This is a genomic window from Micromonospora sp. BL1 (assembly GCF_003667485.1).
Classification (GTDB): Bacteria; Actinomycetota; Actinomycetes; order Mycobacteriales; family Micromonosporaceae; genus Micromonospora; species Micromonospora tulbaghiae.
In genome coordinates this window covers 57672-102920 of record NZ_RCVK01000229.1, presented here as the reverse complement: position 1 = coordinate 102920, position 45249 = coordinate 57672, and the positions used below count along the sequence as shown (strand labels likewise).

The window sequence follows — 45249 nt, the reverse complement described above, 5'->3', positions numbered from 1 at the left end:
GCCCGGGGCGCCGGGGATCAGGTCACCAGTCACCGCTCCATCCAATCACGCACCCGGCCCGGCGCCCCCCACGGGCGGCGCCGCCGCCATAGGGTGGGGCGCCGTGTCGTTGGTCACCACTTCCGGAAGGACACCCATGCCCGACCGCTGCCGGAAGGCGCGCGGATGAGCGCGGTCATCGAGATCGCCGGCCTCCGCAAGACGTTCCACACGCTGCGCCAGGGGCGCCGGGTCGCCGTCGACGGCTTCGACATGCTGGTCGAGGCGGGCCAGGTGCACGGTTTCCTGGGGCCGAACGGGTCCGGGAAGACCACCACGCTGCGCGCGCTGCTGGGGCTGGTCCGGCCGGACTCCGGACGGATGCGCGTGCTGGGCGCCGAGTCACCCGAGCACCTGCCGGACGTGGCCGGCCGGGTCGGCGCGATCGTGGAGAGTCCGCAGTTCTTCGCCAACTTCACCGCCCACCGGACGCTGCGGCTGCTGGCGCTGGCCGGCGGCGTGCCGACCGCCCGGGTGGACGAGGTGCTGGAGCAGGTCGGGCTGCGCGACCGGGGCGACGAGCGGGTCAAGGGTTACTCGCTGGGCATGAAGCAGCGCCTCGCGGTCGCGTCGGCCCTGCTGAAGAACCCGGAGCTGCTGATCCTGGACGAGCCGGCGAACGGGCTGGACCCGGCCGGCATCCGGGAGATGCGTGACCTGACCCGGTCGCTGGCCGAGGCCGGGGTGACGGTGCTGCTGTCCAGTCACATCCTCGCCGAGATCCAGTTGATCTGTGACCACGTGACGATCGTCAGCCGGGGGCGGCGGGTCGCGTACGGGCCGGTGGAGGAGGTGCTGGCCGGTTTCGACCAGCACCAGTGGCGGGTCCGGGTGGCCGACCCGGAGCAGGCCGGGCAGTTGCTGGGCCGGGCCGGCCTGTCGGTGTCCGTCGCGCCGGACCACCTGGTGGTGACCGGCGTGCAGGATCCGGAGACGATCAGCCGGACGCTCGGCGAGCAGGGCATGTGGGTACGCGAGCTGGTCCCGCTGCGGCCGGACCTGGAGAGCGTCTTCCTGGAGCTGACCGGCGGCCACGAGCACGTGGCGGTGCCGCGACAGGTCGACGGCGCGCCGCCGAACGACGGTGTGATCGACCTCGACGTCCGGGAGAGCCGGGAGGTGGACGCGTGAACCTGGTCCGTGCCGAGCTGGAGCGGCTGGCCGCCCGGCGCTTCGTGCAGCTCATGGTGGTGCTGCTGGCTGCCGCCTTCGCGGTGACAGTGGTGACCACGCTCGCCGGTTCGCACCGGCCCGGCCCGGCGGAGCTGAGCCGGGCGCAGGCCCAGGCGGCGGAGAGCGTGCGCCAGATGGAGATGACGTACGACCGCTGCCTGCGGATCCGGGAGGGCTCGCTCCCGCCGGGCGAGAACGACTACCTGCCGCGCGACTGCGCCCAGATCGACCCGGCCCAGATCGAGGAGCTGCCGAGCGCGGCCGACTACCTCAGCGGCGTCTTCGTCTTCGCCAAGGAGGCCGAGCCGCTGCTCTACTTCCTGATCGCGTTCCTGACGCTGTTCGGGTTCCTGGTCGGCGCCTCGTACATCGGGGCCGACCTGAACTCGGGCGGGGTGGTCAACCTGCTGCTGTGGCGGCCACGGCGGCCCACTGTGCTCGCCGCGAAGCTGGGCACGCTGCTGGGCGGGCTGCTCGGCCTGTCGGTGCTGGCGTCGGCGGCGTATCTCGGGGCGTTCTGGTTGATCGGCCAGGCGTCCGGCCTGGTCGGGCGGACCGGCGGCGACTTCTGGCCGTCGCTGGCGGCGATCTGGGTACGCGGGCTGATGCTGGTGCTGCTCGCCGCGGCGCTCGGGTTCGCCGTCGCCACGCTGGGCCGGCACACGTCGGCGGCGCTCGGCACGGTGGCCGCGTACGTGGTGGTGTGGGAGCTGGGGGCGCGGCTGGTGTTCCAGATCCTGGAGGTCGGCCGGCCGGACCGGTACATGCTGTCCAGCTATCTGGCGGCCTGGCTGTCCGGTGAGGTGCGGCTGTGGGACAGCAACGCCTGCGGCCCGGGGATCTCCGGCTACTGCGACGGCTCGTACACGTTGACGTGGACGTCGGGCCTGGTGGTGCTGCTCGGGCTCACCGGTGCGCTGGTGGCCGCCGCGTTCACGGTGTTCCGCCGCCGCGACCTGATCTGACCGGAGCGACGCTCGGGCAACTCCTTGCGAACCCTGGCGCCATGATGAAGGATTCCTTCACATGGTGCCAGGGTGCACGACGTGGTCAGCCGACGGTCGAGCCGAACACCTCGTCGCGTACGGCGTCCAGCGCGGTACGCAGCGCGCCCCGCAAGATTGGCTCCTCGGTCAGCCCGGTGGTCACCACCCGGGGGCGCACGAGCGTGATCGCGGCGACCTCGTGCTGCACCCGCTCGGCCAGCGCCGCCCCGCCCGCCTGCCCGACCGCGCCGGCGAGCACCACGAGCGGCGGGTCCAGCACCACGCAGGTGCTCGCCACACCGAGCGCCAGCCGCCGGGCCAGCTCGTCGAGCATCGGCCCGCCCGCGGTGCCGGCCGCGATCGCCGCGCGTACCACCTCGGCCGCCCGGGCCGCCGCGACGCCCTGCTCGGCCGCCTCCGGGCTGGCGAAACCGTGCTCGGCGGCCACCGCGCGCACCGCTTCGGCGCCGACGAGCTGCTGGAACGCCGGCTTGGCCCGCTTGGACACGTCGCGCGGGATGGGCGCACCGGGCACCGGCAGGTAGCCGATCTCCCCCGCCGCGCCGCTGCTGCCGTGGTGCAGCCGGCCGCCCAGCATGATCGCCAGGCCGACGCCCGCGTCCACCCAGACCAGCACGAAGTCGGCAGTGCCACGGGCCGCGCCGGACTGCGCCTCGGCCACTGCGGCGAGGTTCACGTCGTTCTCGAACACGACCGGGGTGTCCAGGTCCTCGCGCAGCGCGGCGAGCAGGCCGCTGTGCCAGCGGGGCAGGTTGAACGCGAACGTGATGTCGCCGGTCTGCGGGTCGACCAGACCCGGGGTGCCGAGCACGACGCGCCGGACGGCGGACAGCTCCGCCCCGGCGCTGCTGGCCGCCTGGACCACGGCGTTGTGCACCACGCCGACCGGGTCGTCGGTGTCCCTGGTGGACTGCTCGACCCGGCCCGCCACGGTGCCGGTGATGTCGGCGCAGGCGGCCACCACCCGCTCCGCGCCCACCTCCACGCCCACCACGTACGCGCTGCCCGGCCGGACGGCGTAGAGCTGGGCGTTCGGGCCCCGCCCGCCGGCCTGCTCGCCGACCCGGGCGACCAGGCCACGCTCCTCCAGCCGCTCGACGAGCTGGGACGCGGTGACCTTGGACAGCCCGGTCAGCTCACCGATCCGGGCCCGGGTCAGCGGGCCGCGTTCGAGCAGCAGCTCCAGCGCCGCACGATCGTTGAGCGCCCGCAGGAGTCGGGGGGTGCCGGGCAGCCGGGTCGCACTCATGCCAACGTCCTCAATTTTCAGTAAAGTTTTCTAACCACAAAACGCCTGCCGAGGGGTGCCCGTTAGCGTATCGGCCACCCCCATCCGCAGAGGTCGGACGACCCGGCAGGGAAAGGGGATACTCGTGGGTCTGGATCCAGGACTGCGCCGGCTCGCGCTGGGCACGCTGCTGGCCGCGTACCCGGGACCGGTCCCGCCGGACTGGGCGGTCGACCTGCTCGCCGACGGGCTCGCCGGGCACACCCTGTTCGGCACCAACATCCACGACCCGGCCCAGGTGGCCGCGTCCACCGCGGCGCTGCGCGCCGGCCGCCCCGACGTGATCGTCGCGATCGACGAGGAGGGCGGCGACGTCACCCGGCTGGCGCACGCCACCGGCAGCCCGTACCCCGGAAACGCCGCGCTCGGCGCGGTGGACGACCCCGACCTCACCCGCCAGGTGTACGCGGCGATCGGCGCGGAGCTGGCCGCGCTCGGCATCACCGTCGACCTCGCCCCCACTGTCGACGTGAACACCGCCGACGAGAACCCGGTGATCGGCACCCGCTCGTTCGGGGCGGACCCGAAGCGGGTCGCCCTCCACTCGGCCGCAGCCGTCGCCGGCCTCCAGTCGACCGGCGTGGCCGCCTGCGCCAAGCACTTCCCTGGGCACGGCGCCACGGTCGCCGACTCCCACCACGAGCTGCCCACCGTCGACGTGCCGCCGGCGGTCCTGCGGGACCGCGACCTGCCGCCGTTCGCCGCCGTGGTCGACGCGGGCGTCCGCGCGGTGATGACCGCGCACATCCGGGTGCCGGCGCTGACCGGCGACGGTCCGGCCACGTTCAGCCGCGCGGTCCTGCACGACCTGCTGCGCGTCGAGTACGGCTTCACCGGCGCGGTCATCACCGACGCGCTGGAGATGAAGGGCGCCGTGCTCGCCGCCGGCGGGGTCGGCGCGGGCGCGGTCCGGGCCCTGGCCGCCGGCGCGGACCTGCTCTGCATCGGCGCCCGGGTCGACGCCGAGCTGGTCGAGTCGGTCGCCGCCGAGATCGTCGCGGCCATCGGTGACGGCCGGCTGGCGCGCGCCCGGGTCGAGGAGGCCGCCGGACGGACCGCCGCGCTCGCCGCCGCCACCGGCTCCGCCGACGCCCCGCCGCCGGCCGTCGACGGCCTCGGCTACGCCGCCGCGCTGCGGGCGGTACGCGTCGAGGGCGACCTCACCGGCGACTCCGCGCCCCTGGTGGTGCAGGTGCACGCCACCTCCACCATCGCCGAGGGGCGGGTGCCCTGGGGGCTCGGTCCGCACCTGACCACCGGCGTCGAGCAGACGCGTGCCGTGGCGGGCGAGACGGACCCGGAGCAGTTGCGGCGGCTCGCCGGGGACCGGCCGGTCGTGCTGGTCGGCCGGCACCTGCACCGGCTGCCCGGCGCGCGCGAGCTGGTCGAGGCGCTGGCCGTCACGCACCGCGTCGTCGTGGTCGAGATGGGCTGGCCGGGCGCCTGGCGGCCGGCGGGCGCGCGCGCCTTCGTCGCGACCCACGGCGCCAGCCACGCCAACGGCCGGGCCGCCGCCGAGGTGCTCGGCCTGACCGCCTGACCCACTCACCTACCCGGCCCGCCGCCCGGACGGGCAGCGGGCCGCCCTCTTGAACGTGTTCAAATTCTGTCGTACGCTCATGGCGCCCAGGATTTGAACACGTTCAAGAGAGGCGACGGGGATGGACGTGAAGGTCTGGATGTACCTGGCCTACCTGACGGTGAGCATCGGCCTCACCATCTGGGTGGCGCGGGCGCTGTCCCGCAACGGGCTGGTGTTCCTGCAGGACGTGTTCGCCGACAGCCGGTTGGCCGAGGCGGTCAACAGCCTGCTGGTGGTCGGCTTCTACCTGCTCAACCTCGGCTACGTCACGGTGGCGATGAAGGAGTCCGGCCCGGTCGGCGACACCAGCCAGGCGCTGGAGCAGCTCTCCATGAAGGTGGGATTCGTCCTGCTGGTGCTGGGCGCGCTGCACTTCTTCAACGTCTTCGCGCTCGGCCGCTACCGGCGCGGCCGCCTGCGCCAGCAGGCCCTCCACCCGCCGCTGCCGCCGGTCCGGATGCTCCCGCCGCAGGGCGGGCCCGTACCGGCGGCGGGCCCGAACCCGCCGGCCCGGTGACGTCCGCCGCGGGCGGGCACCAGCAGGATCCCACCGGGCACGGGGCCGGTGGGATCCGCGGGTTCACCGTCCTGTTCGACGCGGACTGCCCGATGTGCCGGGCCGCCCGGCGCTGGCTCGCCTCGCGCGTCCAGCTCGTACCGCTGGAGTTCGTGCCGGCCGGGTCCGCCGAGGCCCGGCGGCGCTTCCCCGGGCTCGACCACGACGCCACACTGCGCGACCTGACCGTGGTGGCCGACACCGGTGCGGTCTACCGCGGCGACGGCGCCTGGTTCGCCTGCCTCTGGGCGCTCGCCGAACATCGCGGCACGGCCGAGCGGCTGGCCCGCCCGCACCTGCTGCCGCTGGCCCGGCGGGTGGTGGCGGCGGCCTCCGCGGTCCGCGAACGGATCCGGGAACCGGGATACGGTGACGACGATGACCGAGCAGAGTGCGCCGACGACCGCTGCGGGTGGGCAGGGGTCGACGGCCCGGGGTGAGCAGACCCGCCAGCTGATCCTCGACACCGCGATGCGGCTGTTCCGCGAGCGCGGATACGCGCGGACGACGATGCGCGCCGTCGCCCAGGAGGCGGGCGTGGCGGTGGGCAACGCCTACTACTACTTCGGCTCCAAGGAACACCTGGTCCAGGAGTTCTACGCGGGCACCCAGCGCGAGCACCGGGAGGCGGCCGCGCCGGTGCTCGCCCGGGAGCGGGACTTCGGCCCGCGACTGGCCGGGGTGCTGCACGCGGGCATCGACGTGCTGAGCCCGTACCACGCGTTCGCGGGCGCCTTCTTCAAGACGGCGGCCGAGCCGACCTCACCGCTCAGCCCGTTCTCCGCCGAGTCGTCGGCGCCCCGGGACATGTCGATCGCGCTGTTCCGCGAGGCGCTGACCGGGTCCACAGTCAAGCTCGACGACGAGCTGCGCGAGGCTCTGCCCGAGCTGCTCTGGCTCGGCTACATGGGTGTGGTGCTCTACTGGGTGCACGACCGCTCGGAGGGGCAGGTCAAGACCCGGCAGCTCATCGACGGCGTGGTGCCGCTCGTGGACCGGCTGGTGGGGCTGTCCCGGTTGCGCGTGCTGCGGCCGGTCACCCGACAGGCACTCGCCCTGATCCACACGCTGCGTCACTGATCCCACCGACGCGACGGCAAGCGATTCCGCAGGTGAGAGTCCGTAACCGGACAGCAACGCACCCCTTGCTCCCGACGGGAACTGACACATAGCGTTACCGATGTCGGGCCTGGGGGGAGAGCTGCGGACCGTGGATCCGGCCCGGGATCCACGGTCCGCGCCGGGCTCGGCCAGCGGGCGGGTCAGCGGGGGAAGACGCCGAACGCGGTGAAGCCGCGCTCCGGGAACCCGGCCGCCTCGGCCACCCGGGCCGACGCGGCGTTGCCCGGGTCGTGCAGGTAGGTGGGGATCGCCCCCTCGTCCAGCACCCGGCGGGCCGCCTGCGCGACCAGCCGCCGGGCCAGGCCGCGCCCACGCGCCGTCGGCACCGTGCCCACCGCCAGCTCGTGCCCGTACGCGTCGTGCCGCTTGATCCCCACGCCGGCCCGGTACGCGCCGTCGGCGCCCCGCACCACGAGCACCTCCCGGTCGAACAGCCGCAGCCACGGCGGCAGCCCGGGCAGCGTGGGCGGCACCCACTCCCCCACCTCGGGCAGCGGCGCCGGGTCGGTGCACCAGCGGAAGACCGAGGTGTGCGCGACGAACTCGGGCATGCCGACAGTGACCGGCAGGTCGGACAGCCACTCCCCGAGCGGCCGGTCGCGTACCAGCGTCCGGACCGCCTCCACCCGGTCGGCGGCCACCGAGAGGACGGTGCTGCCGCCCGCGGTCACCGCGACGGCCGGGCGCAGCCGCCCGTCCCAGGCCGGGCGGGCGCGGCGATAGGACCGGACCACGTGCAGCCCGGGGCCCGCCGGCCACTGCCCCAACCAGGTCGCCAGATGAAGGAAGACCCGCCGGTCGAGCACGTGATCATGGTACGCCGGGACGCCGCACCCGTGCCCGCGGAATTCGCCGATCGCGGCGCGGTTGAGACGCGCGGCAGGTGGGTAGAGGGTCGGCACGCCAGCGACGGACGCCGATTCCTGGTCCCGCCACCGGCCGCAGGAAACCCGGCGCTTCGCGGAACCGAAGGCATCGCCCCTGCGTCATATTCATTTCCATACATGGACAAGTTTCTCTGGGACGGTAGTGGTCATGCCTCACGAACCGAATGACCGATTCCAGCAGGACGCGGAGCGCGGCTGGCGGGCCGCCGCGGACGCCCGACGGTTCCCGGCGCAGCCGGCGTACCGCGAGGCCCGCGACCGAGGGCTCTCCTGGGCCGAACTGAACGCGCAACCGGCCGGTGCCGCCGCCTGGCGTGGCCTCTCACCCCTCTAGGAACGCGGGCGGCGACACACCGGCCGGGCGCGCGTACCGGCCTTCGCACACCTGTGCGGTAGCGTCTTGTGGTCCGATTTCCGGCCTACGACAGGAGAAGCTCCGCGCATGGGCAAGAAGACGATCCAGGTCTCCGACTTCACCGGTCAGGTGCTCAGCCCCGACGACGAGGTGGTCAAGGTCGTCGTCCTGGAGCACCCGGACCTGGTCGCCGGGCCCGTGCAGCTGGACGCCACCCCGGTCGACGTGGAGAGCATCGACGACGCGGCGCTCGACGTCGCGGTGGTGGAGATCCACGACCGGCACGGTCACGGTGAGCCGCGCCGGGTGGTGCTGACCGCCAGCGAGTTCGACTCGATGGCGACCGACGTGCCGATGGCGCAGCTGCTGCGTACCGCCGAGCGGGTCAAGCCGCCCAAGGCCCGCCGCGCCACCGAGAAGATCGACTACGGCACCATCGAGCACGCCGGGCGCCCGCACCGCGGCCGGGTCACCGAGGAGGAGGCCCGGCTGGTCCGGGAGCACCTCGACGAGGTGAACAAGCGCCTCGCCGACGCCGGCATCCGCCAGGTCGACCCGGCCGACCCGGAGCACGCCGCCCGGTACGGCTTCCCCGTCGCCGGCTGAACACCCGCACACCGGGCACGCGCCCCCGTGACGCGTGCCCGGCGCGGTGTCAGGCCCCTTTCCGGGCGATCTCGGCGAGCGTCGCCTCGAACGCCGACTCCAGTTCGGACTTCTCCAGGCCGAGCCCGCGCAGCACCCCGTCGTCGCCCTCCTCCTCCAGCAGGGCGAGCAGGATGTGCTCCGTACCGATGTAGTTGTGCCCCATCCGCAGCGCCTCCCGGAACGTCAGCTCCAGGACCTTCTTGGCCCGCGCGTCGTAGGGGATCAGGTCCGGGACCTGGCCGGCCTTCGCCGGCAGCGTCGCGGTGACGACCTCCCGCAGCCGTTCCAGGGGTACGCCCCGAGCCGCGATCGCCGCGGCCGCGAGCCCTTCCGGCTCGGCGAGCAGCCCGAGCGCGACGTGTCCCGGCGTGATCTCGGCGTTGCCCGCCGCCCGCGCCTCCTCCTGCGAGGCCAGCACCACGTTGCGGGCGCGCGGGGTGAACCGGCCGAACCCCGAGTTCGGGTCGAGCGCGGCGGCGGTCTCCGCCTTGGCGGCGGAGCGCTTCTGGGCGGCCTGCTTGGTCACGCCCATGCTGCGGCCGATCTCCGTCCACGAGGCGCCGGAGCGGCGCGCCTGGTCGACGAAGTGCCCGATCAGGTGGTCGGCGACGTCGCCCAGGTGGTCGGCGACGAGGACCGCGTCGGCCAGTTGGTCGAGCGCATCGGTGTGTGCCTTCTTGATGCCGTCGATGAGGTCGTCGAGGCGTACCGGATGGGTCATCTTGAGCGGTTCGGTCTCCTCCATGCGTCAACCATAGGTTGACGTTTCCGACCCGTCAACCCTCGGTTGACGGCACCGTCAGCGCGCGATGATCTCGGCCCCGGTACTGTCGGTCGGGGTGAGCACCCATTCGACACTGCTGTTCGTGCTCGCCGCCGTCGCGGTCGTCATCGCCGTGCGGTGGGTCGCGTCCCGTACCGGTCTGCCGGCGGCGGCACTCCTGCCGCTCATCGGCATCGCGTACGCGCTGCTCCCCGGCCCCAACATCGGCCTCGACCCCGAGCTGGTGCTCATGGTCGTGCTGCCGCCGCTGCTCTACAGCGCCGCGCTGGACTCGTCCCTGCTGGACATCCGCCGCAACCTGCGGATCGTGGTCAGCCTCTCCGTGGTGCTGGTGCTCCTCACCGGACTGCTCGTGGGCGTCGGGTTCCACCTGTTCGTCGCCGGCGCGACGCTGGCCGCAGGCATCGCGGTCGGCGCCGCCGTCGCCCCGCCCGACCCGGTCGCCGCCCTGGCCGTGGGCCGGCGGGTCAACCTGCCGCCGAAGATGGTCACGATCATCCAGGGCGAGGGACTGCTGAACGACGCCACCGCGCTGACCATGCTCAGCGTCGCCGTGGCCGCCGCCGTGGGCGGCGAGTTCTCGTTCCACGCCGCGATCGGGCAGTTCGTGCTGGCCGCCGCCGGCGGGATCGCGGTGGGCGTGGTCGTCGCCCGGGCGAAACGACTGGTCCGGCCGCTCACCGCGGACCCGCTGCTGTCGAACGCGATCTCGCTCGCGACACCGTTCGTGGCGTACCTGCTGGGCGAGGCGCTGCACGTCTCCGGTGTGCTGGCGGTGGTGGTCGCCGGCCTGATCGTCGGCCACCAGACGCCGGAGTTCGGGTCCGGCGCCGCCCGCCTCCAGACCAACGCCGTGTGGCGGCTCGTCGACTTCCTCCTCGAAGGCTTCGTCTTCCTGCTGATCGGCCAGCAGCTCCCCGCCGTCATGCGGGGCCTGCGCCAGTACGACACGTCGACCATCGTCATCGCCGTCGCCGTGTCGGTCGGCGTGGTGCTGCTCCTGCGCCCGGCCTGGCTGATCCTGACCCAGTGGCTCCCCCGGTCGCTGCACACCCGGCTCGGTGGCGTCGCCGAGCAGGACGACACCGACGAGCCGGACGCCGCGCGGCGGCTCGGCGGCGTCGACCGCAACGCCCGCGGGCTGACCTCCCGCGAGGTGGTGGCGCTGAGCTGGTCCGGTACGCGTGGTGTGATCAGCCTGGCCGCGATCTTCACGCTGCCGCTGACCACCCGCAGCGGCGACCCCTTCCCCGATCGTGACCTGCTGCTGTTCTGCACCTTCGTGGTCGTCCTGGTGACGCTGGTCGGGCAGGGCCTGACGTTCGCGCCGCTCGTGCGGATGCTCGGCCTGCGCGCCAACGAGGCCGACCAGGCCCGGGTACGCAACGAGGCCCGCTCGGCCGCTGTGGAGGCCGCGCTCGCCCGCCTCGACACCGTCGTCGCCGAGGAGCCGGACAGCAGGGTCGCCGTCGACACCTCGCGGACCCAGTTGCAGACCCGGCTGGCCCGCTACCGGGGACGGCTCGACCTCATCCAGCAGAGCGGCTCGTCGGAGCTGCCCACCTCACCGGAGTACGAGACGGCGCTGCGGGTCCGCCGGACCGTCCTCGAAGCACAGCGCGAGGAGTTGCTGCGGTGGCGCGACTCCGGCCGGCTGCCGGACGAGGAGCTGCGGGTGCTGGAACGCGAACTCGACCACGAGGAGCTGTTGCTGCCGAAGCGGGCGCCGGGCTGACCCTGGGCCCGGCGCCCGCCGGCCGCCTCACAGCTGGCGCAGGATCACCGGATCCTTGATCTTCTTGTCGCCGGCCAGCAGCAACGCCTTGCTGATGATCTCGGCGAGCCGGCTGTCACCCTCGAAGGGCAGGTACATCTCCGGCTCCTTCGCCTTCGCCGAGTCCGGGATGATGCACAGGTACCGCTCGTCCGGTGCGATCAGGATGTTGCCCGAGCCGCAGTGGATGCGGTACGTGTGCAGGTCGCCGCGTACCTCCAGGAACCTGTCGGTGAGCGTGCAGCGACCGGCGATCGCCAGCCGGGGGATCAGGTCGGCCAGCACGTCCCGGCGCGTCCGGCCGGTCGAGGTCAGCTCGCCGAAGCTGCTCTGCGCCCAGTAGTCGCGATGCCGGCCCTGCGGCCCACCGTCGTACCAGTTCGGGTCGGCGCCCACCCCGGCCGCGGCCACGAACAGGTCGACGTCGCGCATCACCTCGCTCAGCACGACCGGCGGCACCTCCGCCAGCGGAACCGGCAGGCGCTCCCCCCGGATGAAGAACAGCTGGTCGGTCCCCATCGTGTCGAACACGAGGTCGTCGCCCCGGTCCTCGATCCCGGCGACACCCAGTTCGGCGCGCAGCCCCCAGTCCGGGAGGGCCAGCCAGGGCAGGTCGTACGAGGCCCCGTCGTTGCGGTGCTGGACGTACGACCAGCCGCGCCGGGACAACAGCGCGTTGAGCCGGTGCTGACGCACGATGTGCGCGGCGAACCGGTTGGAGTACATGCCCGTGGCCCGCTCCGCGTCGGTGAGCAGGTACTGCTCCCGGTGCGCCTGCTTGAACGGCTGGGTGATCGCGTGCCGGGTCAGGAAGTCCCGCCACGGCCCCACCACGTCGGGGTCGAGCACCGGATGCCACAGCCGGACCGTCGCCTCGTCGGCCGGCTCGACCACTGTGTCGTCCACTGTTCGCAGCGCCTCACCGGCCCAGCAGCAGGCCACGCCGTCGACGGTCCAGATGAGACGCCGGGCCAGCGTACGGGCCAGCGGATGGTCCAGGAACCGCTCGCGCCACTGCTCGACGGTCCACGAACGGTCGCGCCGCAGGAGCCCTTCCAGCCGGTCGCGGGTGGCGACGAGCGTGGCGGCGACGTCGACGACAGTCGCCTTCAGCTCCTTCACCTCGTCGCCGTGATCCCTGCGCACCTGCGCCGGAGGCGTCTTGACCACCTTGCCGTCCGCGTTGCGCCACACCACTACGGCGTCGACACCGCGCACCTCCAGCTCGTACGAGCAGTCGCCCAGCTTGTCCGCGAGCGGCAGCCCGAAGCCGGGCAGGGCCATCTCCTCGACGTCCTCCCGGCTGACGCCGCGCGCCTCGGCGTGCCGGGTCAGCCCCTTCTCCACCAGGCGCAGGGTGCTCTTGTAGGTCAGCCGCGAGGACAGCCGGGCCAGCTGGGCGAGCGCGGCCGGGTGATCGGTGTCGACGAGCGCCGCCACAGCGACGTTCGCCAGTTTCGGGCTCGCCGGGCCGTGGCCGGAGATCTTGCGGGCGGCCCGTTCCGCGATCTGGCCGAGGCTGCGCAGGGCCTCTTCGGAAGGCGGGCACATCGTCCGCATCCAGATCAGTCCCCACAGCAGCCCGACGTTGTAGCGGTCGATCATCCGTGGTGGCATGTCCTTGATGTGGCCGGCGCAGCATGTGGTCATGCGCAGCGGCAGGCTGCGCGCCTGCCCGACGAGCGGGAGCCAGTCGTCGAGCCGGGCGGTGAAATCGTCGACGCCCACCGCGTCGAGCAGCGACCGGGCCTGCTTGCGCCAACCGGCCGTCGGCTTCGCCTTGTCCACCTCGACCGGACAGTGCGCCAGCAGCGCCTCCCACGCGGACCGGCGATCCGCCGGCATCGCCTCGATGTCCGCGACGGCGCGGTCGGCCCACTGCTCACCGACGTTGGGGATCGGCCACATCCGGTCGGCCTCGTCGCTGATGTCGCTCAGCGAACGTTCGAGCCGGGTCCGGCGCCAGGTCGCCAGCGCCGCCGGATGCGTACGCCCGGCCGCCGCCGTCGCCTTGATGGACTCCCAGGTGAAGCCCTGGAGCTGCGAGCTCCAGTAACCGAATCCCAGCCAGGCCTGACCACCGAGCCGATCGAGCCAGACGGCGCCGTCGAGCCCGCCGCCGGAGCGCGCGGCACGGATCAGCTTGCCCCTGCCGTCGCTCTTCTCCCCCGGCACCGTGAGCGCGTCGAACACCACCTGCCGCACCGGCGCCGGTTGTGCGGCAAGGAGTTCTGTCGTCCGGCGCCACGCCTCGCCCCGGGCCCGGTCCCACGGCTTCTCGTGCTGGTACGGCAGGTCCGGCAGACTGTCGATCAGGGTGGAGGCGGCAGCGACCCGCCTGTCGTGATCCGCGTCGTCGCCGGTCAGGTCGGCCACGGCGGCGGCGACCGACTCGACCTTCCGGGTGGCCTCCGGCAGCAGCTCGACCAACGGCGCAGCGAGATCGTAGGGCCCGTGCGGATCTTTGAGCGCAGCGAGCAGCGACGGAGCCGTCCCCGCCGGCGCCCAGCCGCACACCGCCACCACCCGGTCGACGAATTCCTGCTTGCCGGTCTCGTTGAGGTTCTCGGCGCTCGGGCCCCACCACTTCTTGGCGGTGGCGGCCACATCGCGCAGGGCCGACTCGGGGTCGTACGTCGTCATTCAGCCACCCACCAGCGGGACGAGCTTGAGGAAGGTGACGCAGGATCCCGCGTGCAGGCGGACCTTCTCGTCCAGGGCGGTGACCTGGCGGTCGTCGACGAGCACCACGAAGGCGTTGCGGCCGAAGGCGTCGAGCGTCGTCCGGGTGCGCTCCTCCGGATCGGCGTCCACGCCGGACGCGGCGATCTCCAGGAACACCCGGCGGCGGATCAGCTCGTCGAGACGTACCTCGTCCTCGAAGACCTTCATGGTCCACACCGGCCCGCTCGGCGCCCCGGTCACTTCATCGGCGATTGTGATCATCGGCATGGCGGAGAAGATAGCGCTCTCCTCCGACAGCGCACGCATTTGTGTGACCTGAGCGCGTATCGGACAGTCTCCACGGTGTACGAGATCGTTCCGTGAAGGCGAGGTTGTGAGCGTGTCCTATCACGCGTACCCGAGCAGGGCCGGCATGTCGGCGGTGGTGGACGCGGCTCGCCGCGGCGACCGGGCGGCGATGGACGAGCTGGTCTCGCACTGTCTGCCGCTGGTCTACAACATCGTGGGCCGGGCGCTGAACCGGTCGGCCGACGTCGACGACGTGGTGCAGAACACGATGCTGAACGTCGTACGCGGGCTGGCGGGCGTACGCGAGCCGCAGCTTTTCCGGTCGTGGCTGGTCGCCGTCACCATGAACGAGATCCGCACCCACACGCAGCGCCGGCACACCACACCGGCGCCGCCGGAGGACATCGACAACGTGATCGACCCGCGCGCGGACTTCGAGGACCTGACCCTGACCCAGCTCCGCCTCTCCGACCAGCGCCGGGAGGTCGTCCTGGCCACACGCTGGCTGGACGACGACCACCGTCACCTGCTGTCGCTCTGGTGGCTGGTCGAGGCCGGCCACCTCACCCGCGCCGATCTGGTCGACGCCCTGAACCTGGCGCCGCACCACGTGACCGTCCGGGTGTCCCGGATGAAGGCGCAACTGGACACCGCCCGGCTGGTGGTGCGGGCGCTCACCGCCCGGCCCGGTTGCGCCGCCCTGGCCGACACGGCCGCCGGCTGGGACCGTCAGCCGGCGCCGGTGTGGCGCAAGCGGTTCGCCCGGCACGTCCGGGACTGCCCGCACTGCCCGGACGCGACGAACGACCTGGTACCCGCCGAGCGGCTGCTGGCCGGCCTGGCGCTCACGCCACCCCCGGCCGCACTCGCCTCGGACGTCACCCACACGATGCACACCGTCGCCGGCTCGCAGGCCGCCTCGCCCGGCCTCCACGCCGTGACCGCCGGAGCGCGGTCGGGGCTCTCGTTGTCCAAGGTCCTGGTCGGCGTCGTCGCCGCCGTCGCGGTGGCCGGAGGTGGCGCGCTCGTCCTCGCCAACTACAACAGCGAGCCGAAGACGCAGCCGGCGAGTGCGGCAGCCGCGCAGCCCTCGGCCGCGACCGCCGCACCGGCGCTCACGCCCTCGCCGACCGCGGTGGAGCCGTCCCCGACCGCTGCCCGCCCGAGCCCCACCCCCAGCAGGTCGGCGAAGCCCAGCAAGTCGCCCAAGCCGACCCCGTCGTCGTCGCCCTCCAGGTCCGCCGCCACGTCCACCGGCCTGTCCGCAGCGGAACGCCGGCTGCTGGTGCTGCTCAACGAGCGGCGTCGCGCGCTCGGGCTGACCGAGGTCAAGCTCGGCGCGGCGCAGCACCGCGAGGCGGAGTCCTGCGTACGGCAGAACCTGAACGCCGGCAGCGGGTTGAAGCACTGCGGGCACGAGGTGCTGTTCGCCTCGTCGGGCAACTCCTCGCCGGAGCAGATGATCGAGGCCTGGTTCAACAGCCCCGGGCACAAGACGGCGCTGACGTACGCCAGTTCCCGCTTCGCCGGCCCGGCGATCGTCTTCAACGGCAGCCGCCAGGTCGCCGCCATCAACATCGACTACTGAGGGCGGGCTCGGACCACCGTCGCGGGCGGTCGCTACGCTCCCCCGATGACGCACGAGAAGGAGATCGTCGAGCCGGTCGACCTGTGCATGCCGGACGGGCGGCTCAACCCCGCCGCGGTCGGCTGGACCCGCCGGCCGCTGCACCGGGCGAACCTGCGCGGCTGGGGAAGAGCCAAGCGCTGGGAGTACTGGGGAATCGTGACGCCGACCCACATCGTCGGCCTCGTCGCGTCGTCGCTGGACTACGCCGGGGTGCACGGCGTCTACGTGCTCGACCGCGCCACGAAGGTCGAGACCGGCAAGGACGTCGTGGTCCCGTTCGCCCGTGGCGTCATCATGCCGCCGGTCAGCGGCGCGGGCACCGTGTGCGCACGCGGGGACGGCCTGTCGATCGACATCGGCCAGACCGCCGAGGGCAGTACGATCCGTGCCACCGCACCGGGCATCGAGATCGACCTCGTGGTGCCGCTCTCGCCCGGCCACGAGTCGCTCGGCGTCGTGGTCCCGTGGAGCACGCGACGGTTCCAGTACACGGTCAAGGACGTCGGCCGCCCGGTGCGCGGCTCGCTGCGGGTGAACGGCACGACGCACACCGTGGCCGAGGACGACTCGTTCGCCGTGCTCGACCACGGCCGGGGCAAGTGGCCGTACGCGATCACGTGGAACTGGGCGGCGGGCAGCGGACCGGACGTGTCGATCCAGCTCGGCGGCAAGTGGACCGACGGCACCGGCTCGACCGAGAACGCGCTGTTCACCGGCGGCCGGCTGCACAAGCTCGGCGCCGAACTGCGCTGGAGCTACGACCGCAGCGACTGGCTGCGGCCGTGGCGGATCAGCGGTGATCGGGTCGCTGTGGAGTTCCACCCGTTCCACGAAAAGGTCTCCCGCACCAACCTCGGCGTCGTGGCCAGCGAGACCCACCAGTGCTTCGGGCACTTCTCCGGCTGGGCCCAGGCGGACGACGGCGAGCGGGTGGCTCTGGACGGCCTGGTCGGCTGGGCGGAGGAAGCTCAGAACCGCTGGTGACGCAGCTGGGCGTTGACCTGCCTCACCACGTCCTCGGGAAGCTTGACCACGCGCCGGTCGTAGGTGAGCAGACCGTTGAGTTCGTCCTCCACGTCGGACAGCTGGGTGTAGACGGTCGCGCTCAGACCGGCCCGGATCGCGGGCACGATCTGCTCGGTGTGCAGCCGCGTGAACGCCTCCGCCAGTTCCTCGGCGCTGCGGCACCGCCGGTAGCCGAAATCCTTGCGGCTGAACGCGTGCCCGTCGACGCGCAGGTTGTAGCCGCCGTACTCCGACAGCACCAGCACCCGGCGGTCACCGCGTCGCCGCGGCACGCGGAACCGGCGGAAGTAGACGTGCAGGCTGCGCAGGTCGCCCCCGCGCTGGTCATGCCAGCCGCTGGCGTGATCGACAGTACGGGTGGGGTCGAGTTCGGCGACGTCGCGGGCGATCCGGGCCGCGTCGAACTGCCCCCAGCCCTCGTTGAAGGGCACCCACACGGCGAGGCTCACCACGTTGCGCAGATGCTCGACGGTGTCGCGCAGCTCGGCCCGGAACCGGTCCCGTCCGCCTGCGTCGGCACGGCCGAACCAGCGCCGCCACCGGCCCCGGTCGGGCAGCCGCAGCGGCGTCACCGCGGGCGCGGTGACGACCAGCGGGTGGTAACCGCTGCCGCCGTTGACCATGTCCTGCCAGACCAGCATCCCCAGCCGGTCGCAGTGGTGATACCAGCGCAGCGGCTCGATCTTGATGTGCTTGCGCAGCATGGTGAACCCGAGCCGCTTCATCGTGGCGATGTCGGCGATCATCGCCTCGTCGGAGGGCGCCGTGTACATGCCGTCCGACCAGTAGCCCTGGTCGAGGATCCCGGCGTGGAAGTACGGCCGGCCGTTGAGCAGCAGGCGGGGCACGCCGTCGGGGTCCGGTCCGACGCCGAACGAGCGCATGCCGAAGTAGCTGCGGACCCGGTCCGCGCCCAGTTCGGCGGTCACGTCGTAGAGGAACGGATCCTCGGGGCTCCACTGCCGTACCTCGGGGATCGGGATGCGCACCGCCACGCCGACCGGCGCGGTGGCCTCGGCCACCGCGATCCCGTCGGCCAGGATCCGGATGCCGGCGTCGCCGGCATCCGCCGTCGCGTGCGCCGTCACCTCGACGCACCCCTCGTCGAGGAGCGGCGTCAGGGTGAGGTGCCGCAGGTGTACGGCGGGCACGCTCTCGGCCCACACCGTCTGCCAGATCCCGGACTGGGCGGTGTACCAGATGCCGCCGCGGCGCAGCCGCTGCTTGCCCCGGGAGTGGTGGCCGGTGTCGCTGTCGTCCTGGACCGCCACGACCAGGACGTTGGCGTCCTCGCGGAGCGCGTCGGTGAGGTCGCAGGTGAACGGCAGATACCCGCCGGTGTGGCCGCCGACCGGGACGTCGTTCAGGTAGACCTGGCAGGTCTGGTCGACCGCGCCGAAGTGCAGCAGCAGCCGAGAGCCGGCAGCGTGGAAGCCCGCCGGCAGGGTCAGCGGACGGCGGTACCAGAGCGTCTCGCCCGGCTGGAGCTGCCGCCCGACGCCGGAGAGCGCGGACTCCGGGGAGAACGGAACGATGATCTCCCCGTCGTAGCGTTCCGGCTCGGCGGGGGAACCGGTGATCGCGTACTCCCACCGGCCGTTGAGGTTCAGACAGCTGTCCCGGGCGAACTGCGGGCGGGGATACTCGGGCAGGACACGCTCCGCGTCGAGCGTGGCACCCCATGGGGTCAGCAGCGTCATGCCCGGGCCTCCCGCTCCCGCCGCCGCAGCGCCACGGCCGGCACCGCGATGAGGACCAGCACTGCGAGCGCCATGAGGAAGATGCCCGGCGTCGGAACCTGCTTCACCACGCCGAGATCCTCGTAGACCTCGCCGGCGCCGTTGATCACGGCGGCGCCGAGGTAGGGGCCGATGAGCATCGGGACGAGGATGGCGAAGACCATCCGCAGCCCTTGCACATGGCCGGCCCGGTCCGGTGGCGAGTGGTCGCGCACGATGGCGCCGATCGGGGCGAGGACCAGCATGAAGCCCGACATCATCACGATCCCGGCGGCGATCACGGGAACCATGCCGCGGGCGAAGAACATCAGGGCCAGGCCGGTGCCGTAGACCACTACCGCCGGCAGCAGGAAGCGCACCTTGCCGACGCGGTCGATGAGCCGCCCGCCGACCACGCTCACCGCCGACGCCGTGACGAGGACGACGGCCAGGACGATCGCGTACCCCTCGATCCGCAGGTACCGCTGGAGGTAGATGATCAGATACGGCAGGAACACCTGCGTGGAGATCCCCCAGATCGACCAGGCCGCCAGGGCGAGATAGAGCCCCGGGTTGGCCCGGACGGCGGCCGGGCGCAGACCGTGGACGACGGCGCGCAGGTACCCGCCCTCGTGCCGCACGACTGACGGGCTGTCCTCGACCAGGAACCAGGCCAGCACCCCGGCCACCGCCATGATCGCGCCGACGATCACGAAGAACAGCTGCCAGTTCCCGGCGCGGGCCAGCCCGTCGAACCCGCCGAAGATCACCAGCATCGAGACCAGCGGCATGATGGCGAGCACCGACTCGACCCGGCCACGGTTGGCCGGCTCGGTCACATCGGTGACCCACGCCTGGAACGCCGCGTCGTTGGCCCCGGAGCCGAGGAAGGACATCAGGCAGTCCAGCGTGACGACCGCGATCGCCGTGACCAGCACGACGTTCGCCACGGGCGCGATGTCCTCCACGAAACCCACTGTGAGGAAGCCGAAGGCGGCGGTGGAGACGCCCCACAGCAGGTAGCCACCGGCGATGAACGACCGGCGCCGCCCGGTCCGGTCGGAGAGGGCGCCGAGCAGCAGGGTGGCGACAGTGGCGGTCACGGCGCTGGCGGCGACCATCGTGGCGATCACGTTGGGGTCGTCGGTGATCGTGTCGTACACGAACAGGTTCAGGTAGATGTTCTCGATGGTCCAGGCCATCTGCCCGACGAGGCCGAGGACGATCAGGGCGGTCCAGACCCGGGGGCGCAGGCCGGCCGGACCGGCCGAGGTGGCCGGGGTGAGCACGCTCCGGGTGGTGGACACGACGGCCTCCTTCGACGGATCAGAATATGATCTATTCCGTCCGGCCGTCGATGGGTCCGGGGTCGGCCGTGCTGCCGCGTCCGAGCAGGCATGACGAAAAAGCCCTGGTACGGGTGACCGAACCAGGGCCTTGATCGTCTGTGCGCCGCCAGGGACTCGAACCCCGAACCCGCGGATTAAGAGTTGGATCATCGTAGACTCAATTCGTCCAACTGAGTCGCATACGCCCATCTATTCCCAGTCAGGCCGCGACTTCACCGAGACGGTGTACCGCTCAGTCCCACCGGATGCTTGGTCGTCCAATTCCGCCTGAGCACCCATGGAGCACCCACATGGCCTGTCGTGAGCACCGGACCGGGCTCGATTCCAGCACCACCATGACGTTCTGTCGGCCGCGGGCCCAAGCAAGCCGAGCAACCCCGGCCGGGGTCAGTCCCGTCCGACCCGTCCGTCTTAGTACTGTCGGTCGTTTTCCGATGGCATGAAGTCGTAGTCACGGGGCGAGAGCGCACCGCCGTCCGGGTTCCAGGTGAAGATCCGGAAAATCCCGCTTGCCGGGTCCACTTCACCGTCTGCCGTGAAGACGACATCGGACAGGATGCCGAGCACGCAGTCACCGACGTGCTCCCGTGCCCACTGCACCTCGTTGCGCGAGACGATCACAGTCGCGCCCTTGGTCTCGGTGCCCTTGGCCTCAAGCCATAACGTCTGATCGTTCTTGGTGGCCATAGCGTCGTAAGGATTGCCGAACCGGACGTCTTGCACGATCCAGCCACGGTCCCGGAAGTGCGCCATTAGCCGGTCCTGGGCGGCGTCTTCGACTTTTCGGCGCCGCGTGGGATCCAATTGCCAGCCCTGTCGAGGCGAACCGCGCCTGGGTAGCGGAGCGGGATGACCGAGATGCGCCGCCCAGAGCTCTTCGAGCTTCGCGGCGACGTACGGCGACAGGACCCATCCGCTGCCTTGCGGCCGCCACGCGCCGGCTTCGGGAATGTGGTTGACCAGGAGCGCGTGCGGCAGCCCGTCCTCCGGCAGCAGGAGCGTGTCCCAGTCGATCAGTACGTAGTTGGCGTGCTGGCCCGCGCGTTCGTCGTCCCACTGCTCATCAGGGAAGATTCGGCTCGCGGCGGTGCCGCTGCCGATGATGCCCCGTGGTTCTGGTCCCTGTCGCAGGAAGAAGATGCGGTCACCTGGCTCGATGCCGCCCTTGCGGCTTCCAGTGGACCATCGGTCCCGCAGGAGTCGGCCCGACTCGACGGCTTCAACGTCTCGGGGGTAGACGGTCTCCGCCCAGTGGTCCGGGTTCCACCGCTCGGGGTTCCACGTCACCACCATGGTGGCCCGCTCCCGTTCATCGATGCCCGCCCGGTCGGCCGCGGAGAGCACGTCCAGCCTGGCAGTATCGAAGTAGCTAACCGGATTGCGGTGTCGAGGCGCCGGCGCGCCCTTCAGCGCGTCGTGCACGGGGTCGCCAGGGCGCAGCACGCGCCCGACCAGCGCCCACTTCGTCACGCCGTCAACATCGTGGCGGGTGCGGCTGTCAATCTCAGCGACGACCTGGACACGACCATCGAACGACAGGGTGGCGATTCGCTCGCCGTCGACCCGGCTGCCGAGGGTCCAGAGGCCGCGGTTGACCTCCCACAGTTCGTCGTCGGTCGCGGTCGCCTCCCACCCCACCCAGGTGCGCCCGAGCGGGTCACCGGACGGCACGTCACGCGCCTCGGTCAGCACAAAGTTCACGGCCATCCGCGCATCTTGCCGGGGTGATCCTCCGGATGCCAGGGCCGGACGGATATCTGCAATCAGCGCAAGTGCGGTAGCAAGCGTCCGGAGCGGTGGGCTGCCGTCAGCGTCGCCTGAGAGCTTGGCCTGGCGTGTTCGCCACCCGACCCGTGTCCTGCTGGGCAGGGCATCGACACGGTCGCCAAGTGGTGCTTGTGCATAGCGCGGGTCCGTCGTACGGTGCAGAAGCCGGGACGTCGGTCGATCCGTCTCCCTTGCTGCCGCCTCCTCTCGCGGAGCCCACCTCGCGGCCTGAGTGCCGAGGGCTACAGAACCGCTCGCGGCCCCACTCACCTGACTGGTGAAGGCGTTCTCCGATCTGATGTCTCGCGCGTTTCAGGCTCGCTGGGTCCGCTGCCGCGTCCGCGGTCAGCGTCACTTGCGCCGTGAGAGGACTACCACCATGGGCCTCCGATTCCGTGTCCTTAGGCAGGATCCGGTCGATGCCTGGTTCGCGGAGACCTTTCCGCAACAAGATCTTCTGCGCGCCGAGATCGCGGCCGAACTTGGCCGCTGTCCGGTCCTGCTGACAGACCCGCCGAACAAGTCGTACTTCGGCCACGTCGTCGAACTCGCCATCGGCTTGGCCCTGTGCGATCAGAGCCCGTACCCACGTCTGTTCCACTGCCTCGGCCCCGGCATCGCGACGCGGTTGCTCACCATGGCCGGCTATCAACCGACCGTTGCCGGTGCCGGTGCCGGTGCCGGTGCCGCAGGCTACGACGCCAGGCGCCGTAGCGACCCCGTGGTGCACCCGGCGCACCTCTTCACCGCCGCCAGCCGGCTCGCCCACGTCCGTATCCTGCTCAACAAGTTCGACCGCCACGACTGCGATGCTGTGCCTAACACCCGTTACGTCCTCGAGCAGTACCCGCACCTCCTCCACGGACTCCCCAGGGAGACGTACCAGACCAGGCGTGCCTTCCGTGCGGTGTGGTCGAGCTACTGCGGCGGCTTTCACGGCGCTCTCCGCTCATACGGACCGGCGACCACGCAGCTGTCCCTGCTCAACGGACACCGCCACGCCGATTTCCTCCTCGGCACCACCGTGCTGGAACTGAAAAGCGGCCGCCTCGACGAAGACCGCTACCTCGACGAACTGATCCGCCAGATCCTGACGTACGCACTTCTCGCCCATCACGACGGGCACCACGTCACCCACGTCGCCGTCTACGCGACTCGATACCAGCGGCTGCTGCGATACCGCCTCGATGAGCTGACCAACCAGCTCGCCGGCAACCCCATCGACCTCACCGCAGCCGGAGCCGAACTAACCGCCCTCATCAGGAACCAGCCCCGCCGAAGGTCGGCCGCCTGACCGCAAGAGCGGACCAGGAGACCGGCAATCGGCGGCTCGGCCCATAGGACCGCGCCATGGGATCGACAACAATGAGGGCGGTCTTGGGGAGGTCATCGATGGCTGGGCTGTTCGACGGGTTCGAAGGCTATCGCGTGGTAAGTGAGGCCGAGTCACGCCAGGCGTTGACCACCGCACTAGTCGCGGTAGACGCGAACGTGCTTCTCAACCTCTACCGCTACAACGCTCGGACGACGGCGGACCTGTTGACGATCTTCGAGAAGCTCGGTGACCGTCTCGTCGTGCCGTATCAGGCTATGCGCGAGTTCCACCGCAATCGGCTCCGCGCCATCGGCAATCCCGAGCAGGCGACCGGCGAAGCCCGCGCCGCCCTGGAGAAAAGCCGGGCAGCGGCAGTACGGGCCCTCGAGACCTGGTCCAAGCAGTTGGCCATCGACGACGCCGAACTGCAGCGATTGCACGTTGACATCGATGGTGTGTTCCAACGCCTACGGGATGCGATCGACCAAGCCACACCCGACCGCGTTCACCCCTCCACACCGGCCGATGCGGACCCGGTACTGAGCAGACTCTCCGAACTCTTGGCCGGCAGGGTCCTCCGACGCCCTGGGGACAAGGTCTGGGACGCCCTGATCGCCGAGGGCAATCAGCGCGTCGACGACCTCATACCTCCCGGCTATCTGGACGCAGAGAAGGGCGACCAGTATCCGGAGGGCGCGGCTGGTGACTTCCTCGTCTACCAACAGGCATGCCACGAGGCGAAAACGCGGGACATGGACCTCATCATCGTCACGAACGACGAGAAGGAGGACTGGTGGTGGCGCCGCGGGCCAGACATGATCGGCCCGCGACAGGAGATGACGAAGGAGTTCTTCGACAGCACGGGGCGCCGTCTGTTCCTGATGCGGGCCAGCGACCTGCTGAACCGATCCCAGGCTCTCGATGTCGAGGTGAATCCCGAGTCCGCCAGAGACGCCGACGTCAACCGCGCAGACATCCACGAGCCTGGCAAGTGGACGGCTGAAGCGGTGGACATGCTGCTCCAGCAGCTACGCGGCGAAGGACGACGCGACCTCGCCGACGTGATCACTGCCGCCGCGTCTGCCGGCGGCACCATCAGTCGCGAGGACATCTACACCCTCTGCGACTACCGCGAGGATCGCATGCTGCGCGGTATCACCCGACCAACCGCCCGGATCACCGGCGACCTGCAGGCCGCTAGGGTCCTACCGCCCTCCGTCACACCGATGATGAAGCCGGTTTACATCGACGCTGGCGCCTTGAGTGCCATCCGAATCCCGTCGGAGGTCGTGGATATCCTCAACCCGAACACAACACCCAGCACAGGGCTGGACGCAGAGGCGAGCGGCAAGTATCAACCCCTCGCTGACTATCTGGCGGCGCTGGATACCGAGACGACGTCAATGACCTTCGGTGAGATCGAAGACATTCTCGGCGACACGCTTGCACCCTCTGCCCGCAAGCACCTCCCCTACTGGTACTCCCCACAGAACTCACTGGGCAAAGCGATAGCAGCGGCAGGCTTCAAAGCTCGCGGCGTACGGACGGAGACCGAAACGGTCGAGTTCGTCCGGCGCTCTTAAACCAGTCGACCCGAGACGGCCCGAAAGCCGCGACGGAACCCCCGCGACGGCCTTGCCACGTCGAGCAACGCGGGCGGCGAGAGTCGCTATCGCCGACTGTGGCTCCGCGAAGTCCAGCCGGCGTTGACAAGTACTACGGCCCGCTACGAGGCTGTCAACACCGGCCAGCTTCCAATGGAGCCGGAACACATCGGAATACGATCGGCAACTTGCTACGAGGTGGCTCAGGGCTAATACATCACTCAGCTGTGCTTGCGGGGCCGCCCACGCTTCGATTTCAGGGGACGCCAACCGCGTAGATCCTCCTCGGTGACAACCCACCGGACCATCAAGCCGTCCAGCAGCGTGCGGTGGCTCCGGTACTGCTGGTCGCTACACCATTGCTTCACCCACGGCAGCAACTCGAGCAGACCGGCGAGCAGCGGAACAGCGTCATCGCGAGTCGGCGCGGCTGACGCGAGGTCGGACAACACCATTGCCCGGTCCTCGACGGGCCAGCCGGCCCACCCCACCATGGCGTCCTTGATGGCGCCTCCCGAGCGCGCATAGGACACGAACCTTTCGCCAGGCACGTCGTACTTGCCGCGGTGTCGCCAATAGCTCACCTTTAGGAAGTCGGCGCTGCTGTATTTCGGCGGTAGCGAGACCGGCACGGTAAGAACTTGATCCTCTTCCCGTTGCAGCCGCCACGTCTCCTCCCACTCAGCGCGCTTCGCGATGCCTGAATCTCGATAACGTAGGGCGGAGAGATAGGGAACGACCTCGTCTGCGAAGAGACCCCTCACGACGTCGACCAGCGGTTGGCCCGGTGCGTACAGCTCAGCGGCCTCGATGACCGCCGGGTCCTCGCCCAGCAGCTCGGCGAGCTTCGTAATCGGTAGCGGTCGCGCCCGCCGTGCGCCGTCTGCGTCGTCGTACCAGAACTCGGCCGTCTCGCACCTGTCGAGCAACCAGGTTCGCAGGGCATAGGCCGCCATAACGTCCCAGCCCGGGGAGGCCCACCGTCGTTTGAACTCCGGCCTTTCCAGAGTCCGCAACCGCCTGTCCTGCTGTATCGCATCGATGCGCCGCTTGACCACCTCACGGTAGGACGCCGGCCAGTGCGCGGGCAGATCGGTGGTCGGAAGGCCGCCGTGCCGCATAAACCAAGCAGTGTCCAGCTCGCCGACGACCAACTGTCGGGCCATGGCGATCTCGAAGGCTCGCTCGCCGAAGCTCAGTGGCGGAACGGCGGATGCAGCGGCCAGCAGGCCCTCGTCCTCGGCTACGCCGTACCGGAGATAGACCTCCCAGTCCAGCTCCTCCTGCAGGGCCACCATACGGGCGCGGATAGCTTCCCAACGGGAGCGAGCCGTGGAGAAGCCTTCGAGGCTCGGGGACTGACGGCTGAGGACCGCCGCCGGACCGGCCTCAGATAGTTCCCGGGCGAGCCGGTCCAACTCATCGGCGTACGTGGAGTGCAGCTTCTCGGGCAACGGGAGGTCACGCAGCCGGGTGGCGGCGATCTCGTAGAAGGCCTCCCATTGTTCGCCGGTGCCGGTCTGGTCGAGGCCTGACTTGCCCTTGCTGTTGCTGCCCTGCTTCAACCAAAAGCAGACCGAAGAACTGTTGAGCCATGCTGTCAGGTCGGTTCGGCGCTGCGCCGGCGCGTCTGAGGGGAGCTCGATGATCGGCGCGGATTGCAGTGGCACCTCATCCCTGCGCAGGGAGGCGAAGTGATTGTGGGTGGCGATCCAGGAATACGTGATCAGCCGGTCGTTCATGCCCCTCCGGCCGACGAACTGATGCCAGCCGTACCAGGGTCTTCCGCTGTTTTCGGGAGACCCCTCAAACCCGGATGAGCGGTTCTGTAGCACCAGCCTGTACGGCCATAGCCGTCGTAGATGCGCGGGATGCTGCTCGATCGGAATGATGTTGCCCGATGAATCGTATGGACAGAAGGCGTAGTGGTCGGCCCGGGCGTTCCAGTCCCGGACCTCGGAGCCGGAGATCACGCCGACGAGGACGTCATCAGCAGGAATTCCCAGCGTCGCGAAGGTGTGACGTGGCGCGGTGAAGATGTCGTCCGATCCCGTGTTGGCGAAGTATCCAATTCGCACCACATAGTCGTTCAGCCGACGTGCCGCACCGGCGATCTGCGCAAGGACCTCGTCCGCCTCGGTTGTCGCAATCCTCAGCGGAAACGAGCGGAGTTGTTCTTGGCTGACGTAGCGAGACGCCGACCACGTGTCGGCGTGACCAGGATGCGCCGTCTGTCGCAGCAACGATTGCCAGACCGGCGCCTGAGCGGGATCGGACGGTACGGCCGGCTCGCCACGCAGACCGGTCACGGTGAGCACCGGCGCCGCGTCACGAGGCGGCTCATTGCGTCCGATCAGTATGACGGTGGGCGTGCCGTGGCCTGGAATGAACGCGCCCGAAGTGTCGATGACGTGCGTGAGCGCGACCCGGTACCCGAAGAACTCCTCGACGAGTCGTCGACCGAACTCGCGCTTCATGAACGAGTTGGACGTCAGCTGACCGACACGTCCACCGGGCCGCGCCAACTGGAAAAGCCTCTGCGAGAAGGGAATCGTGAGGGCGTACCTGCCGACGCAGGCGTCGTACCGGGCGCGGTAGACCTCGTCGAGGGTCCTGTCCCGGACGGTGGTGTAGGGCGGATTGCCCACCACCACGTCGTAGTCGCCGCCGAAGGGGTCCTCGACCAGCGAATCGGCGACGGCTACCGAGAACCGCCAGTCGAACCGGGCAACCTCGCTGAGCCTCGTGGCGCCACACGCGCGCACCGCAGCCATGAGCAGGCGGAAGCGGGTGATAGCCACGGCGAAGGGGTTGAGATCCACTCCGTGCACGGAGCGCAGCGCATGACCGACCAGATCCTCGACAGCAACCGTGGGAGCGGCCCGCCGCCAGGCGGAAAACAGCCGCGTGAATGCCTCCAGGACAAAATGCCCCGACCCGCAGACCGGATCCATCAGGCGGAGGGCCTCATGCCCATGCTCCTGGATGGCAGGTTCAAGCGTGAGGTCCAAGATGAACTCGGTGATGAAGGCAGGCGTCTGCAGCAGGGCGTACTGCTTGCTGGCGCTCTCATCGATGACCTGGTAGAGGTCGCCGAGGAAGCGGGTGTTCAGGTCCGCGGCGGCGAGGTCGTGTGCCTTGCCTCCGGCCACGTCGGTGCGGTTCCACAAGGCGACCAGGTGGCTGGCCATCTGTTCCGAGATCGGCAGGTCGAAGAGCGCGTTCTGGCCGCGCTCGAACAGCCCGGTTCCCGGATCGACCGCAGCGAAGGCCTCGAACCGGGAGAGGAGCCAAGGCAGCTGCTGGCCCGGCACCGCAGGTGGCGACGGTTCATCGATCAGGCGGTTGTCCTCTGCGAACCGCACGAAGAGGGCACCCAGGACCCAGCCGACCGCTGCTTGGCCGAACCGTACGTCCGAGGCTTCGTCGGTCCGGGAGGTGCGAAGGTCTTCTTCCACAAGCCGTACGAGCCGGCGCAGATGGGTGGATAGCTCCACGGTCGACACGCTGAGACTCGCCTCCTGAATTTTTGACCCGTGTTAGAACACCCGCTACTCTACCCCTACAGCTTCCCCACTCCGCCGCACGCCGCTCGCCATCGACAGGCACGGACGTGCACCGGTGCCCGACAAGCATCCGGGAACAGCCGGAGGCCACGAAAGGACGGATCGGCAATGACTCCTCCGACGCGCCCCCTCTGGCTCGCGGTGATCATCATCTTCGGCCTCATGGTGGGCGCGGCCGCCGGGCTGCTGACAGGGATGAGCTCGAAAGATCCGGTCGCCGGGATCTTCACCGGAGCCGCCAGCTTCACCGGCACCGTGCTCCTCCTGCTCGCGATAGCGGCGTTCCTCACCTCGTCGCCGAGCCGGCCCTGAGACTCTGGATGCCTAGCCGATGAGCCGCACACGAGCGCCGCTGGGTCCTGGCCCAGCGGCGCTCGTTGGTAGGCCTCAGTTGGGTGACCGAAATACTCGCTCAGGCTGCCTACCCTTTTGATCACCGTCATGAATACGCGGTAACTCGTACTCGCTCGGCCGACGCGACGGCGATCTTGATCAGGCATCTGGACGACGATGACGGGGTTTCCTGCCCCGGCTGGCCTACCTCGGCGTGACCAACACCCTCGCTTCGCTAGCGGGGAACATGCTGTGCACCGACACCTACTCCAGCCGGTCTCCAGGCCGAGGGCGACACCCTGCTGAGCGGAGACAGTGTCCTCCGCTACCACGGGATATGCTCCTGCGGCCCGGGGGCGGTAGGTTCGGGGACGGCCAAGCGCGGCGCGGAGGGTGAACAGTGGCAGAGACTGGGCAAGACCGGTGGATCGAGGTCTCGCCCTCACAGTTCCCGCACGAGGCTGAAGGGCTGGCGCTGGTCCGCGCGATCATGCCCGACGAGACGCCGTTTCGGGCCTGGTCGAACTTCGAGTTCCGCGACTCGCGGGGTCGATGGCACGAGGTAGACCTGCTCCTGCTCGGCCGTAGGCAACTGCACCTCATCGAGCTGAAGTACTACTCCGGCACCCTTCGCGGCGATGACCAGCGCTGGGCTCGCGATGGCCGGAGGCCGGAGGATTCCCCGCTCAAGCTGGCGAGGCGCAAGGCGCAGTTTTTCGCGAGCAAGCTGAAGGACGAGCTGCGCTTATGGGCGCAGGAGCAGAACGTCCAGATTCCCGACGAGCGAGACGTCATCCCGTTCGTGCAGGAGGCAGTCTTCCTGCACCATCCCGATCTGCGTTGCGCTCTTGGCCCGTCCAGCGCGATCAACCTCTACGGCCTGGATGGCCGTAGGACCGAGAGCAACCTCACCGAGATTTCTGAACTGGTGCTCGAACCCGCGGGGCGGCGGGCGATCGGACCGAACCAGGAACACATCCTGGTCAAGCTGCTCGAACGCATCGGCCTCGTGCAACGCCGGGAGCGTGAGGCAGGGTCCTGGGTCATCGAGGACCAGGCCATCGACTCGGACGAGGGCTGGCAGGACTGGCTCGCCTACCACCGGGTGGTCCAGCAGGACCGTGCCCGGATCCGGTTCCGGGTCCTGCCACCCACGGCGGGTCAGCAAGAGCGGGCGTCGGCCCGACGGATCGCGGAGCACGAGTTCCGGATCATGTCGCGGCTGCAGCACGACGGGCTGCTGCGCCCGCGCGACCTGGTCGAGTCGGAGCTCGGCATCGGGCTGGTCTACCCCTACGACCAGCAATGGCAGCGCCTTGACCTATGGCTAGCCGGCCAGGATCAGGGTGTGCCACTGGCGACGCAGTTGTCGATGATCCGCCAGATCGGCGAGGCACTGCAGTACGCCCACAACAACCGGGTCGTGCACCGCGGGCTGATCCCACCGGCGGTCTGGGTGCGTCCGGTTCCCGGCACCCAGAACGACGTCAAGGTGCGGGTCGGTGACTGGCAGGGCGCCGGCAGCGTCCAGGGCGCCGCGGCCACCCATTCTTCGGTCCGCGGCGTGACCTCCCTGGTCGACGCCGCCCTCGCCGACCACGGATCAGGAACGGCCGAGGTGTTCAGCGCTCCGGAAGGGGTATGGAGCGCAGACGCCGACCGTATCCGGCTCGATGTGTTCGGGTTGGGCACCCTCGCCTTCTACCTGATCACCGGGAGACCGCCGGCGCCCAACCGAAGCGCTCTCAGGCAGCGCCTGCGCGACCAGCACGGCCTCGACCTGGCGATCGAGCTGCCTCAGGTCCCGTCGACCCTGCGATCACTCGTCCTCAAAGCAACAGACCCGGCTCCCAGTCGGCGGACAGCCGACGTCGCAGCGTTCCTGTCACAGCTCGCCGCAGCCGAGCGCGACGCCGCGACGAGTGAGGAGACCGATCCGCTCGAGGCGGCACCCGGCGCGGTCCTCGACGGAAGGTTCCGGCTAGTTCGGCGCCTCGGGCAGGGCTCGACCGCGGTGGGTCTACTCGTGCAGGATCTGCACGTCGAGGGCAACGGCGAGTGTGTCCTCAAAGTGGCTCTCGACGACACCGCCGCGACCCGTCTCGACGATGAGGCGGAGGCGCTGCGGCGCCTCGACGTCCCGCGGATCGTGAAAGTTCTCGAAGGACCGATCGTCGTCGGCGGCCGGCGAGCCCTCCTGCTCGAAAGTGCCGGGCCGGAGACTCTCACCACCGCGCTGCGGACGCGCAGCCGCCTGTCATTTGACCTGCTGGAGCGGTACGGGACGGACCTGCTGGACTGCCTCGTCGCGCTGGACAAGGCCGGGATCGACCACCGGGACATCAAGCCGTCCAACCTGGGCGTGCGGGAAAGCCGCGGTGACCGCACCAAGCATCTGATTCTTTTTGACTTCTCCCTGACCCGCGCTGCAGCCTCCGCTACGCAGGCCGGCACCCCGCCGTACCTCGACCCGTTCCTCATCGGCACGCGGGACCGGTACGACTCGGCAGCGGAACGATATGCCGCCGCGGTGGTTCTCTTCGAGATGGCGACCGGCAGCACGCCGGTCTACGGGGACGGCGAGGGCGACCCGGGAAGCATTCCGGATGAGGCGACCATCAGGCCGGAGATGTTCGACGCCACGCTCGCCGGTGACTTGATCGACTTCTTCCGTAAGGCGCTGGCCCGCGATGCCGGCGCCCGGCATCACACCGCCGAGGCAATGCGGGCCGCATGGCTGAGGATCTTCGCGAAGGACGCCACGACCGAGCCCGACGAGTCCTACGACGAGCTGGCAGCTCGGGCGACCCTGACCACGCCGCTGCGCGACTCCGGGCTGACCGCCCGCGCCCTGTCTGCGCTGGAACCCTATGCCGTCCAGACGGTCGGCGAGCTGCTGACCGTCGACCCGGTACAGCTGTCCCGCCTTCAGGGCGTCAAGAACGCGACCCGCCTGCAGCTCACCTCGCGCATCAAGGAATGGCGCGCCCGGCTCGGCTCCGAGATCCGCGCGGCGGAACGAAGCGGTCCGGAGCTCACTCCCACGGCAGCTGCAGATCTTCTGCTGAGCGTTGTCGCCACGCCGCGCTCACCGTCACGCGGTGGAGTCGTCCGCCTGATCCTGGGGATCGACACGACGCTCGACGCCTTCGCGACGCACGCTCAGCTCGGGGCCAACCTCGACGAACCGGTCCAGCAGTCGCGGATCACGACGCTGCTCGGAACCCTGCAAGAGCGGTGGGCCGGGGATCACGACGCCCGAGCGCTTCTCGACCGGTTGGCCGAGGCGGTCTCGGCCCGTCTCACCGAACTCGGCTCGGTCGCGACGGTCGCCGAGTTGACCCGTACGGTGACAGAAGCGCTCGCGCCTGAGGCCCATCCCGATGAGCGACTGGCTCGTGGTCTGCTGCGTTTCGCGCTGGAACGCCGCAAGGCGATGAACAAGGCCGACGGCTCGCAGCCACCCGTCTGGGTACGCCGGCGTGCGGGAGTGGTCACGTTGCTGGCCGAGGACCAGGCGCTGTGCGATGTCGCCGAGTCGCTCGCCTCGGAGGCGGACCGTCTCGTCAACGCGGCCAGCGACGCCGCGAACGCTGTCATCCCCGCGCAACGCGCGCAGGCCCGCCTCGAAGCGGCTGTCCCGGCCGAGAGCGGATGGCCGGCGGCCCTCGCCGACCCGCTGCGCCGGGTGACTCTGGCCGCCGCCGCATCGACCCACGCGGCTGCCTCAGGTGCCGGAGATCTGCACCATCGCGGCTTCACCGCGGCCGCGGCCCTGGCCCAGACGTTCGCGGACTTCGGCGGGCAGCAGCTCACCCCGGACGAGATCCGCGAACGCGTACGGGTTCGGTTCCCCGCCGCGCCGGAGCTGCCGCGGCGGCCGACGCTCGACAGCCTGATCACGGAGGCTGGTCTCGGCCTGATCTTCGACGACCGGCTTCGGGTCTACCGGGCCCTGGACACCGGTGCCGCGACAACCGGGCTGGATTCCCGGTCAGCGACAAGTCTCGCGGTGACCACCTCCCCAGTGGGTGCCACGGGTGCGTTGGGCGCCCGGTTGGAGACCTCGATCGGCAGCCGGTCGTTCCTCGCGCTCGGCACCCGCGCCGATCGCCTGGGCCGTCTGATCGACGCCGTCCAGGCGCGGTACGGGGCGACGACGGTGGACCTGACCGGCGCGTTGCTTGACGCGCTGCGTGCGGTGTCCGCGGCCGCCAACATGCCTTGGGATCTGGTGCGCGCCGCCGACGCCGAACGGGAGTCGAGCCGTCCCCGTCGCGGTCTGGAGGAGCTGATCCGCCGATCCTGGCCCGAAGTCGAGGCCACCGTCGAGCGGGCGTTGTCCGCGGGACGTGACGACTCGCCCGTGCTGCTCACGGACGCGTCGCCGCTCGCCCGCTACGGCAACATGGCGCTGCTCACCCGCTGGACCGACCTAGCCGCTCCGCGCCGCCGTGCAGTCTGGCTGCTCGTGCCGCAGCTCAACGGCAACCACGGTCCTGTGATTGACGGCCGGCCGGTTCCGCTGGCCGCACCCAACCAGTTCGTCAACCTCGACAACGAGTGGATCGACAGCACGGCTGCCCTGAGCGCAGCCGCCGAGAAGGAGCAGTAGCAATGGCGGTCTCAACGGGGTTGACGGCAGCGCTCAAGAAGGTCGTCCTCGATCTGGAGGACGACCTTCGCGACCGCGTCGCCTCGCAGCCGGAAGTGCTCCAGGCGTGGGAAGCCGAATGGCGTGACGCGGTCAGCCGCGAACGGACGGCTATGTCGTGGCAGGAATGGCGCGACGACCGGGTGACGCAGGCCGCGGTCGCGTGGGTACTGACCACGGTTTTCGTACGGTTCTGCGAGGACAACCGCCTACTCAAGCCGGTCTGGATCGCCGGCCCAGCCGACCGCCGGCAGGAGGCGCTGGACGCGGAGCTTGCCTACTTTCGCGCCCATCCGGAAGACACCGATCGGGAGTGGCTGCTCCAGGCGATTGAATACCTGCGGAGTACGAAGGCAACGCGGGATCTAGTCGAGTCGCACTCGCCGCTCTGGACGGTCTCTCCGTCGGGTAAAGCCGCCAAGCGCCTTGTTGCGTTCTGGCGCGAACGCACTGCCGACGGTGACCTCATTTGGGATCTCGCTGATCAGGATCTGTCGACCCGGTTTCTCGGGGACCTTTACCAAGACCTATCTGATTACGCCAAAAGTACCTTCGCCCTCCTTCAGACGCCGGAGTTTGTCGAGGAGTTTATCCTCGATCAAACGATGGAGCCGTCACTCGCTGAGCGGCCACTCGAAGGCTTCAACCTCATCGACCCCACGTGTGGATCGGGCCACTTCCTCCTTGGCGCCTTCGCACGGCTCAACGATCGCTGGGCGGCCTATGCGCCGGGATTGGAAGTACAGGCACGGGTGCAGAGGGCTCTCGACGCCATCCATGGCGTAGACCTCAACCCCTTCGCCGTCGCCATTGCACGCTTCCGTCTTATCGTTGCGGCGCTCGAGACGGCAAGCCTCACCTCCTTGGAAAACGCGCCTTCCTTTGAACTCAACCTTGCCGCCGGCGACTCGCTGCTGCATGGACGCCCGCAGTTGGCGTTGGACTTGCCCGGCATGGAGGACTATGACTCAGGACTCAGCGGTTTCGCCTACGCAACGGAAAACCTCGCGGCCCTGCGGTCAATCCTGGAACCAGGCAAGTATGACGTCGTGGTTGGCAATCCGCCGTACAAGACGGTGAAGGATGGGAAGCTCAACGCCGCCTACCGCGAGCTTTACCCGACTTGCAAGGGCGCGTATGCACTGACAGTCCCGTTCATGGAGCGCTTCTTCCAACTGGCTAAACCGGCTATAGGTGGCCGACCCGCAGGCTGGGTTGGTCAGATCACGTCCAACTCCTTCATGAAGCGTGAGTTTGGGTCTCGACTAATCGAGAATTTTCTAGCTAAGCAAGACTTGAGACTCATCGTCGATTCATCAGGCGCCTACATCCCGGGACACGGAACCCCCACGGTAATCCTCGTGGGGCGTCCACAGTCCCCCATTGCAGATACAGTAAAAGCAGCCCTCGGCGTTCAAGGCGAGCCTGGACAGCCAGCCGACCCAGCCCAAGGCGTGGTCTGGAAATCCATTGTCGACAACATCGATCAAGAGGAGTACGACGACGATGGCTACATAACTGTAACTAAGCTACCACGGAAAGCGCTGTTGACCCATCCGTGGAGTCTTGCAGGAGGCGGAGCGGACAAACTTCTTGCTGCGATCGATCTGCCTGAGAGCCGACGGCTGCAAGCTGTGTTGGCTGATATCGGTAGCAGCGTAGTTACCAGAGCCGATGATATGTATCTCCTTGGACGTGAAGCTTTGCTGCGTGCGGGTGTATCGGTCAACCATGTCATGCCATTGGTGGATGGTGACGACGTACGCGACTGGACCTTTCTCCCAGGTGTAGCCGCCTTGTGGCCGTACAGTCTAGATACTCTAGACGCCGAAACTGAGCCAGCTATTCAACGGTTGCTTTGGGTTTCTCGCACGGAATTGTCTAGCCGCGTGGCCTACGGCAAGACGCAACTGGAGCGGGGGCTCAACTGGTATGAATACTCGATGTTCTTCCGGGACAGGTTTGCTGGAGAGCTGGCGATATCCTGGTCGGGCCTCGCGACACACAATCATTTTGTCTTGGGCCGGGGCGGTCGCCTTTACAACCGTTGGGCCCCGGTGATCAAGTTACCGAAGGGGGCGACGGAGGAGGATCATCTTAGACTGCTCGTAGTGCTGAACTCCTCAACGGCTTGCTTTTGGCTTAAGCAAAACAGCCACAATAAGGGCAGCACTGTCGATACGCAGGGTGCCCGGCAAACACTCTCCCCGTGGGAGAACTTCTACGAGTTTACAGGTACTACTCTCAGAGATTTTCCACTCCCACACAATATCCCGGTTCACCCGGGCCGCGCACTCGACGAAGCCGCGCGCGAGATTTCAAGCCGTTTCGAATCAGCGTTTGCGGTTGGCGCAGAAACCCCCTCAGAGGAAATCCTCAACAGACTCGAAACAGACATTTCAAGACTGCGCGCTTCAATGATTCTTGCACAAGAGGAACTTGACTGGGAAGTCTACTATTCATACGGGTTGGTGGATCGCAGTCTCACCTTCCCGATTGATGGCATCCCCGGCATCCAATTGGGTGAGCGAGCGTTCGAGATTGCCTTAGCGCGAAGGACGGCTTCCAGCAACGAGTCGCCTGCCTGGTTCGCGCGCCATAGGTCTACACCCGTTACAAACGTTCCATCACATTGGCCGCAAGGGTATCGGGACATCGTGCAGCGGCGGCTTGAGCTGATTGAGTCGAACAAGTTCATCAACCTACTCGAGCGCCCCGAGTACAAGCGCCGATGGGCCACTGATCCGTGGGAGAAGCGGATCGAGAAGGCGTTGCGGACATGGCTGCTCGACCGCCTGGAAGCGCGCTCATATTGGTTCGATGCCCAGGGACGGCCAGCCGCTCGGTCGGTCGCTCAACTTGCCGATACTGTGACCCGCGACGCTGACCTCGTCTCGGTCCTGCAGCTCTGGGACGGCCGCAAGGATCGGTCGGTCACCCAGCAACTCGCCACGCTGCTGGACACGGAGAGCGTACCCTTCCTGGCCGCGTACCGGCTGAAGGATTCGGGACTTCGCAAGCGTGAAGCTTGGGAGCACACCTGGGATCTGCAACGCCGTGAAGACAAGGGCGAGAAAGTCGGCGAGATTCCGGTGCCGCCGAAGTACACGACAGCGGACTTCCGGAAGCAGTCGTGGTGGCAACACCGGGGCAAGCTTGACGTGCCCAAGGAGCGTTTCATCCTCTACTCGGACGCCGGCCGCGAGACCGACTCCACCCAGTTGCTCGGCTGGGCCGGCTGGGACCACGCTCAGCAGGCCCTCGCCCTGAACGCGGTCATCGCCGAGCGGGAGGCCGAAGGCTGGGCTGACGATAAGCTTGTCCCCCTGGTCGCCGGCCTCGCAGAGCTCCAGCCCTGGGTGCGGCAGTGGCACGACGAAACTGACCCCACCTACCAGCTCAACCTGGCCGACTACCTGGAGGAGCAACTGCGCGGTCGCGCTCACCAGGTGGGCATGACGGTCGAGCAGCTTGGTGCCTGGAGGCCGCCGGCCGCCAGCCGAGGACGCCGACCGAGGTCGTGACAGCCATGACGATGCAGCTTGAGGAGAAGGCGTGAGTACCCCGCTCCGCGACGTCATCACCATTCCCGAGCGTGCCGGCGCGGAGGACTACGTCCTGCGTCTGACCGACTCGGTCGGGCACAACGCAGTCCAGCGCACGCTCGACGAATACGTCGTCACCGATGCGCTGGTCGAGGCATTCGACGCGGCTATGGGCCTGGTGGCCGAGGGAATCACCTCCGGCACGAGCCGCGGCTCGTTCCTCACCGGCTCGTTCGGTTCGGGTAAGTCGCACTTCATGGCCGTGCTGCATGCCCTCCTTCAACACGAGCCGGCCGCCCGCTCCAAGGCTGAGCTTCAGCCCGTTGTGGCGCGCCACGATCCGGTCCTGGCTGACCGGAAGATCCTGCCGCTCGCCTTCCACATGCTCGGGGCACGGACAATGGAGGAGGCCCTCTTCCAGGGTTACATCCGCCAGATCGCCGAGCGCCGCCCCGGTGCGCCGTTGCCCGCCGTACACAAGTCTGATGCTCTTCTCGAAGACGCTGAACGTTACCGGGCCCAGCTCGGCGACCAGCAGTTCTTCGCCGGCCTCAACGGCGAAGCAGGGGGCGAGGGCGGCGGCGCGGCCGATCCCTGGGCTGCTGTGCTGGGCGCGGGGGAGTGGGATGCTGTTCGCTACGCCGAGGCTCGTGCGGCCTCGGCCGCGAGCCCCAGCCGGCAGAAGCTGGTTTCGGCCCTGGTCGAAACGTACTTCCGCTCCTACACGCAGCAGGCGGAGTACGTCGACCTGGACACCGGCCTGGCGGCGATCTCGACGCACGCCAAGAGTCTCGGCTACGACGCCGTGGTTCTCTTCCTCGACGAGCTGGTTCTGTGGCTGGCGTTCTCGGTGCAGGACCGGGAGTTCTTCCGCCGCGAATCGCAGAAGCTCACCAAGCTGGTCGAGTCATCCATCGGCGGTCGTCCGATCCCGCTCATCTCCTTTGTGGCCCGGCAGATGGACCTGCGGCGCTGGTTCGCCGACTCGGGCGCCAGCGGCGCGGAGCAGGACGCGCTCGACCGCGCCTTCCGCCACCAGGAAGGCCGGTTCGGTGTCATCCCGCTCGGCGACGACAACCTGCCATACGTGGCCAATCGCCGCCTCCTGCAGCCCAAGGACGCTGATGCTGCCGCCGTGCTAGAGGGCGCGTTCGGTGCGATCGACCGCCGGCCGGCGGTGTGGGACGTGCTGCTCGACGGCGTGAACACCGATGAACGGCATCGGGGCTCCGATGAGAAGGCGTTCCGCCTCACCTACCCGTTCTCTCCGGCCCTGGTGTCGACCTTGCGCAGCCTCGCCAGTGTCATGCAGCGCGAGCGGACCGCGCTCAAGGTCATGCAGCAGATGCTCGTCGACCGGCGCGAGACCCTGACCATCGACCAGATCATTCCGGTCGGCGACTCCTTCGACCTCGTGGTCCAGGGGCAGACCGGGCAGGCATTGGACGCGGAGGCGGCTGCTCTCTTCCGGTCGGCCAACAAGCTCTACACGGACAAGCTGCGGCCCTTGCTGCTCGGGATCCACGGCATCGACGAGCGGACTCTGCGGGAAGAGCCGGAAAAGGTTCCGCCCGGATTCCGGACCGACGACCGGCTGGCCAAGACCCTCCTGCTGTCGGCCGTCGCCCCGAAGGTCCCGGCTCTGATGGCGCTGACCGCGGCCCGGCTCGCGTCGCTCAACCATGGTTCCATCGTGTCGCCGCTGCCGGGTGGTGAGGCAGCTGTCGTGCTGTCCAAGGTGCGTACCTGGGCCCGGGACATCCCGGAGATCCACCTCGACGGTGACGACCGCAACCCGACGATCCGGGTGCAGCTGTCCGACGTCGACTACGAGTCGATTGTGGAGCGCGCCAAGGCCGAGGACAACGAGGGTCGGCGCCGGGAGCTGCTGAAGGACCTGGTCAGCCAAAGCCTGGGCGTCACGCTGGCCTCCCAGGATCTGCAGGGCGCATATCCGTACGACTTCGTCTGGCGTGGCTCGAAGCGCAAGGTCGACGTGCTCTTCGGTAACGTCCGCGACCGTAGCTGGCTGTCTGACGACCACTTCCGTGCCGCTCCGGACACCTGGCGCATCGTCATCGACCACCCGTTCGACGACCCTGGCCACTCCACAGTCGAGGACCTACAACGGCTGGACGAAATGGTGGCCCGGGGCGTGCAGGAGCGGACAGTGGTTTGGCTGCCGCGGTTCCTGTCGGATGACAAGATTCGCGAGTTGCGACGCCTTGTCATCCTCAACTGGCTGCTCGACGGCAGCACCGAGCGCTGGCAGGGCCACGCCGACCACCTCAACGAGGCTGACCGTGCCCTGGCCCGGTCCATCCTGGAGTCCCAGCGCAATACGCTGCGTCGCAGCCTCGAGGACGCAGTGCAGCAGGCGTATGGCGCCGCGTCGCCACGCCCGGGCGTCCTCCTCGAGGACGCGTCACACGAGCGGACCCTGTTCTCCTTCGAGCGGCGCTTCGCCCCGGCCAATCCGGTCGGCGCCACGCTCGGTCAGGCCTTCCACAATCTGCTCGACCAGGCGTTCAAGGCCCTCTACCCCGCGCATCCGCTGTTCGAGCCAGGCGACGTCGAGGTCAAAGTCCGCGACCTCAAAGCCGTTGCTCGGTACGTCGCACAGAGCGCGGCGGACAGCGAGAAACGCGTCGAGCTTCAGGCCGACGCCGCCGTGGTACGACGGATCGCGGAGCCGCTCGGCGTCGGCAAGGCTACGGAGATGCACTACCTGCTCGGTGACGATCGGTTCACCCCATGGGGCCAGGAGATCGAACGAGCACTGGGCCGGCGCGCGCAGGAACAGGGCAAGCCGGCCGACGGGCCGGTGACCGTCGCGGAGCTACGGCGCTGGATCCGGGACGTCTCGCCCGCCCACGGGTTGAGGGACGAGGTTGCCGACCTGGTCATCATCGCGTGGGCGGCGCTGCGGCAGCGGGCCTGGTTCCAGCAGGAAACGGCTCTGCCGGTCGTACCGGAGCCGGGCTCGCTCACCCCGGTGATGGAGCTGCGCACCCAGGAGTTGCCGTCGGCCGATGATTGGGAGTCGGCGCGAACCGTGGCTGGCGCGATGCTGGGCGTTGTGGCCGGGGCGTATCTCACAGCGCCGGCTGTGGCCGATTTCGTCGGGCAGGTCGCCGTCAAGGCGGCGGAACTGTCGAAGACGGCGCCCGGGTTGGTGGCAGCAATCGAGGCGGCGTACCGGCGCCTAGAGATCGCGGACGGTAACCGGCTGAGGACCGCTCAAGCTGGGTCCGCGCTGGTGCAGCAATTGCGACACCTCGACGGCGTCAAGCTCGTTCAGGTGCTGGCGAAGGCAAACCTCGGCGATGCCACACCGGTCGCGGCAGGCAAGTCGCTGGCTTCGGCGGAGACGGTCGGGAAAGCGCTCACGGGATTCCCCTGGCACCGGCTGGACCCGCTGCGTGAGGCAATGAAGGGGGAGGACAGCCGCGCAGCGGACGCCGCCGCTGTCGTCAACGGCCTTCGGTCAGCGCTGGAGCAGGACGAGCTGCCGATGCCGATCGGACGCGCGCTCGCAGCTTGCGAGGACGGAATCTTCAGCTGGCTGGCGAAAGCTGCGCCCTCGGCGGATCCCAAGCCCAAGCCAAAGCCACCCGTTGTGTCGGATCCCACGGCCGGCAGTTCCAGTCGTGCGGGCGGAGCAGGCAACAGCGAGATCGTGAATCAGGTGCGGAAGTTCCTGGACGCCAACCCCGACGTCACTGTCGAGGTGACGTGGCGAGTGCTGCCGTGACCGTCGCCGTGGCCACGACGCGGGTGAGCGCATCGATGGTGCTCGCCATCATCGACGAAGCCTTGGCCAAGAACTACCGTACCGGCGTCATCGGCCTCCGCGGCGTCCCTGATCGGGCCACCTCCGTCGACCTGCAACACCAGGGCCAGACCGTTCGGGTCCGGGTGGCCGAGTCCGCACTGGCGGTACGAGAGATGCTCGGCGAGCACCGCGACGGCGACTGGCTGGTGATCGTTACCGACCGTGATGACGACGATCTCGGACCCGGCATCCTAGCCCATTTCGTCTGGCAGCGGCTGCGCAGACCGGATCCGTGGGAGGCGGTCCGGGCCCGGTTCGCGGCCGCCGGCATCGACCCCGCGTTGACCAGCCGCCCGGACAACCGGGAGCTGGCCACGGCGTTGGTGGCCGCCACCCCGGCCGCAGGCTGGCCAGCCGCGCCGGCCGGCGTTCTCACCCGTACCCATGCGCTTGGTGCAGTTGCCGCCATCCACCTCGACTTCGACACGGATACCGCCGATGTCCTCGGCGTCCTCCGCTGGTCGATCGCCGCGCAGAGCGTCGCCTCCCTCGGCGCTCTGCGCCGTAGCGTCGGGGACCTACTTGCCGACACCACACTCGACTGGATCGCCCAGCGTGCGGGCTCGGCGGCAGGCCCGATACGGGCGCTGCTGTCCCGCGGGGAACTCGCCGACGTGGTACCGCTCGGCTTGGTTCTGCGGCTGCTGACCAACGACCGGTACGAACCGCCAACGACGCATCAGGCTCAACTGGCTCTGGTCCGGCTCGAACCGCGGTGGGGCGATTACAGCCCTACGCTGGCCGCATTGGCCGCCCTCGGGCAAGCCGCGGACGCGCTGCTGTCCGACCTGATTCACGACCGGCGCGCCGACGACGACGTCGCTCGCTGCCTGGACCGGGCCGACGCGATCCTCACCCAGATCCAGGCCGAGCCGCTGGCCCGCCACTCTGAACTCCTCGCCGGCGGATTGCGGGCGCGCTTCGTCGCGCTTGCCGACGGCCTGCGCAGGGCCGTCACGGCGCCCGGCCGCGCCGGCGACACGGACACCGTCGAGAAAGCCTGGGCAGCGGTGCGGGCCCACCGGCTCGCCGCGACCACGCCGTTCCGGGGCCCCTTCGAGGCTGCGGTGCGGCTGGTCCGATGGCTTACCGAGATCGATTCCGCGCCCGGTACCCCCGCGGACACTCCCGAGCTTGGCCTCCTCGCCCGCCGATATCTGGACAGCGCAGCATGGGCCGACGCGGCGATCAACGACGCGTTCGGCGGGGTGGATGATCCGACCCTGTCCGGTGCGCTGCACGCCGTCGTCACCGCCGCGCAGCAGCGACGTCGCGCACAGGAACGCCACTTCGCGCGGGCGCTCGCCTCGGCGCCCACCCCTGCCGGCCGCGGTTTGCCAGCCGGCTCGGAAACCGTCTGGTACCTAGAACAGTTGCTGCCGGGCTGCGTCATTCCGCTCGCCCGCAAGGCACCCGTACTACTGCTGGTCCTCGACGGCATGAGCGCAGCCGTCGCCACCGAGATCCTGTCCGACGCGACTGGGCGGCTCGGCTGGCTTGAGGCCGCGCTACCTGGTGCCGGTTCGCTGCGAAGGACGGCGGCGCTCGCGGTGTTGCCGTCGATAACCGAGGTGAGTCGCGCATCCCTGCTCTCCGGCCGCCTCACCCGCGGGCAGCAATCCGAAGAACAGCACGGCTACGCCGAGGTGACCTCCAAGGGCGGGAAGATCCTCGCGCGGCTCTTCCACAAAAAGGCGGTGGACACTACCGCAGCAGGCTGGTCGGTCAGCCCGGATGTGGGCGGCGCCATCGACGACATCGAGCTGCCGCTGGTGACCGTCGTCCTCAATACGATCGACGACGCGCTCGACCGCAGTGACCCCGCGGGCACGGTCTGGACCGCCGATGCCGTCAAACACCTCGAACCGCTGCTCGCTCGGGCGGCCGCCGCAGGGCGGACCGTCGTCGTGACCGCCGATCACGGTCACATCGTCGAACGCCGTCAAGGCACCCAGCGATCGCACCCTCAGATTTCCAGTGCTCGTTCTCGCCCGGCCACCGCTCCCGTCCAGGAAGACGAGATCGAGGTCAGCGGCCCTCGCGTGCTGACAGACGGCCACCGAGCCGTCCTCGCCGTCGACGAGACACTCCGGTACGGCCCGCTGAAGGCTGGCTACCACGGGGGAGCGAGCGCGGCAGAGGTGGTCGTGCCGGTCGCCGTCCTCGTACCGGATGAATCCCGCAACAAGGCCGGTCTGGAGTTGCTTCCGCCGCAGGAGCCCACGTGGTGGCTCACCTCCCCGGCCGTTTCGCGGACACCCACCGTCTCACCCGCGCCGAAGGCCGCGACCACCAAGAACCAAGGGTGGCGCCAGACCGGCCCGACCCTGTTCGATCAGGCGCCGTTTGAGCAGAACCTGTTCGACCAGGCTCCGGAGGTCACCAAGCAACCGAGGACGACGCTTGGCCGTGCCGTTGTGGCCAGCCCCGTCTACAGGGCACAGCGGAAGATCGCCGGCCGCCTCATTGTCACCGACGATCAGATCGCCGGAATCATCGACGCGCTGGCCGGCGCGACAGCCAACCGGCTGCCGCCCATCCCCGCCGCCCAAGCCCTCGGCGTCGCCCAGACGAGGCTGCGGGGTGCGCTGACGCAGGTCCAGCAACTACTCAACGTTGAGGGGTACGCCGTCCTGGCCGCCGAACCGGCGACCGGCACGGTCATGCTCGACGTCAAACTCCTGACCGAGCAGTTCGAGGTGCCCTCGTGACGCCGGACGTCTCCCAGCGACGCCGGCGCGAAGTGATCGACGCGCTTCGCCGTGGAACCGTCCCGGAGAGCGGTCTCGACCTGCTCGCGGTCGGTCTCGACCGATTTTCCGCCGCCCTCGACGGTGAGCTCGACACGGTCAGCTCCGGTGGCGCCATGTTCAAGGCGGTACGGGGCGAGTACGGCGCCGGCAAGACCTTTTTCACGCGACACCTAGCCGAGCGGGCTATTCGGCACGGCTTTGCCGCAGCCGAGGTGCAAATCTCCGAGACTGAGACGCCGTTGCACCGGCTGGAGACCGTGTACCGGCGCATCACTGAGTCCATGCGGACGGCGTCAATACCACCCAGTGCGTTCCGCGCCGTTCTCGACTCGTGGCTGTTCACGCTGGAAGCCGATGCGCTCCAAGCTGATCCCGCCGCCGAGGCTGACGTGGGCGCGGCCGTGGATCGGCTCCTCGAACAGCGCCTCGCCCAGGTCAGCAAGCACTCCCCCCTCTTTGCACTGGCGTTACGCGGCTACCGGGCGGCGTTGAGCGCCGGCGACACCGTCATCGCCGACGGGCTGGCCGCGTGGATGGCCGGACAACCGCAGGTCGCGGTGGCGGCGAAACGAGCCGCCGGTATTCGGGGCGAGCTCGACCATTTCGGCGCCATGGCCTTCCTCCAAGGGCTGCTCACCGTCCTACGGGACGCCGGCCATCCGGGACTGGTTCTCGTCCTCGACGAGGTCGAGACGCTGCAACGGGTCCGCGGCGATGTCCGGGACAAAGCACTCAACGCGCTGCGGCAACTGATCGACGAGGTGCACTCCGGCCGCTTCCCCGGGCTGTATCTCGTCATCACCGGCACGCCGGCCTTCTACGACGGGCAGCAGGGTGTGCAGCGCCTCGCCCCGCTGGCACAACGGCTCGCCGTCGACTTCGGCACGGATCCGAGATTCGACAACCCCAGGGCCGTGCAGATCCGCCTGCCCGGCTTCACCATCGAATCCCTGGTCGAGCTGGGCGGCCGCGTCCGGGACCTCTACTCCAACGGGTCACCCGCACCCGGCCGGATACGGACTCTGGTCGACGACACGTACCTTGACCAACTGGCCCGCGCCGTTGCCGGTGGCCTGGGCGGAAAAGTCGGCATCGTGCCACGCCTGTACCTGAAGAAGCTGGTGGGCGATGTCCTCGACCGGGTCGACCAGTTCCCCGACTTCGATCCCAGGCGGCACTATGCGGCGACAATGTCGGCAGCGGAGATGACCGACGTGGAGCGCAACGCCGCGAGCGCCGACGACATCGCACTGGACCTGTGACCACCGCCGGCCTGCTGCATCCTGTGCTGCTGCACCACATCGTCAACTCCCTGCAATGGCCGGGCCTGCGTCCGCTGCAGGAAGCCGCTGCGGAGCCACTACTGGCCGGTGAGGACGCCCTGCTTCTCGCCCCGACCGCCGGAGGCAAGACCGAAGCCGCAGCTTTTCCGCTGTTGTCTCGGATGTCCGCCGAGAGCTGGTCCGGAACGTCGGTGCTCTACCTTTGCCCGCTCAAGGCCCTGCTCAACAACTTGCTGCCGCGCTGGGAACGCTACGCCGACTGGCTGGGACGGCGAGCTGCGCTCTGGCACGGTGACGTCACCGCGCCACGGCGGCGGGCCATCCTGGCCGCCCGCCCGGACGTGCTCCTGACCACGCCGGAATCGCTAGAATCGATGCTGGTCAGCCGCAACGTCGACCATCGGGCGTTCTTCGCCGGACTACGCGCCGTGGTCGTCGACGAGGTGCACGCCTTCGCCGGCGACGACCGCGGCTGGCACCTCCTCGCCGTCCTTGAACGCTTGACCCACCTGATCGGTCATCCCGTTCAGCGGATCGGGCTCTCGGCAACCGTCGGCAATCCGGATCGCCTGCTGACCTGGCTGCAGGGCTCCGGCGCGGGTGTTCGGGCCGGACGCGTCATCGCTCCTGACCTGCCGGTCGCCGCGACAGCGACTGGGGCGACACCTCCGCCGGGCGAGATC

Annotated in this window: 29 protein-coding genes (1 of these 29 cut by a window edge); 20 read left to right on the top strand and 9 right to left on the bottom strand. The window is 69.3% G+C overall.

Translation table 11 applies throughout. The features are described 5' to 3' along the window. Window positions 1-165 precede the first annotated feature (165 nt). Together EAD96_RS14470 and EAD96_RS14465 are read left to right on the top strand one after the other, a co-directional pair. Window positions 166-1170 (top strand): ABC transporter ATP-binding protein, encoded by a 1005-nt coding sequence (locus EAD96_RS14470; RefSeq protein WP_121684629.1) that lies wholly within the window; start codon window positions 166-168, stop codon window positions 1168-1170. Beyond that, the gene (locus EAD96_RS14465) at window positions 1167-2177 is read left to right on the top strand and encodes an ABC transporter permease subunit (RefSeq protein WP_120571344.1); all 1011 of its coding nucleotides are present in this window, start codon (window positions 1167-1169) and stop codon (window positions 2175-2177) included. The genes EAD96_RS14470 and EAD96_RS14465 overlap by 4 nt, the downstream gene beginning before the upstream one ends. Window positions 2178-2262: 85 nt before the next feature. On the opposite strand, the gene EAD96_RS14460 is transcribed toward EAD96_RS14465, so the two are convergent. After that, on the bottom strand, window positions 2263-3468 hold the full coding sequence (locus EAD96_RS14460) for an ROK family transcriptional regulator (protein WP_121684628.1): 1206 nt from the start codon (window positions 3466-3468) through the stop codon (window positions 2263-2265). Between the two features lie 124 nt (window positions 3469-3592). Here EAD96_RS14460 and EAD96_RS14455 point away from each other — a divergent pair, with 124 nt between their 5' ends. The 4 genes from EAD96_RS14455 to EAD96_RS14440 all read left to right on the top strand — a co-directional run bounded on the left by EAD96_RS14455 (window position 3593) and on the right by EAD96_RS14440 (window position 6725). Next, window positions 3593-5047, top strand: a complete 1455-nt coding sequence (locus tag EAD96_RS14455) for a glycoside hydrolase family 3 protein (RefSeq protein WP_121684627.1) — start codon at window positions 3593-3595, stop codon at window positions 5045-5047. A gap of 121 nt (window positions 5048-5168) precedes the next feature. Continuing rightward, window positions 5169-5606, top strand: a complete 438-nt coding sequence (locus tag EAD96_RS14450; RefSeq protein WP_120571347.1) for a hypothetical protein — start codon at window positions 5169-5171, stop codon at window positions 5604-5606. Next, window positions 5603-6085 (top strand): thiol-disulfide oxidoreductase DCC family protein, encoded by a 483-nt coding sequence (locus EAD96_RS14445; protein ID WP_121684626.1) that lies wholly within the window; start codon window positions 5603-5605, stop codon window positions 6083-6085. Before EAD96_RS14450 ends, EAD96_RS14445 begins: the two co-directional genes overlap by 4 nt. Further along, complete coding sequence (locus EAD96_RS14440; protein WP_120571348.1) at window positions 6024-6725, top strand: TetR family transcriptional regulator; 702 nt, start codon at window positions 6024-6026, stop codon at window positions 6723-6725. Before EAD96_RS14445 ends, EAD96_RS14440 begins: the two co-directional genes overlap by 62 nt. A gap of 182 nt (window positions 6726-6907) precedes the next feature. On the opposite strand, the gene EAD96_RS14435 is transcribed toward EAD96_RS14440, so the two are convergent. Further along, window positions 6908-7573, bottom strand: a complete 666-nt coding sequence (locus tag EAD96_RS14435) for a GNAT family N-acetyltransferase (RefSeq protein WP_199733168.1) — start codon at window positions 7571-7573, stop codon at window positions 6908-6910. 229 nt (window positions 7574-7802) lie between these two features. Here EAD96_RS14435 and EAD96_RS14430 point away from each other — a divergent pair, with 229 nt between their 5' ends. Continuing rightward, the gene (locus tag EAD96_RS14430; RefSeq protein WP_120573939.1) at window positions 7803-7988 is read left to right on the top strand and encodes a DNA repair protein; all 186 of its coding nucleotides are present in this window, start codon (window positions 7803-7805) and stop codon (window positions 7986-7988) included. Between the two features lie 108 nt (window positions 7989-8096). Beyond that, complete coding sequence (locus EAD96_RS14425) at window positions 8097-8615, top strand: hypothetical protein (protein WP_121684624.1); 519 nt, start codon at window positions 8097-8099, stop codon at window positions 8613-8615. A 49-nt stretch (window positions 8616-8664) separates the two neighbouring features. Here EAD96_RS14425 and EAD96_RS14420 read toward each other — a convergent pair whose 3' ends face one another. Next, the gene (locus EAD96_RS14420; RefSeq protein ID WP_121684623.1) at window positions 8665-9402 is read right to left on the bottom strand and encodes a Clp protease N-terminal domain-containing protein; all 738 of its coding nucleotides are present in this window, start codon (window positions 9400-9402) and stop codon (window positions 8665-8667) included. A gap of 64 nt (window positions 9403-9466) precedes the next feature. Here EAD96_RS14420 and EAD96_RS14415 point away from each other — a divergent pair, with 64 nt between their 5' ends. Next, window positions 9467-11176, top strand: coding sequence for a Na+/H+ antiporter (locus EAD96_RS14415; RefSeq protein ID WP_121684622.1), 1710 nt, complete (start codon window positions 9467-9469; stop codon window positions 11174-11176). A gap of 27 nt (window positions 11177-11203) precedes the next feature. Here the strand turns inward: EAD96_RS14415 and EAD96_RS14410 are convergent, their stop codons facing one another. Together EAD96_RS14410 and EAD96_RS14405 are read right to left on the bottom strand one after the other, a co-directional pair. Continuing rightward, window positions 11204-13858, bottom strand: coding sequence for a DUF4132 domain-containing protein (locus tag EAD96_RS14410; RefSeq protein WP_233585765.1), 2655 nt, complete (start codon window positions 13856-13858; stop codon window positions 11204-11206). After that, on the bottom strand, window positions 13859-14167 hold the full coding sequence (locus EAD96_RS14405) for a hypothetical protein (RefSeq protein ID WP_233585763.1): 309 nt from the start codon (window positions 14165-14167) through the stop codon (window positions 13859-13861). Between the two features lie 112 nt (window positions 14168-14279). On the opposite strand from EAD96_RS14405, the gene EAD96_RS14400 reads away from it, so the two are divergent. Beyond that, window positions 14280-15776 (top strand): sigma-70 family RNA polymerase sigma factor, encoded by a 1497-nt coding sequence (locus EAD96_RS14400; protein WP_233585761.1) that lies wholly within the window; start codon window positions 14280-14282, stop codon window positions 15774-15776. Between the two features lie 45 nt (window positions 15777-15821). Further along, window positions 15822-16802 carry a DUF2804 domain-containing protein gene (locus tag EAD96_RS14395; protein WP_121684619.1) on the top strand — a complete coding sequence of 327 codons (981 nt, stop codon included), beginning with the start codon at window positions 15822-15824 and terminating at the stop codon, window positions 16800-16802. Here the strand turns inward: EAD96_RS14395 and EAD96_RS14390 are convergent. The 3 genes from EAD96_RS14390 to EAD96_RS14380 form a co-directional block, all read right to left on the bottom strand. Further along, window positions 16787-18544, bottom strand: a complete 1758-nt coding sequence (locus EAD96_RS14390) for a glycoside hydrolase family 2 protein (protein ID WP_121684618.1) — start codon at window positions 18542-18544, stop codon at window positions 16787-16789. The two genes, EAD96_RS14395 and EAD96_RS14390, sit on opposite strands and share 16 nt — an antisense overlap. Then, on the bottom strand, window positions 18541-19869 hold the full coding sequence (locus tag EAD96_RS14385) for an MFS transporter (RefSeq protein WP_121684617.1): 1329 nt from the start codon (window positions 19867-19869) through the stop codon (window positions 18541-18543). The genes EAD96_RS14390 and EAD96_RS14385 overlap by 4 nt, the downstream gene beginning before the upstream one ends. A 453-nt stretch (window positions 19870-20322) precedes the next feature. Then, entirely contained in the window at window positions 20323-21618 is a 1296-nt protein-coding gene (locus EAD96_RS14380) for a DUF3883 domain-containing protein (RefSeq protein WP_121684616.1), read from the bottom strand. A gap of 439 nt (window positions 21619-22057) precedes the next feature. Between EAD96_RS14380 and EAD96_RS14375 the strand changes: the two genes are divergently transcribed. Both EAD96_RS14375 and EAD96_RS14370 read left to right on the top strand, forming a co-directional pair. Beyond that, window positions 22058-22972 (top strand): hypothetical protein, encoded by a 915-nt coding sequence (locus EAD96_RS14375; RefSeq protein WP_121684615.1) that lies wholly within the window; start codon window positions 22058-22060, stop codon window positions 22970-22972. A gap of 98 nt (window positions 22973-23070) precedes the next feature. Beyond that, a complete protein-coding gene (locus EAD96_RS14370; RefSeq protein WP_147457879.1) occupies window positions 23071-24576 on the top strand; it encodes a PIN-like domain-containing protein in 1506 nt (501 codons plus the stop codon). A 242-nt stretch (window positions 24577-24818) separates the two neighbouring features. On the opposite strand, the gene pglX (EAD96_RS14365) is transcribed toward EAD96_RS14370, so the two are convergent. Beyond that, window positions 24819-28103 carry a BREX-2 system adenine-specific DNA-methyltransferase PglX gene (gene pglX, locus EAD96_RS14365; protein WP_121684613.1) on the bottom strand — a complete coding sequence of 1095 codons (3285 nt, stop codon included), beginning with the start codon at window positions 28101-28103 and terminating at the stop codon, window positions 24819-24821. A gap of 168 nt (window positions 28104-28271) precedes the next feature. Between pglX (EAD96_RS14365) and EAD96_RS14360 the strand changes: the two genes are divergently transcribed. The 7 genes from EAD96_RS14360 to EAD96_RS14330 form a co-directional block, all read left to right on the top strand. Further along, window positions 28272-28475 (top strand): hypothetical protein, encoded by a 204-nt coding sequence (locus EAD96_RS14360; RefSeq protein ID WP_121684612.1) that lies wholly within the window; start codon window positions 28272-28274, stop codon window positions 28473-28475. A 421-nt stretch (window positions 28476-28896) separates the two neighbouring features. Beyond that, window positions 28897-33111 (top strand): BREX system serine/threonine kinase PglW, encoded by a 4215-nt coding sequence (gene pglW, locus EAD96_RS14355; protein ID WP_121684611.1) that lies wholly within the window; start codon window positions 28897-28899, stop codon window positions 33109-33111. 2 nt (window positions 33112-33113) lie between these two features. Next, the gene (gene pglX / locus EAD96_RS14350) at window positions 33114-36674 is read left to right on the top strand and encodes a BREX-2 system adenine-specific DNA-methyltransferase PglX (RefSeq protein ID WP_121684610.1); all 3561 of its coding nucleotides are present in this window, start codon (window positions 33114-33116) and stop codon (window positions 36672-36674) included. Between the two features lie 31 nt (window positions 36675-36705). After that, window positions 36706-40449: a phage resistance protein gene (locus EAD96_RS14345; protein WP_121684609.1), complete on the top strand. Its 3744-nt coding sequence runs from the start codon at window positions 36706-36708 to the stop codon at window positions 40447-40449. After that, complete coding sequence (pglZ, locus tag EAD96_RS14340) at window positions 40446-43241, top strand: BREX-2 system phosphatase PglZ (protein WP_147457877.1); 2796 nt, start codon at window positions 40446-40448, stop codon at window positions 43239-43241. Before EAD96_RS14345 ends, pglZ begins: the two co-directional genes overlap by 4 nt. Then, entirely contained in the window at window positions 43238-44545 is a 1308-nt protein-coding gene (gene brxD, locus EAD96_RS14335; protein ID WP_121684607.1) for a BREX system ATP-binding protein BrxD, read from the top strand. Before pglZ ends, brxD begins: the two co-directional genes overlap by 4 nt. After that, window positions 44542-45249, top strand: the 5' portion of a protein-coding gene (locus EAD96_RS14330) for a DEAD/DEAH box helicase (protein WP_233585759.1). 1413 nt of this gene lie beyond the right edge of the window; only the first 708 of its 2121 coding nucleotides appear in the window; the start codon lies at window positions 44542-44544; the stop codon falls past the right edge of the window. The genes brxD and EAD96_RS14330 overlap by 4 nt, the downstream gene beginning before the upstream one ends.

What these genes read in the sequence shown, in the direction of transcription:
- EAD96_RS14470 (WP_121684629.1), top strand. Translation starts at nt 166, where the DNA reads ATGAGCGCGGTCATCGAGATCGCCGGCCTCCGCAAGACGTTCCACACG.
- EAD96_RS14460 (WP_121684628.1), bottom strand. Translation starts at nt 3,468, where the DNA reads ATGAGTGCGACCCGGCTGCCCGGCACCCCCCGACTCCTGCGGGCGCTC.
- EAD96_RS14450 (WP_120571347.1), top strand. Translation starts at nt 5,169, where the DNA reads ATGGACGTGAAGGTCTGGATGTACCTGGCCTACCTGACGGTGAGCATC.
- EAD96_RS14440 (WP_120571348.1), top strand. Translation starts at nt 6,024, where the DNA reads ATGACCGAGCAGAGTGCGCCGACGACCGCTGCGGGTGGGCAGGGGTCG.
- EAD96_RS14430 (WP_120573939.1), top strand. Translation starts at nt 7,803, where the DNA reads ATGCCTCACGAACCGAATGACCGATTCCAGCAGGACGCGGAGCGCGGC.
- EAD96_RS14425 (WP_121684624.1), top strand. Translation starts at nt 8,097, where the DNA reads ATGGGCAAGAAGACGATCCAGGTCTCCGACTTCACCGGTCAGGTGCTC.
- EAD96_RS14420 (WP_121684623.1), bottom strand. Translation starts at nt 9,402, where the DNA reads ATGGAGGAGACCGAACCGCTCAAGATGACCCATCCGGTACGCCTCGAC.
- EAD96_RS14415 (WP_121684622.1), top strand. Translation starts at nt 9,467, where the DNA reads ATGATCTCGGCCCCGGTACTGTCGGTCGGGGTGAGCACCCATTCGACA.
- EAD96_RS14410 (WP_233585765.1), bottom strand. Translation starts at nt 13,858, where the DNA reads ATGACGACGTACGACCCCGAGTCGGCCCTGCGCGATGTGGCCGCCACC.
- EAD96_RS14405 (WP_233585763.1), bottom strand. Translation starts at nt 14,167, where the DNA reads ATGCCGATGATCACAATCGCCGATGAAGTGACCGGGGCGCCGAGCGGG.
- EAD96_RS14395 (WP_121684619.1), top strand. Translation starts at nt 15,822, where the DNA reads ATGACGCACGAGAAGGAGATCGTCGAGCCGGTCGACCTGTGCATGCCG.
- EAD96_RS14390 (WP_121684618.1), bottom strand. Translation starts at nt 18,544, where the DNA reads ATGACGCTGCTGACCCCATGGGGTGCCACGCTCGACGCGGAGCGTGTC.
- EAD96_RS14380 (WP_121684616.1), bottom strand. Translation starts at nt 21,618, where the DNA reads ATGGCCGTGAACTTTGTGCTGACCGAGGCGCGTGACGTGCCGTCCGGT.
- EAD96_RS14375 (WP_121684615.1), top strand. Translation starts at nt 22,058, where the DNA reads ATGGGCCTCCGATTCCGTGTCCTTAGGCAGGATCCGGTCGATGCCTGG.
- EAD96_RS14370 (WP_147457879.1), top strand. Translation starts at nt 23,071, where the DNA reads ATGGCTGGGCTGTTCGACGGGTTCGAAGGCTATCGCGTGGTAAGTGAG.
- EAD96_RS14360 (WP_121684612.1), top strand. Translation starts at nt 28,272, where the DNA reads ATGACTCCTCCGACGCGCCCCCTCTGGCTCGCGGTGATCATCATCTTC.
- pglX (WP_121684610.1), top strand. Translation starts at nt 33,114, where the DNA reads ATGGCGGTCTCAACGGGGTTGACGGCAGCGCTCAAGAAGGTCGTCCTC.